The following is a 57,671-nucleotide window of genomic DNA, read 5'->3' on the forward strand; positions in this document are numbered from 1 at the left end:
CTCGCTTGCTCAGGCGTAATTATTTTCTCGGAAATAAATACCATATCCGTAGTAGCAACTGAGCACCACGGGAGAATCAAAAAGAATAGAGCCAAAAGTCTAACCATACTTCCCTGCAATATAACGCTTCTCATCACCGGCATAAAAAAGCACAGCGAGGAACGAGCGGCGCTTTTTATGTCCGAGTGCATGTGATTGTTATGTGGTCATCACGCTAGCGCCGCTCTTAGCATACAACCTTAATCATTTTTTCGCGAAATACTGATGATGCTACAGTCAACGCCAGTTGTGCAGCTAAAACAGGTGGTACGGCATTCCCTACTTGCGTAAACTGGCGAGCAGTTGAACCAACAAATACATAATCATCTGGAAAAGTTTGTAGCCTTGCGCATTCTCTAACGCTCAATGTCCTTGGTATTTCAGGATGAAGGTGAGACCTGCCTCCCCCATTTGTTCCGCCTGCAATAACTGTTTTCGATGGAATACAAGGGTCAAGTCTGTCTACACGACCAAGCTGATCCCTTTGCCCATACCCTAACTTGCAATAACGCTCCATCGAATTTAGCTTATGTGCTCGGGTCTCTGTATTTTTGGCATTTCCCTGACTTCTCTGCAGAACTGAACCTGCACCAAAAGCCAATTTTGATCGTTCTGGGAATGCAGGAATATTTCCATTTCTACTGCCGATCACGAACAGTCTCTCTCTAAATTGTGGAACACCATAGTCAGCAGCGTTGAGTACGCGAGGCTCCACTACCTTATAGCCGACCGCTTCCAGTTCGCGTATAGCAGCAGACAACTGAGTGCCGCCATCCAAATCCCTTAACCCAGGAACATTCTCAATGAGAAAACATGTTGGTTTGAAGTGCTTGATGATACTCACGTAATCAAAAAGGAGATTTCCATTCTTTTCATGCCCAAAGCCAATTCTTTTGAAATTATCTCCGGACTTAGAAAACCGCTGATTTGAGGCAATTGAAAATGGCTGGCAAGGCGGCCCACCTACAAACATGCCCTCAAAATTCAGGGGAATTATCGCTTCCAAGGTTTCAATGATCTCTGACACATTAGACACGTCACCTGAGTGTGTAGGTGGCCCAAAAACATTCCAAGCCGGTCTATTTTTTCGCAAGGTTTTACAAAATAGTTCGTTGAACTCAAAAGCTGCCTTATGCTCATAACCTGCAGTCTCAAAGCCCAAATCGATTCCGCCGCAGCCAGTAAAGAAGCTGACCAAAGGAATACCATTTGGCTTTGACTTATAATGTGACAATTTCTTTGGTTTGGGTCCAGCCCACGATTTTTTGTGGCTTTCTTCATATACAAGGTCATCAAAGGTATAACCGTGGCTGTTTAACGCCTCGGAAAGCTCAATACCTTTTCTTTTCGCAAACTCAAAAATCTTTTTCTGCAACGCGGGAGTTAAGGGATTCCCTGTAGATGGATTTGTTCTAGACATAACAGTCACCTCTTACAATCCCCTGCTTTGCTTGGAAGTAAATCTCATGCGCTTCCTCTTTATTATCAAAATCACTTTTGCTGTTTGTCTTTAAGTAATGGTCATAGTAACGATGAATCGCTCTGTGACATGTTGGGCAAATAGGTGTCATATCATCAAGGATTGTCCCAACCCTTGAATCTACCCGAGTTCCAGACGAAAGCGGCAAGATATGATGGAGATCAAGAACCCTGCTGACCCACGGATATTTCTTGCTAGTATCTATTTGACAGGAGTTACAAACAGGGCTAGGAAATTTATCAAAATACAAGCCCCGCAACTTCGCATTTCTTTCGATTATGACGTGTGTCTTCTTAACCTTACTACCTTCAACGAATCCGCTCTCTAAAACATCTGAAACTATTGTCCCTTTGTACTCAAAGAAATCGTGCTCAGAGCCATCCCGGAAAAAACTCGCGAGCCGCTGAATTTCAAGATTTCCATCTGTTTCGTACGGACCAGATATCGGACTTAATGAATGAAATATTTCATGAGCGTCTTCCTTATTTAGAGATACAACGATATCGCTAGCCGTGTTATGCAAGTATGATATTTGAGAAATAAATTTAATACTTTCACGAGCCTGACGAGGGTCAATATTTCGTACCAAGTCAGAGTATCGCTCGCGACCACCCATCAAAGAGAGAAACTCTGTATCGCTCTCACCACCATTAAATCCACTAAAAATGTATGCACCAATAATTTCGTTTATCGGTGTAATATATTCATTAAGACCAGCCACTTTTGCCAAAATATATTTCAAAGAAAAGCACAAAGGATTTCTTTTCTGAATAGCCGTATCGGCGTCTGCCCAATCAGAGAGGCCAGGAGAGGGATCAGTAGTAGCTTCTACTAAAAAGTGGATATACTCATCACATGTAACTGCACCGGGTTGGCTCAACACTCGTGCTATATCAGTTGGTATGGCAATGCCTTGGGACTCAGAAACGAGAAGACACAGCTTATATATTCGTGAATAATTTCGCCATGGAGAGTGCGTTGCTGGTGCCGAAAACGGCAACCCTGTTACTTGTCTTATAAACGCTGGCTCGCTATTTTTAAAATCATAATTGACAACAAAATTAGCCATGATGCGCAGAACATCGTATTGAAAATACTGCATTCTGCCTTGATCCCATTTCCACATATCAGGAACCACTCGCTACATTAGTGCTTGGATCGAATACAACAGAAGCATTTTTTCCATCTCTGCGGTATTTAGCCAACAAATCAGTAAACGCTTTTCTACCCAGCCAAGCCAATGAAACGTCGAGCTCATTTGAAAGCTCGATTAGTTCTTGATAATTATGCTCATCAAGATTAATAGTTATTCGACTTTTTGTAGCCACCATCTCCCCCACTCATGCTTAACCGGAAGTCTGCGGCATTGTGCAGCACTTTGCCGCACAATGGAAGTCGATTTTTAGATTGTAGGCAATGCTCCTGGACACATAACATTTGTATACTAGGCATGCGCGGTGTATCTAGCACGTAAAAAAGCTACAAGCCTTATTTAGCATGTAGCTTAGGCCTATGTTGCAGCTAAAAAACCAACCACAATCCGTGCGTGCTTAATTAGACAAACGTTTATACCTATTAATTATTAGTTAATTCAAACTTTATCGGACTTCTAGGGGTTAAGCAAGCTCATAGTGAGTACAGTAAAGGTGAGATTATGTGCCCAAACCTTGATTACACAATGAAAGCTATGTTGCACCTTTTAAACGATCAAGCGCGCTTGTGATGCTAGCTTAATGCTGGCCAATGACTTATCGGGTGGCCGTTGATTTCCCCGCCTGGGTCGTTGAATCACTTGACCGCGAAGCTAAACAAACATCCTATGGTCAAATTCATTTGCATACGCATAATCATGCGCATATCCTATTGCTAAGTGAATTTCTGCAACTGGAGGCTACAATGGCCGAACTATACAACATAACAGCTCCGAAAAAAGCCACTAATTTGTCGGTGAACAGTGACCTGTTGAAAAAGACACGCGCTCTGAACATTAACCTGTCTGCGACCCTTGAGCGAGCATTGAAAGAAGAATTAGCTAAGAGCAAGGCTGACCAATGGGTAGAGGAAAACCGGACAGCCATCAGAAACTATAACGAGTTCGTCGAACAGCACGGCTGTTTCGGTGACGAATTTAGAGAATTTTGATGGCCCAGTTCGACGTATACCCAAACCCCAGCAATACTAGTAAAACGTATTTCCCGTATTTAGTGGATGTACAAAACCCTTTTTTGAAAGACCTAGCAACTCGTATCGTCATTCCACTTGGCAAACGTTCGGCATTCGGCGGCCAAGCCATGCGTGATCTAACACCCGAAATAACTTTTGCTGACCAGGAACTACTGTTGCTGACACCTCAAATTTCTTCAATCCCTGAAAACCAGCTGAAGAATCCGATTGGCTCACTATCGCATTTCAGGAACCAAATTGTCGCAGCTCTGGATCTCGCAATTACTGGCATTTAACGCCCAAATAATAGACTAGGAAATGGTTGACTAAAAGTAGGTACGAAACGAAACCTAGATGGCCTGAAGAACATTCATTGCGCGTATTGTTATATTTCACTGCACAGATATAACTTTTACTAACTGGCTTAAAAAAGAGTTAAAGCTGCTGTTGTAAAAGGCTGTGCAATTCACCACCTGCCCCATAAATCAATCCATTCCTGTTTGCCTTTGTGTCATACGAAGATTTCCTTCGTTGCTGAAGAAGTTATCATGCTTTGTTGAAGCTTACTTAAATGGGTAGCATCAACCTATTAAAGTGACACAAAATCAGTTACAGCATTTCAGTTACAGCATGAAAGGACTACTCATTAAAATGACAACACTAATTTCAATCATGAAAACATCTGGCCAAATTGAATCTGAACTTAATTATATAAAGCCAGACAGTACGCTCGCGCCTGAAGTTTTTTACTCGGGTGGTTCAGCACCACAAACATACAATGATGCGTATGCATTTATGCCGGCTACTATTGATGATGCGCGCAGTTCACAAGAGACAATTTCAGTACACAAGCAAGGCTTTGAATTAGTTAAAGCCCCTACCGAACATAAAGACTTTACCGACGAAAAAGCGATTGCAGCGAGTTACTATGACGAAGTGATTGCGATTATTAAAGCAGCCACTGGTGTGAAAGATGTGTTTGTGTTTGACCATACGGTAAGGCATGGCTCTACAAATAGCAGCCGTAAACCAGCGCACCATGTGCATAATGACTATACCGAGCAAACCGCTCAGTCGCGTGCAGAAGAGCGCATCGGAGCGGAGCAGTTTGCTCAGCTTAAAGATCGTCGAATGATCCAAATTAATGTGTCGCGCCCCTTAGTGGATGTTGTACAGCGCTCACCTTTAGCTTTTTGTGATGCCACCAGTGTGAACCAAGAAGACTTGCTGGTATCCAGAATTCACTTTCCTGATACCGATCATGTTGGTGAAATATATGCATTGCGCAAAGCTGCTGAGCAGAAGTGGGTCTACTTCTCAGAAATGACACACGATGAAGTTGTTCTTATTAAAGGCTTCGACTCCGATAATGATGGTGTCGCTCGGTTCACACCGCACACGGCTTTTGAATATCCAGATCAAGATCCAACTATTGGCCCACGAGCAAGTATCGAAGTACGGCGCTCGCGCAAGAGAGAGGTAGAATTGTATGAAAGCTAAATATTTTGATTCCAAGCTTGATGAAGGTACAGATGATATTATTGATGATCTGGACGTTAAGACCGCCCGCCGGGTAAACCAGGAATCGAAACGCATTAACGTTGACTTTCCAGCTTGGGTTGTTGAATCGCTTGACCGCGAAGCTGCTCGAGTTGGTGTTACCCGCCAATCAATTATTAAAGTCTGGTTAGTGGAACGCTTACGAGCCGAAGCAGCTAACAAGCCGCTCAAAGGTGACACCACAGGCAATGCACATTAGAGCGACGCTAAACACTTATCAATTTTGCGCCCAAGTCTTATCGATTTCACAAGTGCTAGGCAAGCCCTGCTCTTCTTCAAGTAAGCCTTCTTGGTAAGCCACTACACGGGCTACCACCATGTCGCCGGTTATATTGGTGGTGGTTCTGATCATGTCGATAATGCGATCAATGGCGGCAATAAAAGCGATGCCTTCAAGCGGTAGCCCCACGACCGACAAAGTAACAGTTAACATAATCACTGCCGAGCCTGGAATGCCCGCTGTACCAAGCGAAGCCAGCGTGGCGGTAAACATAATTAACAGGTACTGCTCCATACCAAGCGGTATGCCATAGAGTTGGGCTATAAACACGGATGCAATAGCCGGGTAAATGCCGCCACAGCCGTCCATATTAATGGTTGCGCCCAAAGGCAGCACAAAGATAGCATACCGCGGCGACACCTTGAGCCCTTCTGTGGTTGTTTTTAACGTAGAGGGTAAGGTGCCATAGCTACTAGAGGTGCTGAACGCGATAAGCTGAGTGGGAAATACCGCTTTGAAAAAGCGGCTTACCTTCATGCCTCCAAAGAAGTGCATTAAGCCGCCATAGGTGAGCGCCATGTGCAGTAAGCAGGCGATGTAAATAGCGACAATAAACTTGCCTAATGGTAGGAGCATGTCTAAGCCAAAGCTGCCCACAACCCAGGCCATTAAACCGAATACGCCAATTGGGGTAAGTTCTAGTACCCAGCGGGTTAGCTGAAACATAACTTCGCGCGCAGCTTCAAAGCCGCGCTTTAACGGCGCCACTTGTTCACCCAGCTGGTTTAACGCTAGCCCCACCAAAACCGCAAATACAATAATTTGTAATACATTGCCTTCTGCCAGTGCGGCAAAGGGGTTGCGTGGAATAATATTAAGCAGTACTTGCGACACCGGTGGCACTGTTCTTACTGTGCTGTCGGCGGCAATTAACTCGGTGCTCGGTGCTAGATCGATCAAGTGAGCAACCAAAAGGCCAATTAAACCGGCTATAAATGCGGTAAATACANCACAATAGTAATAAATATAAGTGGGGCCACGAGCATTTGAATGGAATGAATAAACACCTGCCCCAGCGGCTGCACTGCAACACCCCACGAAGGAGCAAGTAAACCTAATGCAGAGCCGACGACAAAAGCCCCTAGCACGCGTTGCCAAAAAGGAATTTTAAACCATGTTGCTAACATTAACGTTTGTGCCTTAATAATTTATAAGCAGAAATAAAAAAGAGCCCTACCATACCTAATGGCGGGCTCTTCACATATTCGATTTGCTTATAACTTATAACCTTGCGTTAGCTTTTCTTTTTAGCTTTGTTTACTGCTACTTCCTTTTCAGCAAAGTTTGGGCGCTTACAATTTGGCGCCGGTCCTAAGTGAAGGCGCTGTTGGTATAGTGGCATAACGCTTGGCACTTGTTTTTTTAAGTCTTTAACCCGAGTTGCAGGCACTGGGTGGGTCGATAATAGTTCAGAGCCTGAGCCACCCGACATTTCGCCCATGAGTTCCCATAAACGCACCGCTTGCGAAGGTTCAAAGCCAGCCCGCGCCATTAAGTCTAAACCAATTTCATCAGCTTCTGATTCGTGGCGGCGACTAAATGGCAGCATTACGCCAACCTGTGCACCTAGCCCTAAACCCGCCATTAGCATACCTTGTTGAGCCGCTGAACGGTCTGACAAAAGAATGTTTGCAGTTACTAAAGCACCTGTCACCATCAAATTAGTACTTAAACGTTCGCCACCGTGCTCGGCAATAACGTGACCAATTTCATGGCCCATAACTGCTGCCAGTTGGTGTTGGTTCTCAGCAAATTTCATCATGCCGGTATAAATACCCATGTAACCACCAGGTAGGGCAAAGGCGTTAATACTGTCTTCTTCAAATACTGCAACTTCCCAGTTATACGCTTTGTACTGCTCAGGTAAAACCTCAACAATAGCGTGCATTAAACACTGAGCATACGCATTTAGTTCTGGGTCTGTGGTCACCGTGCCTTGATTTTTCATTTCATCGAACGACGTTCGCCCTAGTTCATTCAGCTGCGACCCGCTCATGAAATTAAGCGTACTACGCCCTGTCGGCGAAGTGCTACAAGCACCAACAAAGAAAATAAGCAGTATTATGCTAGTAAGCCTAACAAAATATTGCATAGCCAATTACTCCTTAAAAAAAAGCTCTGCAAGTGCAGAGCTTTATTATGGGGTTAATTACCCGTTAAGTCATCGAAAAATTTTTTCACTCCGTCAAAAAAACCTCGTTCCTTAGGGCGATACTTGGCCGACTCGGCACCTTTACCCATTGAATCATCAAATTCTTGTAGCAGCTCTTTTTGCTTAGCAGACAAGTTCACCGGTGTTTCAATAACAGCTTTACACACTAAGTCGCCTGTTACACCACTACGAACCGACTTTACGCCTTTTCCACGTAATCTGAACATACGGCCAGTTTGAGTTTCGCTTGGTATTTTAAGCTTTACTCGGCCATCTAAAGTTGGCACTTCAACCTCACCGCCTAAGGCTGCTCGGCTAAAGCTAATGGGCACATCACAATAAAGGTTGTTACCCTCGCGACGGAAAATAGCATGCTCACGCACATTCATTTGCACATATAAGTCGCCTGCTTCTGCACCATGCTCGCCTGCTTCACCTTCACCTGCTAAACGAATACGATCACCGGTATCAACGCCAGCTGGAATTTTTACACTTAAGGTTTTGGTTTTTTCTACCCGGCCTTCACCATTACACGGACGGCATGGATTTTTAATTATTTTTCCACGCCCACTGCACTTCGGACATGTTTGTTGCACCGCAAAGAAACCTTGACGCATTTGTATTTGGCCTTGGCCATGACAATAGTCACAAGTTTCAGCTTTTGAGCCTTTCTCAGCACCGGAACCGCCACAGTCGGTACAACTTACCAAAGTAGGTATTTTTAACTCTGCTGTTTTACCCCGTACTGCTTCTTCAAGTGTCAGGTCGTAGTTATAGCGCAAGTCGGCACCACGTTGTGCCCGGCTACGTTGCCGGCCGCGGCCGCCACCAAAAATATCGCCGAAAACATCACCAAACACGTCTGCAAAGTCTGCGCCACCGCCACCGAAACCGCCATGACCTCCCTGGCCACCTTGGAATGCTGCATGGCCGTACTGATCGTATGCTTGGCGCTTCTCTTTGTCGGTAAGCACTTCATAAGCATCGTTGGCTTCTTTAAATTTCTCTTCTAGTGCTTTATCACCCTTGGTGCGGTCGGGGTGATACTTCATCGCTAAACGCCGATACGCTTTTTTAATATCGCGTTCACTTGCGTTTTTATCGACACCTAGAACTTCATAATAGTCTCTTTTAGCCATATACAGTCTTCTTTTTCAAGTCTCCCAAACAAATACACGGGCGTTGCCTGTAGGCAGCGCCCGTGCGAGAAAGCTACAGTTTCAGACGCTTACTTTTTGTCTTCATCGTGTACTTCTTCGAACTCCGCGTCGACTACGTCGTCGGCAGCGTCCTCTGCTGGACCTTGTTCACCCGCTTCAGCACTTTGTTGCTGGGCTTTTTGCTGAGCAATTTCCATTAACTTAGCAGACGCTTCAATTAAAGCTTGAGACTTCGCTTCAACAGCTTCTTTCTCGTTGCTTTTCATGGCTTCTTCTAAGTCGCTAATAGCAGTTTCAATACTGCTCTTATCGTCTTCACTTAGTGCGTCGCCTGCTTCTTCAATTTGCTTGCGAGTACTATGTATTAAGCCGTCTGCTTGGTTACGTACTTGTACCATTTCTTCAAACTTACGGTCGTCTTCAGCGTTTAACTCCGCATCGCGAACCATTTGCTCTACTTCTTCATCGCTTAAGCCAGAAGAAGCTTTAATGGTGATTTTCTGCTCTTTGCCCGTGTCTTTGTCTTTCGCTGACACATGCAATATACCGTCGGCGTCAATATCAAAGGTTACTTCAATTTGTGGCGTACCACGTGGTGCTGAGCGAATTCCTTCAAGATTGAACTGGCCTAAAGACTTGTTATCTGTTGAGCGTTTGCGCTCGCCCTGCAACACATGAATGGTTACAGCAGACTGATTGTCTTCAGCGGTTGAGAATGTTTGCGACTTCCGTGTTGGAATTGTCGTGTTTTTCTCGATTAAGGCGGTCATTACACCACCCATGGTTTCAATACCTAACGATAATGGTGTTACGTCGAGCAACAGTACGTCTTTTACGTCGCCTTGTAGAACACCTGCTTGCACTGCAGCACCAACAGCTACTGCCTCGTCTGGGTTAACGTCTTTACGCGGCTCTTGACCGAAGAAGTCAGCAACTAACTCCTGAACTTTCGGCATCCGTGTTTGACCACCAACCATAATAACATCATTAATATCACTTACTTTTAAGCCTGCATCTTCAAGCGCTTGTTTCACTGGAGCAAGGGTTTTTTGTATCATGTCTTCAACCAGCGACTCTAACTTAGCGCGTGTTAGCTTTATTGCTAAGTGCTTAGGACCAGAGGCATCAGCTGTAACATAAGGTAAGTTCACTTCTGTTTGCTGGGCAGATGAAAGTTCAATTTTCGCTTTTTCACCGGCTTCTTTTAAACGCTGCATAGCAAGCGGATCTTGCTTCAGGTCAATCCCTTGGTCTTTCTTAAACTGTTCTACTAAGTAGTTGATTACACGGTTATCGAAGTCTTCACCACCTAAGTGTGTGTCACCGTTGGTCGCTAGTACTTCAAAAGTGTGCTCGCCTTCTACTTCGTCAATTTCAATAATTGAAATATCAAACGTACCACCACCTAGGTCATATACTGCAACCGTGCGGTCGCCCGACTTCTTGTCCATACCGTAAGCTAGTGCTGCAGCCGTTGGTTCGTTAATAATACGTTTAACGTCTAAACCTGCAATACGGCCGGCGTCTTTCGTAGCCTGGCGCTGTGCGTCGTTGAAGTAAGCAGGCACAGTAATAACTGCTTCTGTTACCTTTTCACCTAAATAGGCTTCTGCTGTTTCTTTCATTTTAATTAGAATTTCAGCAGAAATTTGCGGAGGCGCTTTTTTGTCGCCGCGCGCTTCTACCCATGCGTCGCCATTATCTGCCTTAACAATTTTGAACGGCATAATGCTAATGTCGCGCTGTACTTCTTCGTCTTCATAACGACGACCAATTAAACGCTTAATGGCATACACTGTATTCTGAGGGTTCGTTACTGCTTGGCGTTTTGCCGGTGAACCGCAAAGAATTTCACCATCGTCTGTATAGGCAACAATCGACGGAGTGGTGCGTTCGCCTTCTGCATTTTCAATTACTCGTGCTTTATCGCCATCCATAATAGCGATACAAGAGTTTGTCGTACCTAAGTCAATACCAATAATTTTGCTCATAATGTCTCCCAACTGCTAATTCTTACCTAGATACCCCTTATTTGGGGGCACAAATTTATATTTCAATAGTAAACGCGTTTTTTTAAGCTTGGGTGTCAACCCCATCTGTCGACGCCCGAGCCACCATAACCATGGCGGGGCGTAACAAACGACCATTAAGTAAGTAGCCTTTTTGCATAACGTGTAACACCGTGTTCGGTGCAACTTCATTACTTTCTTGCATACTCATCGCTTGGTGTAACTGCGGATCAAAGGGTGCACCTTGTGGGTTAACGACCTCTAATCCAAACTTTGTAATGGTGTTCAAGAAGCCCTTGTAAGTAATTTGAACACCTTCCGCGACTGCTTTGATAGCGTCATCATTCGGATCGATTACTTGAATTGCTCGCTCTAAGTTATCAATCACTTCGAGCAGCTCGCCGGCAAATTTTTCTAAGGCAAAGTTGGTCGCTTTCTCAACTTCTTGCAAAGAACGGCGGCGCACATTTTCAGCTTCGGCAGCAATTCGTAGCGCTTTGTCTTTCTGGTTGGCAGCTTCTTCTTGGGCAACCAGCAAAGCAGATTCAAGTTCCGCAATTCGAACGTTTAAAACGTCTTTTGAAACGTCCGTACTTTCCTGTTCTTGGGCTGGGCTTGCTGTGGTGGAACTTTCTGCAGTGTTATCGGTATCGTCGGCTTGGTTTGCAAACTCGGCGTTAACCGGCTCAGGTTGTGCAGGGTTACTCATGCTTTGGCTCCGTAAATTAAACTAAATGGTGTTCAAAAATTTGCTCTATAGCTGATATATGGGGGCGCTTGTTTTTATTTCAACTAAAATTGATTCGCTTTCTGTTGAATTTCTCCATTAAACTACTTAGCGTTACTTACCCGCATGTTGATATGAGAACTTAATGACCACCTTTACTTCTGCTATAACTCTTGCAAAAGATTCTGAATTTAAAACCATTGGTCTTTTAGGTGTGCCGCTAACCACTGCCGCACAACAAACTTTTGAATCCCTTTGTCTTGAACTAGGCCAAGCGGGGTACAGAGTTGTGGTAGACAACCGTGCCATGCAACAGTGTGAATTACCTGACGTTGAGTCATTGCCAGTTCATGCCATAGGCGAACAAGCACACTTAGCCATTGTGGTGGGTGGCGACGGCAATATGCTTGGTGCCGCCCGCGAGCTAAGTAAACATAATATCGGTGTAATAGGCGTAAACCGAGGTAACTTAGGCTTTCTAACCGACCTTGCTCCAGAAACCGCCGTGACCATGTTAAGCGACGTACTTGCGGGTCAATATAGTACCGAGCTGCGTTTTCTTTTGCATGCGGAAGTAGCCCAGGCTGGTAAGCCAAAGGTACACGGTAACGCCATGAATGAGGTAGTATTACACTCAGATAAAGTAGCCCACATGATTGAATTTGAAGTGTTTGTCGACAATCAATTCGTTTTCAGCCAACGTTCCGACGGACTTATTATTGCTACTCCTACCGGTTCCACCGCCTACTCGCTTTCTGCCGGTGGAAGCATTTTACATCCCAGGTTAGACGCTATTAATGTTATTCCCATGTTTCCACATACGTTAAGCAGCCGCCCTTTAGTAGTGCCTGCAGACAGCCAAATTAGTTTACGGGTTGCTCCCACCAGTGAACCTCTGCATATTAGCTGCGATGGCCACAACACTTTACCTGTACCTGAACAATCAACCATTCACATTCACCGCCAAGCAGAACGCTTGCGCTTGATTCACCCTTTAAACTACAACTATTTCAAGGTGTTAAGAAACAAACTAAACTGGGGTAGTAGACTTTTCTAAAAATCTTTAAAAGCTTACTTGCAGTACTGGTTATATACTGTATATTTACTGTATAAATAACCAGCTGGAGGTGGCTATGCTAATTCAATTATGTGTCCGCAACTTCGCTATTGTCGACGACTTAACTGTCGACTTTCAGCCAGGCATGAGCGCAATCACCGGTGAAACGGGAGCGGGGAAATCTATTGCGCTCGACGCACTCAGCTTATGCTTGGGTGCACGTAGCGAAGCTGGCTTCGTGCGCGCAGGAGCCGATAAAGCAGAAATTTCAGCTAGCTTTAACATTCATACCTTGCCCATAGTGAAGCAATGGCTAGAAGCACGCGAACTCGATGCCGATGACGAATGCTTATTGCGCCGTACCATTACTGCCGAAGGCCGTTCAAAAGCTTACATTAATGGTGCCCCCGTACCCGTGGCGTTGTTGAAAGAAGTGGGCAGCCACTTGGTTTCTTTACACGGCCAGCACGATCACCACCAACTAATGAAGCAAGAGCATCAATTAGTACTGCTCGATCAATATGCCAGCCACTCTCATTTAATTAGCAATGTTGGGGAACATTGGCGTACTTGGCAGCAACTATTAAAAGAACAACGTGCTTTACAACAAGCGGCCGAACAACAACTTGCCCGCCGCCAATTAATTGAGTACCAAGTCAACGAACTGAATGAATTTGCCCTCATGGTTGGCGACTATGAGCAACTAGAAATTGAGCATAAACGTTTAGCCAACACCAGCGCGCTACAAGACGATTCTGCATTCGCACTCAACTCTTTATTCGATGGCGAGCACAACAATGCTTACAGCTTATTAGAAGGTGTGGTAGCGCGTTTACGTGCGCACCAAGATATTGATTCACGGCTACTGCCTATTTTAACGCTGCTCGACGAAGCAAGTGTACAAATTGAAGAAGCTGTTCGCGAGCTCCGCCATTACCAAGACGGCCTCGACTCCGATCCCGCCGCTCTTGCTGAAGCTGATGAGCGGCTCGCTATGGCCCTACAGCTTGCCCGTAAACATAAAATTGCGCCACAACAGCTACCCACGCTACACCAAGAGCTTGTCGCCGAGTTAGACAGTTTAAGCGCTTCGTCGGAGCGGTTAGAACAACTCGACTCTGAAATAAATGTTGCCTATAACAACTATCAGGCCGCGGCAGAAAAACTAAGTGCTTCACGGGTGAAGGCAGCCAAGTCGCTTGATCAAAAAATAATTGAAACCATGAAGCAGCTAAATATGCCAGGTGGGTTGTTTATTACTCGTATAAATACTGACGCCGAACACTACAGCAGCCGCGCTGGTATTGATCAGGTGGTTTTTGAAGTTTCTGTAAACGCAGGCCAAAAGCCCCAAGCTTTACAAAAAGTAGCATCGGGTGGTGAATTGTCTCGTATTAGCCTGGCTATTCAAGTGCTAACCGCAGAACAAGATGGCTTACCTACCTTAGTGTTTGACGAAGTTGATGTGGGGGTAAGTGGTCCAACAGCAGCAACGGTTGGTCGCCTAATGCGTCGGCTTGGCGAATCAAACCAAGTTATTTGCGTAACCCATTTACCACAAGTGGCAGCACGGGCACATCATCAAATTCAAGTTAGCAAAAACACTAAAAAAGGTGCCACTTACACCTCAATGGAAACATTAACCGAAGAACAGCGTGTAAACGAGCTTGCACGATTACTTGGGGGCGATACAATTACGGCCAATACTCTAGCAAACGCTCAAGAGCTTCTTGCTGGTTAATCGAACAATTGAACTTAATTGTTTAAAAAACACCAAAAGTCAGGCTTCCTTGCTAGTAGGTAGCCTGACTTTTACGTTATGATTTAATTATTCCACACTTGGCGGTTGTTATTATGAGATTTATAGGTTTTTTGGTGATTGCGCTTACTTTAAGTGCGTGTTCTATTTTTGAACCCTTAGTGTATCGTATCGATATACCGCAAGGTAATTACATTGAACAGAAAGACGTAGACAAATTGCGGGTGGGCATGAGTCAAGAGCAGGTTGAATATGTACTTGGTACTCCGGTTGCTGAAAACGCCTTCCGTAGCGGTGCATGGCATTATATATACCACTTGAAGCCGGGGCGTGGGCCTATTACCACCCGCGAACTTATTATTTATTTTACCGACGAACGTGTTACAAATATTGAAGGTGACTTCAACATACCAGAAAATTTCTTTATTCCGTTAGACGCATAGGGTTTGGTTACCTTAGCATGGTGATAACCACACAACCTTAACCACACGGGACGCAGTGCATGAAAATGAATTATTCAGCGCTGCCTAAGCAGCCAGAAGCAAGCCCTGAAGATCCGCGCCAATATAAAATGGTGCAGCTTTCAAACGGTTTAAAGGTGCTTGTTGTTCATATTCCTGACGCCAGCCAGGCTGCTGCTGCAGTGGCCATTAATGCCGGCCACTTTCAAGATCCTGACGATACGCCTGGGCTGGCTCATTTTCTTGAGCATATGGTTTTTTTGGGTAGCGCTGACTACCCTGAAGCAGAGTCATATTCAGACTTTATAAGCTATGCGGGTGGTCACCATAATGCATGGACAGGCACCGAACACAGTAACTTTTATCTTGAATTGCCCTTGCCTCATTTTAATGAAGGGCTAAAACGTTTTAGTTCTATTTTGTCGTCGCCATTATTTAGTGAGCAATGGATAGAAAAAGAGCGCCAAGCCGTAGAAGCCGAATATCGGATGAAGCTTAAAGACGAGCTACGCCGTTTATATGACGTACACAAAGAAACCAGTAATAGCGAGCACCCTTTTTCTCGCTTTTCTGTGGGCAATGTAGACACGCTACAAAACTCGCCAGAGTGTTCACTCGCCGACAAGCTCAAGCAAACTTTTGCTCGCTACTACCATGCGGGCAATATGGCACTGACGCTAGTTGGGCCACAATCTACAACTGAACTAGTTAAACTAGCGGCACTACACTTTCACAGTATTGCGCCAGCGCAACCCGCTACTAAAGGCCCTAAAGCACCTTTATATCAACCAGAACAACTGGGCCAATGGATTTATATTAAACCAATTAAAGAAGCGAACCGAGTATTACTTACTTTTGCTTTGCCAGAAATAAATACCGACTACCAACACAAAACAACTAGTTTTATTGCTCACCTTTTTGGCTACGAAGGCCCAAATTCTCTTTGTTCTATGCTTCGCGCTAAAGGCTGGATAACCAACTTGTCTGCCGGCGGTGGGGCCAGTGGTAGTAACTTCAAAGACTTCAACATAAACATCCAATTAACGGCACAAGGCCATGAATGTATTCGCGAGGTTATTCAAGCCTGCTTTCGCTATGCAGCGCTCATTCGTTCCGAAGGGTTACAAGAAGCTCTTTATGCTGAACGTAGTCAAATGGTTAGTTTGGCATTTTTATTCCCGGAAACACTACGCCCAGTTGATTTAGCCGCTCAACTTTCAGTGAATTTACTGCACTATAAACCCGAGCATGTTATTTCAGGTGATTACCGTATGGATTCGCTAAATGTGCCCTTTGCGAACTTACTGCTGGACCACATGCGGCCTGAAAACACTCGTATTACGGTTATTCACCCAAATGTTGTTACTAACCGTAAATCGAAATGGTACGGCGCTGAATACAGCACTCAAGCGATGAGTAAAAGTGACCTTGATTTCTTTTGTGCCCCCCTGCCCGAAGAGCACCAAGGCCGGCCAAATAGCCCTGCGAAACTTCCCTTTGCTATTCCGCAGCCGAACCCTTTTGTTCCGCAGCGCACCACCCCGCTTCCTTTAGAGCATAAGCCCTGCAGCGCTAATGCAACCGTAAACTTAAGCGACGAGCCCAGCCACACTAATATAAGTGCTGAGGTTGAACTGTGGCATTTTCAAGATCCTGACTTCCGCGTACCAAAAGGCCATTTGTATTTAATGCTGCGTATGCCCTTTGCGAACTCAAGCGCCCGCAACTATGCCTGTAGCCGCATTTGGTGTGAACTCGGCTTAGAGCTATTAAACGAAGCGTTTTACGACGCCGAAGTAGCCGGTATGCACTTTAACTTATACCCACAACAAGGGGGTATAACCCTTCACATTGCTGGTTTTTCCTGCCGCCAACAAACGCTGTTTATGGAGTTGGTTAGCACCTTGTCTACCATGCACCCTAGCAAAACAATGTTTGCTGATATTCGCGACCAGTTATGTATTAATTGGCTTGCAGTGCATAAAAACAGTCCTGTTAACCACTTATTTGGTATGTTGCACCACCACTTACAACAGGGTTCGTACACGGCAAAACAAATGGCTGAAAGTCTTACCGATTTAGACTACGAGCACTTTCTTAATATTTTGCCGGGGTTATTTCGGGAAGCACAAGCAACTCTTTTAGTTCATGGCGATTGGCCCTACCAACAGGCTGAAGCCATGGCTCAGCATGCAGCGCGTTGTTTAACCCTTACCGCTGCCCCTAGCAACCAATTTGCTCGTTATGTACGGCGTTTGTCACCAGGCATTGAACGCGGCGGCTTTACCAGTAGCCACCCAGACCATGCCACTGCATTTTTCTTGCAGGGGGAAAATACTAGCTTAGAAGAAAAAGCCACCTTCTTGTTATTTAATCATATAGTGAACCCGTTATTTTTTAGTGAACTACGCACACGGCAACAGCTTGGTTATTTAGTGGGCACCAGTTATGTTCCCATGTACGGCTTACCCGGTATTTTACTTTATATTCAGTCGCCTAATTTCGACACAGATAAAATTAGCTTAGCCATACAAACATTTTTAATTAACTTTCTCCGTCAAATTAGAAAACTGGACAAGGCAGACTGGAATGCCGCTAAAGTAGCAGTAGCGCACCATTTACGTGCCGCTGCACCTAGCCTGCGCATTCGCTCACAACGGTTTTGGCAAACAATTACCCATAACCGTGGTGACTTTCAGCTTGCGCAAAATCTTGCCGACACCGTAGCAGCGCATTCTAAAGCTGGTTTTTTAGCCCGCATGGAACATCATTTAGGCAAACAAATGGCCGCTATGGAATTACACACAATCGCTTTGACTCCTTAGCTTTAATCCGTTAAGTTTGTGTTACTTTCAATAACTTATGGTTCTTTTATTCTCATGTGGCTGTCAGCTTGGGCAATTGCCTTATTTTGCATGGTAGGAATTGCCGGTGGCTTGGCCTTGGCTGCTTTCATAAGGCGCCGCAACACCCTGCAACAAATACAAGAAAATGAAACCCGATTAAAACTTTCCTTATGGGCCAGTGGTGATTTGTTGTGGGACTGGCAAATTGACACGCCTAACCTTTTTTGCCAAAACGACTGGTTGCTGATCAAGCAATTTCCACAAGACGGAATTCGCGAACAGCAAACCACCACGCCTATTCATGAACACGACACGGCCAACGTACGCGACCAGCTAATACAGCACTTAAATGGCCATACCGAGTTTTTCGAAGCCACCTACCGCGTGCGCGATATCCAAGGCAACTGGCGCTGGCTGCTCGACCGCGGCAAAGTGGTAGAGCGCAATGCCGCTGGTGAAGCGCTGCGAATGACAGGAACCATTAAAGACGTACATGAGCTTGTGGTTGCCCAAGAGCGAGTGCGTTTGTTCGCCGCTTCTTTTACCAATATTTCAGACGGTGTATGTATTTATGACCATGAATTTAATGCGGTAGAAGTTAACGATGCTTTCGTGCGTATTACTGGCATTACGCGTGAGCAATCACTTGGCCGCCCTTTTCAACTCGTGCTTTATTCAGAGCAATTTACCGCCCATATTAAAGAACAATTGTCTTTGCTACATAGCTGGCGTGGCGAGGTAGACGATGTTCGAGCCAATGGCGATCGCTATACCATCGACATAAGTATTGACGCTATTCGTACCGACGACGGTAATATTACTCATTATGTGGTGAGCTTTGCCGATATTACCGAACGTAAAAGTACCGAGAACGAATTACGTCGGTTAGCAAACACCGACACCCTTACCGGCTTGCCTAACCGCTCTTACTTTCAAGTGCACCACTCGGCTATTGTCCGCAAGCGTATTCCTCATGCCTTGCTCGTATTTGACTTAGACAACTTTAAGAAAATTAACGACTCGCTTAGCCATGATATTGGTGACCTTTTATTATGTTTAGTTGCCGAACGCATTAGTTCGGTGCTTACTAGCCGCGATTCCTTGTACCGCTTAGGGGGTGACGAGTTTGCCATTATTGTTGAAAGCACCATTGCCGTTAGTGCCGTAGCTAAAATTGCTAACGCCATAGTAAGTACTTTACATAACCCCTTTCAAATTGAAGCCCATGAATTTGTGGTGAATGGCTCTTTAGGGGTAGTGCTTTACCCGAACGACGGCGACTCGTCGCTTGAACTATTACAAAATGCTGATACAGCCATGTACCATGCTAAATATCGCGGCGGTAATATTTATCAGTTTTTTAGTGACTCAATGAACCAAGCGGCCGTTAGCCGTTTACATATTGAAAACCAGCTGCGCCAAGCCCTTAAAAACAACTTATTGCATATTCACTATCAGCCAAAGATAAACTTAATAACTCAGCGGGTTGAGGGCTATGAGGCTTTAGCGCGTATTCATACGCTAGAAGGTGTTCAGCTAAGCCCTAGCGACTTTATTCCCCTAGCTGAAGAAACCGGCATGATTATTGAGCTAGGGCAACGGGTATTAGAGCAGGCATGCCATGACGCCAAACAGTGGCGCGAGCAAGGCCTTTTCATGGGCCGCGTGGCGGTAAACTTGTCCGCGCGGCAATTTAATCAAACCGACTTTGTGTTGCAGGTTGAGCAAGCACTACAAAAAACGCAGCTACCCGCTCACGCTTTAGAGTTAGAAATTACGGAAAGTATGGTTATGAGCGACCCAGAAAAGTCTATTGCCATCATGTCAAAGCTAAATACACTAGGCATTCACTTAGCCTTAGATGATTTTGGTACTGGCTATTCGTCGCTGGCATATTTGAAACGCTTCCCTATTCATTGCTTGAAAATAGACAAAGCGTTTATCGACGACATTCATACCTGCGCCCGCGAGCGTAATATGGTGGCCTCCATTATTTCTATGGCACATAACCTAGGCTTAAAAGTGGTTGCAGAGGGTGTTGAAGAAGCTGAGCAAGTGGCGGTGTTACAATCGCTACAATGTGAAACGGCACAAGGTTATTTTTACTCACGACCTTTAAGTAAACTAGCTTTCGAAGCCTTCATTGCCTCGACCCTATCTAAACAATAAAAAAGCTGCTGAATACCCTTAAGTAAACAGCAGCTTGCTTGAAACCTGCTAGCAACAATTAACTTTGGTAAAAGCTTTTTCCACTTGCTGCCATTTCTTTTAACAACTCGCAGGGTTCAAAACGACTTCCTTCCGTTGCCGCTAATGCAGTTAACCGCTCTACCACTGCTTTAACACCAAGGGTGTCCATATAGCGGAATGGGCCACCTAAGAAAGGCGGAAAGCCAATCCCAAAGATAGCACCAATGTCGCCGTCTCGTGGCGAGCGAATAATATTTTCCTGCAAACACCACGCTGCTTCATTTAACATGGGCAGTACACAGCGTTCTGCTATGGCTTCACTACCAAAGCTAGCCGTTGGCTTCACACCCAGTAGCTCATACACGCTGGTGTCTACCTGTTTGCCTTTTGCCTTGGCGTCGTAACGATAAAAGCCTTTCTTGGTTTTGCGCCCTTTGCGGCCGTCTTCAATTAATTTACTGAAGGCGTCTGGTGCTTCAAAACGCTCACCTAGCCCTTCACGCAGTATAGGCGCAACTTTGCTGGCTACATCTATGCCTACTTCGTCGAGTAAGGCAATGGGGCCGACAGGAAAGCCAAACTTTACTAACGCTTTGTCGAGTGCCTCAATAGGCTCGCCCGCTAGCAACAAGCGCGCTGCTTCGTTCATGTAAGGGGCTAAAATACGGTTCACATAAAAGCCGGCGCCGTCGGTAACCACAATCGGCGTTTTACCTTGGCGTTTAGCAAATTCAACCGTAGTCGCAATAGTTTCCGGTGACGTACCCGCATGAATGATAATTTCTGCTAGCGGCATTTTTTCCACTGGCGAAAAGTAATGCAAGCCTATTACTTGTTCTGGCCGGGCTGCCTTTGCGGCAATTTGGGTAATAGGTAACGACGAAGTATTAGTTGCAAAAATAGTATGCGCTGCTGCATTAGCTTCAATGTCGGCTACCATTTGTTGCTTTAACGCTAAGTCTTCAAATACTGCTTCAACCACTATGTCGACGTCGTGAAAGCCAGAGTAGTCTAGCGTACCGGTTAACATTAAAATCTGTTTTTCAAAGTCGGCTTTGGTCATATGTCGACGTTTTAAGCGTGGTGCTAACAGCTTATGATGGTAAGCCAGTGCGTTATTTATGCCATCGTTGCTAATGTCTTTTAAGCGCACTGGCAGTTTAGCTTTGTTAATTGTAACGTGCGCAATACCACCGCCCATTAAGCCACCACCGAGTATGCCCGCTTTACGTACCTTAGCGGGTTTTACGCCCTCAGCACCGGTTTCTCGTTTCATTTCCGTAGTAGCAAAGAATATACCGCGTAGCTGCTTCGACACTGGGGTCATGGCCAGTTCACCAAACTGTTTTGCTTCATAAGCCAAGCCTGCTTTCATGCCTTGGGTAGCACCCACTCGTACCGTATCAATAATACGATCAATGGCTGGGTAGTTATGCATGGCTTTTTTCTGTGCTTGTTCGCGAGCTTTACTAAACAACATATTTTTCATGGGGCCTTCAAGCAGCTTGCCCATGGTGTTTAGTTTCGGCTGAGGAAGTTTTGGTTTCCCTTTTAAAGCCAATTCCATAGCCGCTTTTAATAAAATACTTTGTGGCACCACTTCATTGGCTAAACCCAGTTTGTAAGCTTGCTGCGGGCGTAATTGCTTGCCTGTTAGCATCATGGTTAAGCCTTGCTGTAAGCCAACAATACGAGGCAGGCGCTGCGTTCCACCTGAACCTGGTAATAACCCTAGCTGAACTTCTGGCAAGCCCATAATAGTTTTTGGCGAGTCGCTAATAACTCGGCCATGGCAGGCAAGCGCCAGCTCTAACCCACCACCTAATGCTGGGCCATGAATAGCGGCAATAACTGGAATAGTTAAGTTTTCTAGTTCGTCGAATAAAGCTTGCCCCTGCCGTGCTAGGCTTTCAGCATCGGCTGCTGAGCGACAATCGTTGATCATACGAATGTCTGCGCCAGCAATAAAAGACGATTCTTTACCGCTAATAAACACCACGCCTTTTAATTCATGATTCGACTTTATCGTTTCAAGTAAAGTCGTTACTTCGTCGGCAAAGGTGGCTTTAAGTGTGTTCATAGTTTCGCCAGGCACGTCTATGGTGACTACGCCAATGCCGTTATCGTGAACCTCGAGGCTAAATGCGTTCTGCTGTTCTGCTGTCATTATTCTGTCTCCACAATTACTGCAGCACCAAGGCCGCCCGCCGCACACGCGGTTGTTAGTCCTATTCCACCACCACGACGCTGCAATTCACGCAGCATTTGCGTCATCATACGCGCACCGGTTGCGGCAAAGGGGTGCCCATAAGCAATAGAGCTACCAAGCACATTAAACTTAGTTGGATCAATTTCACCTATGGCTTCACTGCGGCCTAGTTTTTCTTCTGCAAATTTTTTGCTGGCAAACATTTTCAAGTTAGCAAGTGTTTGTGCCGCAAAGGCTTCGTGCATATCTATTAGGTCGAGGTCGGCTAGTTTTAACCCTGCGCGGTCCAGCGCCATTGGCGTGGCATAGGAAGGCCCCATCAGCATGTCTTCATGCACGTCGATAGCGGCAAAAGCATAACTACGAATATACCCAAGTGGTTTATAACCCAGTGCTTTGGCTCGGCTTTCTGTCATCATTAATAAGGCCGCGGCACCGTCGGTTAGTGGTGTAGCGTTAGCTGCTGTTACGGTACCGTGCTTGCGATCAAACACCGGGCGTAAACGGCTATAGCCTGCTAAGTCTGATTCGCCACGAATGTTGTTATCGCGCGACAGGTATTCTTTATAAGGGGCCAAATAGGCGGTCATTACTTCATCGGTAAGGTAGCCTTGTTCCCAGGCATGGTGCGCATTTTTATGTGAGTTATGCGCAAGTAAGTCTTGATCTTCACGGCTAATACCATGGCTTTTGGCCATTTGCTCAGCGGTTTGGCCCATGCTCAAGCCAGTAGAATACTCTGCCACCGCTGGTGGTACCGGGAACAAATCTTTTAACCCCAAGCGTTTAAATATGGCTAATCGTTGGCCAAGGCTACGGGCTTTATTTAAATCGACTAACGCGCGGGCCAGCTTTTTCGAAACGCCAATAGGTAGCACCGAGCTTGAGTCGGCCCCGCCGGCAATACCTACGTCTATTGTACCTGCCATCATCGACTCAGCAATATTCACTGCGGCCTGAAAACTTGTAGCACACGCCCGAGTAACACTGTACGCGTCCGTATGCACAGGTAAGCTAGTGCCTAATACAATTTCACGAGCAATATTGGGTGCTTCTGGCATTTGTACTACTTGGCCAAATACCAATTGTTGTACAAGCTCAGGGTCAACATCGTTCCGTTGAATAAGCTCTTGCACAACCATTTTGCCCATATCGAGCGCCGATACACCGTGAAAAAATGAGGCTTGCTTAGCAAAAGGCGTTCGTAAACCCGCCACTATAGCAATACGGTCGCCGTTTGCTGTTTGTACACGTTGCTGTGGTGATGACATATTTTTCCCCTGTCAATTACTGGTCTGACCACGAATTCATACCCTGATTCTATCTATTTATTAACAAGAATGAAACCTTGGAATTGGAATCAACATCCCCATGTAAATACTTAGATACCTTAGCACTAGTATAACCTATCCTTTGGCTAGGCCGTTTAAGTGCTTGCTTTGGTAACACAATCAATGAACGAAAGGCGTACACTAGGCTTTAGTTTTATTCGTTAGTTGTTTTTTAGTTATACTAGCCCGTTCAAAAACCCCATGGCATTCAGCCAAACTTTAGCGGAAGGAGCACAGCATGATGAGTCCCGTTGCCCAATTTCGGCAATTACGTGAGCACTTGGAACAACAAGTGGTTGGCCAACCCGAACTTATTGAGCATTTGTTAATTGCTATTCTAGCCGATGGCCACTTGTTAGTAGAAGGTCCTCCAGGTTTAGCTAAAACCCGAGCTGTGCAAGCCTTAGCCGACTGTATTGAAAGTGACTTTCACCGCGTACAGTTTACTCCCGACTTACTGCCGGCCGACTTAACCGGTACCGATATTTATCGCCCCGAAACTGGCGAGTTTATTTTCCAACCCGGGCCACTGTTTCATAACCTGGTGCTGGCCGATGAAATCAACCGCGCCCCAGCTAAGGTTCAGTCGGCGTTGTTAGAAGCTATGGCGGAACGCCAAATTACCGTAGGTAAGAAAACCTACCCGTTACCACCGTTATTTACAGTTATGGCAACCCAAAACCCGCTTGAGCAAGAAGGCACTTACCCCTTGCCTGAAGCCCAGCTCGACCGTTTTCTAATGCATTTAACCGTCGACTACCCAGGTGCCGCCGTTGAGCACCAAATATTACGCTTGAATCGACGCGAAAGTGCAGCGCAACCAGCACCTAAATTTAACAAGCTAAAACAACAGCAAATATTCGACGCCCGCCAAGAAGTAGTGAACGTACACATGGACGAAGCCATTGAGAACTATTTAGTGGCGCTGATTATTGCTACCCGCCAACCCGGTGAATACAACACCGAACTAGCTAGCTGGCTACAAGTTGGCGCTAGCCCTCGTGCTACTATTGCTTTAGACCGCTGTGCGCGGGCGCGGGCTTGGCTGGCGGGCAAAGACTTTGTTACCCCCGACGATGTGCAAGCTATGCTGCATCAAGTACTGCGCCACCGTATTATTTTAAGTTACGAAGCAGAGGCTGACGGAGTAACAAAAGATCAGGTAATCGATCGTATTTTAACCACGGTTCCTGCGGTATAAGCCATGCAAAACTTTCAGCCTACAGCCTCCGATTGGTTGCAGAAGTGGCAAAGCACCGGCACTACAGTAAGTAGCCGTGAATTACTTTATTATCGCCAATTTCCAATTCGCCCACCTTTTCGGCTTAATAAAGGCGTTTCAATGCTAAGTGGCACCCAACAAAGCCCTTGGCGTGGGCGTGGCATGGACTTTAGCGAAGTGCGTCATTACCAGGCGGGCGACGACATTCGGGCCATTGACTGGCGCGTTACTGCCCGTACTGGCAAAACCCACACTAAGCTGTTTACAGAAGAAAAAGAGCGGCCCGTGTTTGTTTGTGTGGACTATAGCGCCTCAATGCACTTTGGTAGCGAGCTGTTATTTAAAGCGGTATTTGCTGCCCATGTAGCTGCAGCAATTGCTTGGGGCACGGTGAAAGCGGGTGATCGTATTGGTGGCTTAATTTTTAATGACCAAAGCGCCCGTGAAATTAAACCTCAAGGCAGGCAACAAGGGGTATTAAACTTTATTCAGACTTTGGTTAAGTCGTTTCCTGCGGCCGATACCAACACAACCCATGCCAATAAAAGCCATAGCGCACCGCAAACCCTTAACCACCAATTACAACGGCTTTTGCAATTAGCGCACCCGGGTTCAGATATTTTTTTAATCAGCGACTTTAGTCAAATGAACGAAACTAGCGTAGCTTTATTAAAAGGCTTAAAGCGGCACAGTGCTGTTATTGCCCTACATATTAGCGACCCCTTTGAACATGCTTTGCCCACCGCAGCAATAAAATTAAATGCCACCGATGGCACAGAAACAGCGCCATTACACCTCGACTCCCCTGCTTTTTTACGGGCCTACAAAGAAAAAAGCGCCGCCCTTACACAGCAACAACAGAATTGGTTTAAACAAGCAGGGCTTCCCGTGCTAGCCCTTTCTGCGGCAACCCCACTTGAACAGCAATGGCGTTTACCAGCAACCGGCGGCTTACGCTCGGGGGCAGCGAAACATGGAGTGAGGAAAAGCTAATGGACCCACTAGCACAACTGAACGACATTGTAGAATTAAACCAGGTTCCTTTCTGGCCGCTTGCTTGGGGCTGGTGGCTAGTTATTGCTTTGCTACTACTAGGGTTAGTAGCCGCCATACTGGCAATTATTAGAGCAAGGAAAAAAAGCGCCCTGCTACGGGCTAGCCAGAAGTCTATCAAGCACTGTCAGTCCGTGGCCGATGTGTCGACCCAACTTAAAATTGTTGCATTACATTACTATTCTGCAACAAAGCCCGAAGGGGTGAATATTGAACAGCTTTCTGGGTTAGCTTGGCTGCAGTTTTTAAACCAGCAATTGCCACCTAAATACCAAGCCCTTCCCACCGATTTAAATGAAATTAGTGCGTTTATGTACTGTAAAAATAACCAACTGCAGTTTGCCAGATACCACGCCTTCGCCAAACTATGGTTACAAAAAGCTCCTGTTGTAGCTGGCCATGCAGTATTTAACTCTGGGCAATCCTATGTTTGAGTTTGGTTTTGTGTGGGTATTAATGCTGTTGCCTTTACCCTTGCTACTGCTGCTGAGTAACCGAAAACAGCAAGCTCGGTTAACTATTCGCTTTCCCGGGGTGGCTGCTCGTTTACCTACCGCCGCTTTAAGCCATCAGTCTAGCTGGCGTAGTTTTGTTCACCGCTACTTAGTGCCAATGCTCATTTGGCTATGTGTAGTGCTTGCTGCCGCTCAACCCCGTTGGGTTGGTGAACCTATTGCCCAGCAGAAAGAAGCTCGAGAAATTCTTATTGCCCTCGACTTGTCTGGCAGTATGCGCCAAGAAGACATGGTCATGAACGGCCAACGTGTTACTCGTTTATATGCCGCGCACCACATTCTTGGCGACTTTATTCGCCGCCGCCAAGGTGACCGCATTGGGCTTATTATTTATGCCGACACTGCCCACCTTTATGTGCCCATGACCGCAGACTTAGACACCGTTGCGCGCTTAGCTGAAGAAGCAGAAATTGGTTTAGTCGGTCAAAGTACTGCCTTAGGCGACGCTATTGGGCTTTCTATTAAGTACTTTCTCGACCGCAGTAGTAACCAAAGGGTTATTCTGATGCTCACCGACGGCATGGTTAATTCAGGTAACCTAAGTGCCGAACAAGCCTTGTTACTGGCAAAAAACAATGACGTGCGCATTCATACCATTGGCATTGGCTCTGACGAAATGATCGTACCAGGATTATTCGGTGATCGGCGCGTAAACCCTAGCCAAGAATTAAATGAAGACTTTCTCACGGAAGTAGCGGCTGTCACTGGGGGTGAATATTTTCGCGCACGCAATGTTAATGAAATGGAGCGGGTTTACCAAATTATTGATGAACTTGAGCCACTAGCCAGTGGTGAACATTATTTCCGGCCTCAAAAAAGCTTGGTGTACTGGCCTTTAGCTGCTGCCATGCTACTGGTTTTGCTACAAGCCTTTAGCCGCTGGTTGTCACTGTTAAATGGAGCGCGGAGGAAAATATGATGCAAGACTTTCATTTTATGCGCCCTTGGTGGTTGCTTACATTATTACCCTTAGTTGCCCTAGTGCCTTTTTGGCTTTACCAATTACGCCAACCGCAACAATTAACCGCATTAATTGCACCGCACTTAGTGGCTGCGCTAGGCAGCAGTAATAATGAGAAAAGCAAACGTGTTGTTTGGATAGCAACTTTATGTTGGCTACTTGCAAGTTTGGCTGCTGCAGGCCCAAGTTGGATCAAGGTGGAGTCGCCTACCCTCAGCCTCGATCGTGGTCGCGTTATTCTAATTGACGCAAGTTTAGCTACTCGGTCGAACGATGTTCGCCCAGACCGCTTTGAACAACTAAAGTTTAAAGCCCACGACTTACTTAACCTAATTCATGAAGGCGCTACGGGCTTAGTTGCCTATGCGGGCGACGCCTTTGTAGTTGCTCCGCTTACCAATGAGCCACAAAACATACTGCACATGCTGCCAGCATTAAGCCCAGAAATAATGCCAGAACCTGGTAGTAACCCATTGTTAGGTTTTCAACAAGCACACAAACTTCTTAACCAAGCAGGTTACCAACAGGCGGATATTTTTTGGTTAACCGGAAGCATTGAACGCGAGCAAATGGAAGACATACTGCGCTATTTTCGCCAACAAAGCCTTGCTTATCGTGTGTCAATTATTGCCTCTGGCACTAATGAAGGCGCCCCCGTACGCACTCAGCGTGGCGAGCTACTGCGGGATCGCCAAGGCCGGTTAATTATTCCTAAGCTTTATCCTGACTATTTCGAACGTATTAGCCAGTTTACCAAGGGCAAGTTTTTTCTTGCCACCACCGATGACACTGACGTGCAAACCCTCGCTAAGCTGGCACCACAGTCGGCCAATGCTATTGAGCAGGCAAACCAAATTGGTTACGACCGTTGGCTCGACTTCGGCCCTTATTTGGCCCTGTTACTCTTGCCTCTTTTATTATTGCTAGGCTATACCAGCGGTAACCGGGTGGGGTCTTTATTTATAACGCCACTCGGGGTTTTTCTAGCGGGCATGTGGTTTTATCCCAGCCCTGCTGTAGCCCAGCCACAGGTCAAGGAAACACTCAGCCAGCGGGTGTTTCAAAATAACGAGCAGCGTTCATTGAGCCTGTATAAGCAACAGCAGTTCGATTCAGCTGCACAGCAATCTAATAACCACATGATTCGTGGTATGGCCTACTACCGCCAAGGCGACTTTGCCAAAGCAGCTGAACAATTCGAGTTTGTAAACACCGCGGAAGGACATTATAACCGGGGTAATAGTTTGGCTAAAAGTGGCCAACTGGAAGGCGCCGTCAGTGCTTATTCAACGGCTTTAGAACAACGGCCACAATGGCCCGAAGCAGAACAGAATCTTAATATAGCCAAACAACTATTAGACCAACAACAAGCACAACAGCAGCAACAAAGCGACTCTGAATCGGAATCTGCTGAAAACACCGGCAGCCAAGAGCAGCAACAAGGGCAAGGTAACGAGTCGGAGCAGCACGAGTCTAGCCAAGAGCCTTCTACTTCCGAGCAACAGCCCTCGGCAGACCAGCAAAACTCTTCAGCCTCAGAGTCAGAGCAGTCAACGGACCAACAAAAGCCCGCAACGGCAGCACAAGAGGCTACAGCTGAAGAGCAAGCGGAAGCCGATGACAGCACCACAAATGAACTTAGTGTAGCAATGCCCGAGGCGTGGGAAAACTTAACTGAGGAAGAGCAAGAAGAGTTAACCCGCTTACTTCGACAACTGAACGACGACCCAGCTCATTTATTGCGCACCCGACTGTTACGCGAAGCCGAGCGCCGCCGTATGCGCCGTTTTAATTAGTTTTATAGGAATTCATTATGCCCACTTGGCTTTTATCAATATTAATTTTTCTTTCTTTTTGGCTTGCCAGCCCCGTAGCTGCAAACACCCTTGAAATAGAAGTAAGTGTTGATCGTAACCCCGTTATTGTGAATGAATCGTTCAATCTTATTGTTACGGCCAACGAAGACTTACCCCGCTGGGCGTTTAATTCACAGGCTTTGCTACGCGACTTTATTGTTGGTGCCACATCAGTTGAAAGTACACGTTCAATTCAACAAGGGGTAAGCCAACAAACCACTCGCTGGTCGGTACGGCTTACCGCTTCCCGCGCGGGGAAATATACCATTCCTGCGTTTACTATCGAGGGAGTAACCACGCAGCCGCTGCAACTTGAGGTTATAGCTGCCACCACAAGTAAAGACGGCGAACAACGACCTTTCTTTATACAAGCAGAGGTGTCGAATGAATCGCCCTATGTTCAGCAGCAAGTCACCTATAAAGTACAATTATTCTTGCAGGCTAATACCCCCCTTGATAGTGGCTCTATTACCACACCAGAAGCAGAGCATGCTGATATAGAACTTATTACCCAAAATCGTGAAAGCCAAGAAATTATAAATGGCCAGCGCTACCGTGTAATAACTCAAGAGTATGCTATTACACCACAGCGAAGTGGCCCCTTAACCATTAAAGGCGCTTTATTTAATGGCATTTATCGTTCCGCTAACGTTGGCGGTTTTACCGGGTTCACTCGCCCCGAACAAGTTAGTTTGCGCACCTCAGATTTGCCGCTACAGGTTCAACCGAAGCCCGACAATTTTCCCGGCTCTTGGTTAGTTAGCGAGCAGGTAACAGTAGAAGAAGAATGGGACTCGGAACGCTTAGTTCTGCCCGTTGGTGAGCCAATTACTCGCACCGTTATTATTACCGCCGAGGGCGTGCGCCCAGAACAGTTACCCGAGCTTAACCTAACCTGGCCTAGCGAACTTCGGGTTTACCCCGAGCGCCCCCAACAAGCAAGCTCTATCACCGGCGGTATGCGTATTGCCCAAGCTCGGCATACGGTGGTGCTAATACCCTCACAAACAGGCACCGTTACTTTACCTGAAGTCTCTATTCCTTGGTTTAATAGCCGCTCCAAAAGCGTTGAGTATGCTCGACTTCCGTCCCGTGAGCTCAGCTTAATTAGCCCTCCTGGTGGTTTACAATCACCTTTAGCACAGCCGATTGAAAGTATAACCACGACAGAGCCTGATAGTGTTAAAACCCTGGCCACCGAATTGCCTGCTAGCAACTTAAACACAAGTGAGCTAAGTGCAAACCCAAGCCGCATGAGTGAACGGTTGCTAATTGTCGTAAGTTTGCTTTGGCTTGCCACCACCGCGTGGGTTATTTGGCTGGTACAAAAATTACGCAAAGCACAAGCCGCTAACCAAAGCGTAGTTACACAAGAGCGAGTACCCATTAAAGCAAGAGAGGCATTAAACGCCCTAAAGCGCGCCTGTAACAACAATAACAACAAGGCAGCCATGAATGCCTTGGAAGGCTGGCAGCAAGCCCGCAGTGACGGTTTAGGTAGCTTTAAAGACTTGCGCAGCGACTTTGCCTATGACACAGAGCTAATGGCCCAGTTAGACGCCTTAGAGCGTAGTTTGTATAGTGCAGAAAAAGCTCCATGGCGCGAGGGCAAAGCCTTATGGACTGCCATTGCTCGTTTACACACTCAGGCTTCGTCGGCTGCGAAAGCCAGCAGCCCACTAGTAAAAAGTCTCTACCCCAGTTAAGCAAGCTAAAACAAAAAAGCCCCCGTTGTACCTTTGAAGGTTGCAACGGGGGCTTTTTTTTGAGCTGCATTAAGTTAGCGTAGCAGCACTTACAAGCGGCGCGATATTTCTGCTTTGGCTTTCAAGCTTTGCATTAAGCTGGTGTAAGCACGATCAGTGTAGTCATTGGCTAAACGGCTATTAAACTGTTGCGCCATTTCCGTATCTGGAATACCTGGTGTTACATCTGTCAGCTCAAGTACCGCCGCATCACCATTACTTAAAGCCACTGAAGCTACTTCTGACGCTGCATCTTTACTAAATGGCATTTTAAACAACTGCTGACGAATAGCCCCGGGTAATTCCGCGCCAAAACGTCCTGCTGCTTCAATATATTTGAAGTTAATACCAGCAATATCACCATTACGTACGCGCTCTAATAGTACCTCTGCTTCCGCCAGTGCCATTTGCTGCGCTTTTTCAGCCGTTAACGTTTGCACCACTTGGTCTTTCACATCTTCCAAGCTACGAATGTGCGCTGGCTGATAGCTTTCACTACGCACCACCATGGAACGCTCGTCCAGCTCGACCAGCTCGCTATTTAAGCCACGCTCTTTTACGTCTGGTGAAAACGCTTGGGTTAATAGTTCCGCATGGCTAAATCTTGCTGGTGGATTAGCACGGGTTATAGTGGCACTGGTTTTCACTTCAAGACCTAAGTCTTTAGCAGCAAACTCTAGCGTGTCTGGAACTTCAAAGGTTAACCGAGCAAGCTCTTGCTGTAAGCGGAAGTATTCGGTTTCTGCCGCCACCCGAACTAGGTTTTCCCGAATATCGTCGGCCACTTCGCTAAAAGCAGTTTGCTGACGTGGTTTGAAATCCGTTAGCTGGATAATGTGAAAACCAAACTCAGAACGCACTACCCCAGAAATAGCACCTACGGTTTGTAGGGCAAAACCCGCAGCTTCAACATCAGGATCAATCGAGCCTCGCTCAAGCACACCTAAGTTACCACCGTCTTCACCACTAAATACGTCATCGGAAGTCGATGCCGCAAGAGCTGCAAAGTCTTCACCGTTTTGCAGACGAGTTAGTACCGCTTCAGCACGCTCTTTGGCAGCATTTTCGTCGTTGCCAAATTCAAACAAAATATGAGCAATACGACGTTCTTCTTTGGTGCTATATGCTTGCGGATTGCGCTCGTAATACTCACGTACTTCAGCGTCAGTTACCGACACATTATCAAGCACGTCTTGATAGGTTAGCTCAACATACTGCAAAGTAATTTGCTCGGCCACTTCAAAGCGTTCGGTATTATTTTCATACCATGCTTTAATTTCTGCTTCGCTCAGTTCAACCTGGTCGGCAAATTGTTCACCTGTTACTACCGCATAACGACCGCTACGGCGTTCATTTTGTAATTGCTGGAAACGATTCACTTCCGTAGGTAAAGCAAATTCAGAGCTAAGCGCCCCCTGCAATGCCAACATGCGAATAATTTGGTTTTCCATATAGTCAACAAACTGTGCCGAAGACATGCCTAACATCATTAACGTACGTGTATACACGTCGTTGTTAAATTGACCGTTTACTTGAAATTCAGGCATGGTGCGAATAATGTCACGCAGCGCGTCGGCGGAAAGTTGCATGCCGAGGTCTTTGGCAAACTCAACCGCTAGTTTTTCTTCAATTAGCTCTTCAAGTGCCCCGGCCCGTAATTGCCCCATATAAGCGTCGTCGGCAGCAAGCATGTCGAACATTTCACCAAACTGCTCTTGCATACGCGAACGCTGGTTTTGGTATGCACGGTCGAATTCAGCCCGTGATATTTCAGCCCCATTCACCTTAGCCACGTACACATCAGCGCTACCACCTAAATAGGCATTCACACCAGTTAGTGCAAAAGCAACGATAATTACACCTAAAATAACTTTTACTATTGGCCCTTGTGAGCCTTCACGGATCTTCTCGAGCATAAAATGTCTCTTTATGGCTAACCATTAAATAATATTAGATTTCGAGTATACCAACACATTAACGGTGCTTCACTTAGAAATCAGGAGGCAAAAGTATACCATAGTTTTAGCTGGATACTTTCTTTAGCCTACAACAACAAAGGCGCCGTAAGGCGCCTTTGTAACGTACCGTCGTGAAATATTAGTTCACTGCGTCTTTCAGCGCTTTACCCGCTTTAAAAGCTGGAACTTTTGCAGCTGCAATTTGAATAGTTTCACCCGTTTGTGGGTTACGACCTTGACGTGCACTACGCTCACGAACTGAGAACGTTCCGAAACCAACGAGAGCAACTTGATCATCATTTTTTAATGCTTCGGTAACTGCATTAATCATTGAATCTAGTGCACGACCGGCGGCTGCCTTAGATAGTTCTGCATCTTCTGCGATTTTGTCAATAAGCTGAGACTTGTTCACAGTATCATCCCCTTCGATTGTTATTATGGAGTTCTTTAGCCCACTTTTACAAATAGACTTATAAAGTTTATAACAAGCTTATACTTTTAGTTCAAGGAACTGAGTAACTTGTTTCTAGGTATACTGAATCCCTAAGACCCTTGTCCTGTGTGGCTTCAGATAACTTGCGATAGGCTATCACAGTACACGCCGATGAGAAGCGTTTTTCGCTAAAAATTAACAAATTCATTTATTAATTTTTAGCGCCACCATCAGCAAAAAGAAAATTCCTTTATGTTTTCAGTTACTTAAACGGATTGTTGACTAATGCAAGGGAAAGTAGCTCGTCTATCCATTGCACTGCATGAATGTCTAAATCCGCCTTAATATTGTCCGGTATTTCCTTTAATTCACGTTCGTTTTCTTTTGGAATAAGCACCCGACGTATGCCACCACGGTGGGCAGCCAGTAGTTTTTCTTTCAATCCACCAATGGCTAATACTTCACCCCGTAGGGTTATTTCACCTGTCATGGCCACATCAGCACGCACTGGGTTATTGGTTAACGACGACACTAAAGCGGTCACCATACCTACGCCAGCGCTAGGGCCATCTTTTGGTGTTGCTCCTTCAGGCACGTGCACGTGAATGTCCTTTTTCTCGTAAAACTTACTGTCAATACCAAGCTTTTCGGCCCGGCTTCTGACCACGGTAATAGCAGTGCTAATCGACTCCTTCATAACGTCGCCAAGCGAACCTGTGCTTATATTCTTTCCTTTACCAACTACAGTAGTGGCTTCAATCGTTAGCAAGTCACCACCTACTTGGGTCCAAGCTAAGCCATTAACCTGACCAATTTGGTCATTGTCTTCGGCACGACCAAAGTCAAACCGTTGCACACCTAAAAATTCTTCTAAGTCTGCAGCCGTAATAGTTACTTTCTTCAGTGTTTTATCGAGTAAAATTCGACGTACTGTTTTGCGGCATAGTGTTGACAGCTCGCGCTCTAAGTTACGCACCCCAGCTTCACGGGTGTAATAACGAATAATGCCTAGAATAGCGTCGTCGGCAATTTCAATTTCGCTTTTTTTCAAGCCATTACGCTCAATTTGTTTGTTTAACAAATGATTTTTAGCAATATTAAGTTTTTCGTCTTCCGTGTAACCAGAAAGACGTATAACTTCCATACGGTCTAGTAATGGTGCTGGAATATTCATGCTATTCGAGGTGGCAACAAACATCACATCAGATAAGTCATAGTCCACTTCTAAATAGTGGTCGTTAAAAGCACTATTTTGTTCTGGGTCAAGCACTTCCAACAATGCAGAAGCAGGATCGCCACGCATATCTGAGGCCATTTTGTCTATTTCATCAAGTAAAAATAGCGGGTTACGAACTTCTACTTTCGCCATTTTTTGCATTAACTTGCCTGGCATTGAACCAATATAAGTTCGGCGGTGCCCTCGAATTTCTGCTTCGTCACGCACCCCACCTAGGGCCATACGCACATACTTACGGCCTGTAGCTCGGGCAATAGACTGGCCTAGCGAAGTTTTACCTACCCCTGGCGGGCCTACTAAGCATAATATTGGGCCACGTACTTTCTGGCTACGCTGCTGTACTGCCAAATAATCTAGAATACGCTCTTTTACTTTCTCTAAGCCAAAGTGGTCTGCATTTAGAATTTCTTCTGCCTTAGCTAAGTCTTTTTTCACTCGGCTTTTTTTCTGCCAAGGCACATTGGTCATCCACTCAATATAACCGCGAACAACCGTCGCTTCAGCAGACATCGGCGACATCATGCGTAGCTTTTGCAGCTCTGAGCGGGTTTTTTCTTCCGCTTCTTTTGGCATTTTAGCGTCATCGATACGTTTGCCTAAGGCTTCAAATTCATCAACACCGTCTTCGCCTTCACCAAGTTCTTTTTGAATGGCTTTCATTTGCTCATTCAAATAATACTCGCGTTGGCTTTTTTCCATTTGCTGTTTTACACGGTTACGAATTTTGCGCTCTATTTGCAGAATATCTATTTCGCCTTCCATTAGCGCCATTAAATATTCAATTCGCTCCCGCACATTGGTTAATTCCAACACATGCTGCTTATCAGCCAGTTTTAACGGCATGTGGGCGGCCATCGTGTCGGCTAAACGATCTGCATCGTCAATGCCCGACAAAGAAGTAAGTACTTCCGGTGGAATTTTCTTATTCAGTTTGACGTAGCCTTCAAATTGGTTCATTGCTGAACGGCTCATCACTTCTTCTTCTTTCTCGTCTAACCCTTCACTAGCAACCACTTTTATTTCAGCGGTAAAATAATCCTCATCGTGCTGCCATTGTTCAATTTTGGCACGCTGAGTTCCTTCCACTAGCACTTTAACGGTGCCATCAGGTAGCTTTAGCATTTGCAAAATAGTTGCAAGTGCACCAATTTCATAAATGTCTTTTTCTACGGGCTCGTCAACAGCCGCGTCTTTTTGCGCCACTAAAAAAATTTGCTTGCCGTTTTCCATCGCTGCGTCTAGGCAGCGGATAGATTTTTCACGACCAACAAAAAGTGGGATCACCATATGTGGGTACACCACTACATCGCGTAGCGGTAACACAGGCATTATTAAGCGTTCAACGCTCTTATCAGTCATCGCATTCCCCATGTGGAGCGTTCCAGTAATTAAGTGTTATATATTAATATGAGGTTGAAGCTGCAAAGTTCAATAGCAAAGGCTGTATTGATAGCAATATGGGGCAAAAAGGGGCTTTTGCAGCCCCTAATTGTGTGTTTATCCACCCGAAGCGTGAACGTCTTTGCTATTTCCGTAAATAATAATGGGATCTGACTCACCATTTATCACTGTTTCATCAATAACAACTTTGCTGACATTTTCCATTGAAGGTAATTCGTACATAGTCGATAACAGTACGTCTTCCACAATAGAGCGCAAACCACGTGCTCCTGTTTTACGTTGCATTGCTTTGCGAGCAATCGAACGTAACGCGTCTTCACGAAATTCAAGCTCAACATCTTCCATATCGAAAAGAGCACCATATTGCTTGGTTAGTGCGTTTTTCGGTGCTTGCAAAATTTGCAACAAGGCGTCTTCATCAAGCTCCGTTAAGCTTGCCACCACAGGTAAACGGCCTATAAACTCTGGAATCAAACCAAATTTAATTAAATCTTCCGGCTCAACTTTCGTTAAAACATCCGTTGCGGCTTCTTCTTTGGCCGATTTTACCTTCGCCGAAAAGCCTATACCTGTGCCTGTAGCTAAGCGTTGCTGAATAATTTTTTCTAAACCAGCAAAGGCACCGCCACAAATAAATAGTATTTTAGAAGTGTCTACCTGAACAAATTCCTGCTGTGGATGCTTACGGCCACCTTGTGGTGGTACAGAAGCTATCGTGCCTTCTATCAGCTTTAACAGCGCCTGCTGCACACCTTCGCCCGACACGTCGCGAGTAATTGATGGGTTGTCAGACTTACGCGAAATCTTGTCAATCTCATCTATGTAAACAATACCACGCTCGGCCTTGGCTGGGTCGTAATCGCACTTTTGCAGTAACTTTTGAATAATGTTCTCAACGTCTTCCCCCACATAACCTGCTTCGGTTAAGGTGGTGGCGTCGGCCATAGTAAAGGGCACGTCTAAATAGCGGGCTAAGGTTTCAGCCAATAGTGTTTTACCACTACCAGTTGGACCAATTAGCAAAATGTTACTTTTCCCAAGTTCTACTTTATCGTGCACACCAGCATTATTCAGGCGTTTATAATGGTTATAAACCGCTACAGAAAGTACTTTTTTAGCCCAATCCTGGCCAATTACATAGTCATCGAGATGGGCGCGTATTTCTTTCGGTGTCATGCCTTTGCTTTGCTCTGCTTGAGCAGCAACTTCTTTAATTTCTTCACGAAGAATATCATTACACAAGTCTACGCATTCATCACAAATGAACACCGAAGGCCCAGCAATTAACTTTTTTACTTCGTGCTGGTTTTTGCCACAAAAGGTGCAGTACAACGTTTTACCACCTTCTTGGCTACCACCCGTGTTGTTAGTCATTTAATTCTCCAGCACTATGCTTTACTTTGTTTCTTTCAAATCTCGTTTACTTAATATGGTGTCAACTAAACCATATTCAACTGCTGTTTCCGCACTCATGAAGTTATCACGGTCAGTATCTTTAGCAATTACTTCAATATCTTGCCCAGTATGCTCGGCTAAAATTTGATTCAAGCGGTCTTTTATATACAAAATTTCTTTGGCATGAATTTCAATATCTGACGCCTGGCCACGAAAACCTCCAAGCGGCTGGTGAATCATTACCCGTGAATTAGGTAAACAGAAACGCTTACCTTTTGCGCCTCCAGCCAATAAAAAAGCGCCCATGCTTGCTGCCTGCCCAATACATACGGTCGACACGTCGTTGCGAATAAACTGCATCGTATCGTATATGGCTAAGCCCGCTGTTACTGAACCACCTGGCGAATTTATATAAAGGTGAATGTCTTTTTCTGGGTTTTCAGATTCAAGAAACAGCATTTGCGCAACAATTAAGTTGGCCATGTGCTCTTCAACTGGGCCCACAAGAAAAATTACGCCTTCTTTTAATAGGCGGGAATAAATATCAAAAGAGCGTTCGCCCTTTGCGGTTTGCTCTATCACCATGGGTATTAAAGCTGCCATTGGATCTACCGAAAAATCCTGCATTATTCATTAACTCCTTAAACAAAAATGGCTCGAATGCGAACACTCGAGCCATTAAACCAATTCCTGACAAATTCAGCAAACGCTTATTGCGCTGGTGGGTTCATCACATCGTCGAAACTTAAAGTTTCATTAGTTACTTTAGCTTTCTCAAGTACTAACTCAACTGCTTGTTCTTCTAGTGCAACGTTACGAACCTGCTGCATAAGCTCTTGGTTGCTCTTGTAGTGTTCAATTACTTGAGCTGGATCTTCATATGCTGAAGCAACATTCTCTATAAGTGTATCAATTCGCTTGGCATCAACCTTCAGCTCGTTTGAACGAATTACTTCACCTAACAATAAGCCTACTTTAACACGTTCAATAGCTTGTTCGTCGAATAGCTCTGCTGGTAGCTCAGGCATATTTTTCGCTTCACCGCCAAAACGCTGCATTGCCTGCTGACGTAACACTTGAATTTCCTGTTGCTTCATTGCATTTGGCACAGGAATGTCGGTGTTAGCGGCTAACAACCCGTCGAGAACTTGTTGTTTCACTTTATTCTTAATGGCATTGGCAAGCTCACGTTCCATGTTTTTGCGAACTTCTGCTTTCAAACCGTCAAGACCACCGTCGGCAATACCAAATTGGCTGGCAAACTCGTCATCCAACTTAGGTAAGTCTGGTGCTTCAACAGATTTAATAACTAAGTCGAACTCGGCTGCTTTACCTTTTAAGTTTTCCGCATGGTATTCTTCTGGGAAAGTCACTTCAATAGTTTTTTCTTCGCCAGCTTTCAAACCTTTCACGCCGTCTTCAAAGCCTGGAATCATGCGGCCAGCGCCCATTTCTAAAGAGAAATCATCCGCTTTGCCGCCTTCGAACTCTTCACCGTCTACACGGCCTACAAAGTTCATGACCACACGGTCACCATCTTTAGCACCGCGCTTTACCGCTTTCCAGCCCGCATGTTGCTTACGCAAGGTTTCAAGCATTTTGTCTAAATCTGCATCGGTTACTTCCGCTACTGGCTTAGTAACTTCAACCTTGTCTAAATCTTTTAATTCAATTTCTGGATACACTTCAATCACGGCAACAAACTCAAAGTCTTTGCCTGGCTCATCGGTTTTAGGTTCAAACCGTGGCGCATCTGTTGGATTGAGTTTTTCTTGAACGAGTGCCTCAATGTAATGACGCTGCATTTGCTCCATTACTACGTCTTGGCGAATACCTGGTCCATAACGTTTTTCAACCATAGACAATGGCACCTTACCTGGACGAAAGCCGTCCATACGTGCGGTGCGAGCCTGCTGGCTAATTTGCTTCTTAACTTCAGAGTCGATCTTATCGGCAGGGATAGAAATTGTAATGCGACGCTCTAGCCCTTGGGTTGTTTCAACAGAAACCTGCATTGCGTTGTTACCTCAGTGTTGCGGTAGTAAAAAAATTAAATACGACGTATAGGCCAAGCCAGTACTGCCTCTATATAGGCTAAACTTAGCGAACGACCACCGGGCGTTTACCTTTGCGCTCTGTCGCGATGAAAAAAAATGACGTCGCATTATAGCGAGGGTCTGCAAAAGAGTCGACCCACGAACGCAAATTTAGCCTTTATTTAATACGAAGATCGCTTTTTGCGATTATTTACACTAACTTAATACATTAACGTAACATTGGTACTAGCAATATCAATTCAAGGTATTAAGCCTTTTATTTTTGTTTGCTTGCATGCGCCATGGTGCCTACTGTTTGTAAGTAACCTTACAAAAGCAAAGGATACGCTTACCTATGTCGAACTCGGCTCCAGAAACGAACCTACACATTGCTGAATTAGCCTTAAGTTTACTTAAGCAAATGAGTGTTGGCGTCATTGCCCAGCTACCACGTAGCGCCACTCACAAAAGCACTTTATATGCTAATCACGCAGCGCAGCGTTTACTTCGCCTTAGCAACTCTTGCCCCACAACTGCAGAGCTTGATGCATTACCTTTTATCATTGACACTGAATTAGTAGCTACACCAACCCCCAAGTACCCTACACAGCCACCTATAACTCGGGCGTTGTCATTTCCTGGTATAGAGCGCCGAGATTTAACCCTATATGGCCGTGCTGTTAGCATTGAAGGCCAATATATCCATTGCAATGACCACGGATTTCCGGTGGTATTAATTTTCGAACGTGATCACCGCCTATTTGTTCAGCAGCGCCACACCAGCGACTTATTAACCAGCGAAGTGTCGCTCAAAGACATGATTGCCTTTGACAAACTTATTTCTCAACTGTCTACAGCCCTAATTAATGTGCCTTTAAAAGACGCTAAGGCGCACATTCAAAATGCCCTAGCTGCATTAGGCGAGTTCTGCCAAGCAGACCGCACTTATATTTTTGAATTCAATAACAGCTTAGGGGAAATGAGTAACACCTACGAATGGGTACGCGAGGGTGTAACTAGCCACATTGATGATTTACAAGCCCTGCCACAAAGTTCTGCTCCGTGGTTTACAAAGTTACTCGAGCAAGAAGGCCTTTTTATTGTCAACGACGTTCGTGACATTCCACCAGAAGGTAAGGCCGAACAAGACGAGTTTAATAGTGAAAATATATGCTCGGTTCTGTGTGTAGGTATGTATATTCAGCAAAAACTTGTCGGCATGGTAGGCTGCGATATGGTAGCGCGGCGGCGGCATTGGACCGAGGCTGATGTACGGCGGCTAAAAATTGTTGGCGAAATACTTACTAATGCGCTGCAAAAGCAGTACTATATTCATTCTCTTCATGCCGCTCATAAAGAGTTAGTTGAAGCAAATACAGCCTTACAACAGTTAGCTCAACGCGACGGCTTGACAGGTATTGCAAACCGCCGCCACTTCGACGAAGTTATTGATGCAGAGCTAGCTCGGGCGCAACGCCACAAAACCCCTTTAGTACTCGTTCTCTTTGATATTGATTACTTTAAGCACTATAACGACCATTATGGCCACTTAGCTGGCGACAAGGTTTTGCAGCGAGTTGCAACTAAGTTGCAAAAACAATTTAAGCGCAGTGGCGAATTAGTGGCTCGGTTTGGCGGGGAAGAGTTTGCCGTTATCTTACCTAACATTTCGCTTGCAGTAGCGCAGCAGCAAGTTGAACGATTACTCAACAAGCTTGTTGCAGCAGATATTGAACATATTCACAGTCCTCACTGTCGAAAGCTGACAATGAGCGCAGGCATTAGCAGCTTTAACCCTGAACGCTCGTGTAGTGTCAATAGCCTAATTAACAATGCTGATCTTGCACTTTATGAAGCCAAGGAGTCTGGCCGAAATTGCACACGCACTAAAAACTCTTAAGATAAAGCCTTTACTTTCAATAACGAACCACTTGTAATAACTTGTCTATTTAGAATGCAATTCTTTATTAGGGACCCTATACGCAATGCTTTATAAATGTTTAGCTAAAACTTGCCTCGCTATTGCCACGTTGGCTACCTTAAGTGCTTGCTCGTCTGGCCCTGAAGATAAACTCGAAGCCAATGTATTTATAGACAACAATACCTTGGTATTGCACGGCTCTGCAGACAAAGCCGCCGTTCAATCGTTGCTTTCCCTTGCCAATAACAATCCAGAAATTAAACACTTCCGCGTGCGTAGCGCAGGTGGCGACCCAATGGCCGCAATGAATTGGGGCTATCATTTATTCAAACATGAATTTTCCCTAGAAGTAGAAGGCTATTGTTTAGACAGTTGCGCCAACTATTTTTTCCCTGCAGCCTATGAACGTATTTTGCAAAAAAATGCCATCGTTGCTTGGTCCGGTGGTGCAAAGCATGAAAACTGGGTATACCAATGGCAGTCTTATAGTTTGCCTGGTATGCGTTCGGTTGTTAGTCATTACCTAAACGCTTCTTTACGCCGCGAAATACGTTTTTATCAGCGTATTATGGTGTACCAAAAGTTAACTATGTTCGGCTTTGATAGTCATGTAGGCTGTATGGAAAGTGGCGAGTATAGGGGCTTTTACTACACGGTAGCCGATTTACTTATGCTGGGTGTAGGGCGTGTCTCACGCGAAGGGGTAAGTTGGGATAAAACTTTTTCCCATTACCCTAGTGACTATTGCTTAGTTAAGCTCGACCCGGTGGAAATGCTAAAACGTTAGTTTAATCTTGGTCTAATTGAATCGTTGCGCCAACACTGGCTAGAAAGTCGATAAATGCGGGTAAATCTTTTTCTATTACAGCCACACTTAAAAGCACTTGGCTCTTATATTCCACATTCATAACAGCACCGTGGTTCTCTTCCAACCAATGCCTAATAACTTGTTCCCTAGCAAAGTCGCAGCTTACCCGTGCCGCTACTTTGGGTTGATAGTGCTCTAACTGTAATGCGCTTATAGCTTGTTCGGCAGCGGCTGAATAAGCCCGCACCAAACCACCAGCACCTAGCTTTACCCCACCAAAATAGCGCGACACCACCACCATTAGGTTGCCTATTTCTTTATGCTGAATCACATTTAAAATCGGTCGCCCTGCGGTTCCTGAAGGTTCGCCATCGTCATTCATGGCTGCGCTAAAGGGGGAAAATGGCGAACCTAATTGGTACGCCCAGCAATGATGCCTAGCGTCTGGGTAGCGGTTTTGCATATAGGCTAATATAGCCATGGCTTGGTCGCGATCTTCAGCATTACCAGCCCGAGCAATAAAACGACTTTTTTTAATTTCAAACTCAACTTCAACTTGGGCTTTCGCCACCCAGTACGCGTTACTCATTGCGTTACATTAAATCCTCTTCGCCGTTACTGATTATGTTGCTATTTTATTTAATACCTTGTTGCATAACTAAGGAATTAAAGGCTTGTAGTCGTTTTCTAGCTGGGTAAATGAAAAGTCGCCTAGGAAACGCCCCACACTTAACCACGCTGCAAGGCCACGCATATCTTTAAAATGGGGCGGCACAAAGCGCGGCGCTTCAATAACACCCGAATCGTGCAACTCGCAAATTTGACGAAAATCGTCTACTGCTATTTTTCCAGTTAATAGTAAAGGCAAGCGATCAATGCGACCAATTTGAATGGCAACACGAATTAAATTATAAACCAGTACAAAACCTTTTATATAGGCTAAGTCTTTGGTAAATGGGCTTCCGTTCGGTGTGCTTCCTCGGAATACCCGTTGGGTAAGTGTATAAGCCTCATCGGTTGACATGCCTTTTGCCACACCACTGCGATACACTTCAATAAAATCAGCCCCATCAGCGGCTTGCTTTACCGCATCGATACGCCCAACAAGCTTAGCTAGCCGGCGCGGGGTCGAACGCATAGTAATAATTTCGGTCAGCACCGCTAAGCCTTCTTGCGTAATAGTGGCACTTGGTGTGCCCTTACTCAAACAGGTTAAGTAAGGCTGAGCCAGTCCATTTTGCGTGGTGCCCACATGAATCCAGCCTTCATGTACTTCAAGAATATCGAGTTCACGCTGTGAAAATTTCACATCTTGGTTCATTTTAATGCGATCAGAGCCCGCCGCAGCGTCACTTATAATGCCATCCGACAGCATCACTTCCACGCTTAAGCCCGGCATACTTACATTCAATTGTTGTTGTAAACGCTCAACAGCTACTGCCGCATCTAGGTTTTTTGCTTCCTCAGGCAAGGCGTCGCTGGCCAATAAACTGGCCAGCGGGCTACTTAGCATTTGGGCTAGTTCGGCTAAGGTGGGTTCTCCCGCATGAAATACATCGTCAGGGTGTCCATATAGCTCTACCGACAGCTCATGAAACTCTTCTGTACCACGAGCTTCAATCATCCGAATAACATCACGGTACTCACGGCAGGCTCGTTTCATCAATTGTGAAATTGGGCTCAGTTGCCCCAAATTGCGTACAATATCTCGCTCTAATTCTGCCAATGCTTGGCGCAAGGCAACCGTATCAAAGCCAGGCACTCTATTTATATAATAGTCAGCAGTTATGTTTGGTAAGCGCTGCCCTTTATGCTGAAAAAACTCTTCACGTGTTGCTCGCGGCCAGCTAATTGCATCAAGAATACGGATGGGGGTTTGTAACTTTACTAACCGATCCGACAGCTCCCGTGCTTTTTCTAGCAATTGCTTTTCCAACATATACATCTCCAAAAAGTACTTTATGTACGACTTTATTTATGTCTTACATATACCAAAACGATTTAGGCAAGCTACTGAACACGTAAACAGATACAATCAATTTCCGCCATGCATGCGTAAGTTTGTGGGCTAAATAATGAGGCGAAATATAGCATGACTGCTGCACAAACAATGAAGGATGAAACAGCCCGTTGGTTAAAATCATTAGTTATCGACCATAACCTGTGTCCATTTGCTCACAAAGACTACGCTCAAAACCGTATTTATTACGCGGTTATGGCTGAAGCGAATGATAATGCTTACTATGACAGCGTTGTAAATGAAGTCGACCGTATGATAGTAACACATGACATAAGCACTACTCTATTGCTTTGGCCTGCGGCTCAGTCATTCGACAACTTTATAAACTTGGTTGCCATGGCTGAGCATATTTTAACTAGTCATGGCTGGCAAAATGATATTCAACTCGCTCATTTCCATCCGAATTACTGCTTTGCCGATACCGATGAAAACGACGCTGCCAACTACACCAACCGCTCGCCCTACCCTATGCTGCACCTATTGCGGGCAGAAAACATGGCACGAGTGCTAAGCAAATACCCAAACCCAGAAAACATTCCCGCAAGAAACATCGAACACACCCGTACCCTCGGCACCAAACAACTTATTGATATTCTTAATAATTGCAAGAGCCCCGTAGCTCAGACATAGCCTGACGTTGAAGGCATGGCCTGACGAAACAATTAGAGATTTGAACACAAGAATAACCATGCAACGCGCATGAACTTAATAAGAGGAGGTGTTTAAAAGAAAGGTTAGGTTTCAAAAATGGTCGGCGATGCAGGATTTGAACCTGCGACCCCTTGGACCCAAACCAAGTGCGCTACCAAACTGCGCTAATCGCCGATACATAGAATAAAAAAGATGGGGTGGATGATGGGACTCGAACCCACGACAACCGGAATCACAATCCGGGGCTCTACCAACTGAGCTACACCCACCACTGAGATGTTCTTGCTTTGCAGTTATTCGCATTATACAGGAATGTGCTTCATCGCTGGCGCACCCGGCAGGATTCGAACCTGCGACCGACGGCTTAGAAGGCTGTTGCTCTATCCAGCTGAGCTACGGGCGCGTGGGTTTGGAGCGATAATTATTCCCTTACTGCGACTTCCTTTTACTGCCGTTATCCTGCTTTGCACTGCATTAAAATGGTCGGCGATGCAGGATTTGAACCTGCGACCCCTTGGACCCAAACCAAGTGCGCTACCAAACTGCGCTAATCGCCGACAGTCACTTTAAGTGCTTTTACCATTGCCACTTAACTAATAAAGCTAGCTAGGTGCCAACGGGAGCGAATATTACCGTTACCCCAGCTGATCGTCAAACCTTTTTTGCTAAGATCGTGCCGTTCGCTCACTTTTAAGACAGACTAGGCCATTTATGCACTAATATTACTCAGTTCCCTGTTTTTTAGCCGCTTTATTTGCGAAAATAGAAGCACGTAAATAATCTCTTACTTATATTCTGGATAAATTGTCATGAGTAATAGCTCTACCCTTGCACAACTCATTGACGGCAAAGTAATCGCCGCTGAGATCCGTAAGTCGGTTGCCGAGCGTGTTGCTAAGCGGCGTCAACAAGGTCTTCGTGCTCCTTGTTTAGCGGTTGTACTTGTAGGCGAAGACGCCGCTTCAAAAATTTATGTTGGCAGCAAACGACGAGCTTGTGAAGAAGTTGGCTTTGAATCACGAGCTTATGATCTACCAGTAACAGCCTCTCAAGCCACCCTCGAGAACCTCATTGACACACTAAATGCTGACCCTAAAGTAGACGGTATATTAGTTCAGCTACCCCTACCAGCCGGGCTCGATGCCACCCAAATTTTAGAGCGCATTTCACCCAGTAAAGACGTTGATGGCTTCCATCCTTATAATATAGGCCGTTTAGCGCAACGTATTCCACTGCTGCGCCCATGTACTCCTTGGGGGGTTATTAAACTATTAGAAAGCACCGGGGTCGATTTACACGGTATGCATGCAGTTGTGGTTGGGGCTTCTAATATCGTCGGCCGCCCTATGAGCCTTGAGCTATTACTTGCCGGCGCTACCACTACCGTGTGCCATCGCTTCACCCAAAATTTGCGCCACCATGTAGAACAAGCTGATATTGTTGTCGCTGCTGTTGGCAAGCCTGCTTTTATTCCAGGCGAATGGATAAAACCGGGCGCCATAGTTATCGACGTGGGTATTAACCGTCGGCTTGACGGCAGTTTATGTGGTGATGTGGAATTTGCAGCAGCGCAAAAACGTGCCAGCTGGATCACGCCTGTACCCGGTGGTGTTGGCCCTATGACCGTTGCTTGTTTAATGAAAAACACCATTACTGCCTGCGAAAAGTTTCACTCGTAAAGCAAATCTACTCTTCAATGCGCCATTGCCGTTTAATGTGTAATGGCGCATTAGCTTTAGCCCTTAATGGAATGAAATAACGCCCGGGCAATAAGTTGTAAATGTCACAGCCGGTGCCACCCTGAAAAACACCTCGGTTAAAAGCAGCTTCTAAAATTGCCCCCATACCCGGTACTTGTAAACGAAAACACCATTCTATTTGCACTTGAATATTACTTAATTGCAGCCACTGTTCTGCGCTTTCAATACTGTTACTCGCATGTTCACCAAGCTGTAGCGAGGCAAAGGCTGGATCAAGGGTATAATTGTCTGTCTGGGCATCGTAATCGGCTACATTACGACTTAACTCCGCTGCAGGTGTTATTAGTTTGATATTAGGTACAACTAAGTTACCTCGTTGAATCGGCTTTATTCGCTGCTGAAAAACTAGCTGCTGCCCAGTGGAATCATCTGGTGCTACTGCCGCATACAAGGCCACATAACTAGTAGCCATGAGCAATATATGCTTGGCTAATAACAGCCATACTAGCTGCACTCCAGCAGCAGCGAGAAAAAAGAACAATGGCAGTGCCACTATGGCTTCTACACTACTTTGGCCCGCGCTACCCCTAGCAAACATCGCTGCCTTCATTGGCAACCACCTTGCGCAACACATTGCAACCAAGCTAGCTCAAGTGTTTGCAGCCGCTGATGGGTTTCATTAAAGGATGCAGCTTCAGTAACAAAGTCAGCCGCTATTATCTGCGCAGCCAGCAGGCTTTCGGTGCTAACTATATCGGCCGTTAATGTTGTAGCAGATAAAGTGTTGGTTGATAACTGCTCACTTCTAAAAGCGATTGCAGCGAGGTTTTCCACCTGTAAGGTTTCAATTGTGGCATGTGTTGTAGTTAAATTGTTTATATGGGCATCGTCCACTGTCAACGTTTGCAAATTTGCACTTACCGCCGTTAACTGTTCGGTAAGCCACACCTCATCTGCGGTAATTTGTCCTATAACAGCCTCACTTGCTGTGACCATATCTAGCTGGGCATTATCTGCTTCAAGTTGCGAAAAATTACGAATTGCAAAGCCATTCATATTTAAATCCGTTTGCATTTGGTTAAGCTCTGGCCGCCCTTCCACAGCCACTCTATGCAAAGCGAAGTCTGCACTTAACGTTTGCAACGGCATGGGTACCGATACCAACAAGTCTAACTCCTGCCGTTGAGTCATTGGCAAACGAGCCTGCAGCCATGCCAAAACATGGCTATTAGGTGTTGGCACAACAATATTTAATTCACCATTTTCATGCCTTAACGCCACGCTTCCACCCCAAGGGGTCATTTCATGCTCAGTTAAGCCAAGTGCCGATATTGAAAGAGGAAATTCATTATGCTGCCTGAAGTGACCATACAGAGCCATTTGAACATGGTCTATGGTATCTAATAACACTTGCTGCAAGCGTTGTTGGTGCTGTATTTGACGCCATTGCGTTAACGATAATAAAACTCCGCTGATTAGCGCCAAAACAGCAACAAACTCTAGCAAGCTAAATCCTTTATTGCGTGGTACAAGGGACATCTTTCGACTCTCCAAACATCCATATTTCATCGGCTTTTTGCTGCGCCCGCCAATAACTATCACGGCATAATATTGGCCGTTCTTGTGTTAGCGGTGCTTGCTTGCTATTCATTAACGCAAGCAAGCTCAACAACAGCACACTGGCAATACCTAATAGCGCCATAAACTCCAGTATGGTATAGCCCGTGTGCGTTGTATTCGTCGTTAAACTAACCTTGGAAAACAACTTCAAAAGTACCACCACTAAAGGTAACCGAGCTGGCAATTTCACCGTAGTCGCGCACCAAACGTTGCCCTTCTTCAGTTACAGCAATACCAGTAAAGCGAACAATATATCGAGTTGGATCTGAAGAATCAGCAGTTACCGATACATCACCCCCCCATGGGTTGATTTCGGAACCGCTACTCCAGTCGATGGGCACTGCCGCCACCGTGGAAAGATTCTCAATAGAAACCCCTGTATACACCCCATTCCTTGGGCGCCATTGCTGCACACCGGATTGTAATGTGGCAATTTGTACTTTAGCGTCGGCCACGCGAGCATTACTTGCTGCCCAATCCCGTAATGAAAGCACGCCAATTGTTGCCAACGCAATAATGCTTAATACCGCTAATACTTCAATAAAGGTAAATCCATGTTGTTTCTTTTTCATTTTCAACCTTCCTTAGTTGTTATTTAAAACGTCCTTGTATAAAGCTTTACTAGCTCCATTGCCCAACCATTAACATTATGACTTGACCCACCCCCATTACTACAATGGCAATAACCAATAATGAAATGCTATAACAGCATGCCACTCCCCAACGTATTTTATGATGCATTAACCGTACAGCCCGCTGTTGCACACTGGCTGCAATAGCATGCAGCTGAACACTACGTTCTGTCGTTGTTCCATGCGACATTTGCAAACGCATTAAGGTAATACGGTCAACTAACTCAGAATTCATTACTTCCGCCAAGCTGACATAGCCTGCTGCTAATCTTTCTTGCATAAATTGGTAATGCTTTTCAGCCAGCCCTTTTGACGATTGTTTTAATAACGACACGGTTTCGCCCATATTGCACCTTTGGCTAAGCAATAACCCTAGCTGGTAACAAATATCGACTAAAATAAATAGCCGATATACTTGATTTATTTTCATTTTGTTTATTAATCGACTAACGATACCTTCAGCCGCCGCTGCTATATAACGAGTGCCATAAAAACCTAATAAAACTAATAATGACACTGCAACTAACCACGGCAGCGAATTCGCTAACAAAGATAATTGCCGAGTCCAAAATGGCAGCTCTATTACCGTTAGCATGTCTGTTAAACGCGGTAAAATAACTACTCCAGATAGCCATAAGGCAAGTAAACTGGTGAGCAATAACACCACCGGATAGACAAACCGACTAATGGCCTTTTGCCTTATGCTCCGACGCTCATCATAAAGCTTTTTAATATCCGTTATAGTATTTAACAATACCTTGGGCGCATGGCTACTTTTCATCACCATAACCAAATCGGGTACAAAGTCGCGTTCAAGACAGCTACCGAGGTTACGCCCTTTCGCCAGCTGACTTGACACATAAGCAACGGTGCTAATTACGGCCCTGTCATTCACTTCTTCAGCACATACAGCCATCATTTGTAGTGCTTGTGAAGTACTACAACCATTGGTTAACCAGCCTAGCAAATCAAGCAAGAACTGCACTTGAGCTTGTTTGTTTAAACCCCGTGAGCTGCTAAACCGATTCAAGCTGAGCCGCATAATTCACCTTTTTTTGCTGCCTTTGTTGCAGCCCGAGCTCATTCATTCCTGGCACCAACTCCTCGGCATGCCTAGGGTCTACCACACCTTGGCAAATAAGCTCACTGGCATTAAACGCCATGGAGTCCCAACCATTACGCCTTAAACTTTCTTGCCAGTGCACTATATTTAAGTCTTGAATCCATTTTGAAGCATGGCTATTGGGCACAATTAACTCTGAAATAGCCACGCGCCCCTGTAGCCCGGTTAATTGACAGGTTGCACAGCCTGAAGAAGACTGTTCTTTAACCGCCCCCCATTGAGGGTGGTTAACAGGCTTACTGCAGTTAACACATAATTTTGGTAGCAATCGCTGTGCAAGCAAGCCAGCAAACAAACCTGGTTGGCTTAATTGGGTTGCTGTTAAGCCTAAATCTAGCAGCCTCGATATAATTCCTATCGCGTCATTAGCATGAATGGTCGACACCACTAAGTGCCCTGTTAAAGCAGCCGATATGCCCGCATTTGCCGTGTGCATATCGCGTATTTCACTTACTTCAACCAAGTCAGGATCTTCCCGTAACACCGAGCGAATCATATGGGCGAAGGCATAAGGGTCTTGATCCGTGGGCACGAACTTTTGTTCTATGTTGGGCTGAATAATTTCTATCGGATCTTCCAATGAAATAATTTTACGCGATTTAGGTACCAAACGGTTTAATGCCGCTAGGGTGGTGGTTTTGCCATGCCCTGTAGGCCCTGAAATGAGTAATAATCCCGTTGCTTGCGACATAACATGGCGCAATTGCAAAACCCTACTAGGGGCAAAACCAAGGGAATACAAATCTGGCACCCGTTGTTGCTCACTTGCCTGTAACCGCATTGTTACGGAAAAACCATCACGACAGGGTGACTTTTGAGTACGAATTCGAATGTTTTCACCACTGTCTGGAAGGGTTAAAGAAATACTGGCACCACTCATATGCCGCTCATCGAACACTTCGCGAAAGTCGTCCGACTGTGTGTTCAAAGCCGCTGCTACCGCCTCGGTAACGGACGTACGGCTGCGCGAGGCCTGGTGGTAAAGTAATCCATCGATACGATACGATATTCGTGCTTCTGAGCCCGTCATGCGTAAATGTATATCTGTTGCACGCATACGATGAGCATCTACAACAATATCAAGCAACGCTTGCCTTGCCATGGTTTGGGTATCGCCCGTGCTTTGCGCTTGGGCAATGCGGTCACGGCGTACCGCGTCTGCATCGGCTAAAAACTTGCGTACTATCGCAATTTCAGCACTACCCCACTCTACCGAGGGATAACGCTCTGCTACCAACACATGCAAATTGCAAATACTTTGCAGTTGCTGCGCCCATGCGGCGGGCGAAGCCAATAAAATACCGCTATCTAGAATAACCACCCCTTGCTCATTACTTTGCCAATGCTCTTGAGCGGCCAAGGTTTCATCGAGCAACACGGGACACGCTTGCACCGAACCCAATTGCTCAATTTGTTTGATTATTAACATGTTAACCTCCCACCATTAGTGTATGCAGACGATCTTGATGCCTAAGCTCTACCGCTTGCCGATCAATTTTTACGCCTATGTCACCAAGAATAATATCGCCAGAGGAGGCAGCAAAAATGTGCTCGCCATAGGCTAACCTTGCAACCCATTGGTTGTTGCGCTTAAACAAAGCGAGCAACCGAAAGCGATGCAAGTCTATTTGGAAAGTTACGTTATTATTGTTAACGGTTTCATTGTTAGTTGCCACCTCTGGAGGTGCCACCAACACTGATAATTGACGCATAGCATGAATTGCTTCTGCTGCTTGAAGCTGGTACTGCATTTGTCGCGCACGGCTTTCCGCTTGTTGTTCAAGCAACCTTTGATTGCGTAGCGACAAAGCCAATTGTTGATGCTGTCTTCCTTCACCTGGGAACATGGCGTGTTGGGTTAATTGCTCCTGCTGTTCTTCAGGTCGGAGTAGGTAGCTATTACTGTCGGCCAAAGCGAGGCTTAAAATTAACCAATGCATCATTGTAATGCTCCTATTGCTTGCAGTGTTATTTGGCCATGGATGAGGTTATTTTGAACCCCTAAGGTGCCGTTTAGCAGTTGCAAAGGCAGGCCATCTAAAATACCGGCTAGGGTTAACAAGTCGGGTAAATAGTAATTTTTCAGTTCAACCGTTATGCGTTGCTTTTGCCACCCCCCAACACGATCGATATCGCCCAGCCTTAATTCCGTCGTTGGCAGCCATAAAGACAAATGCAAGTCGAGCCAATCGGTTAGTTCGGTTACCGAATGCCAGCGCATGTCTAACGGGGAATGGATCGCGCTCGGCAGCTGAATGGGCCGAATTAGTGTGGCGTTTTGACCAGAGGTTTGCAGGCGAAAATTATTGGCCATGGCATAGTTTCTTAAGTCGCCAATATTTCCAGTATCTCGCTGTAAGCGGTAGCTTATTTGTTGCAAGTTATAATCGACTGAAGTTAAGTGCCAACCGGCCACTTGTTGTAACTTTAATTGCTGGTTGTAATCTAACCGTAACAACGGAATGACATTTCCAGGCGTACTTACCAAACGGTTAGCAAAGTCTGCCCCTAAATCAATTTGCTCTATATCGTTTTGCCAAGGCGCCCAACTTGTAATAACGTAACCTAATACAACCACAAGCGATAATACCGCTAACAAACCTAACCATGGTTTCGAGGTTAAACGCTTCATGCTCATCATTTTTAATGCTTGTTGCTCACGCTGGGATAATTTTGGCCAAGGCAAGCTTGCTGTAATTGAAAATACATTTAGGGTGGTACTAAGCTCTTGTTTGGCAGCCTCGTCTAGCCAAACATTAGGTCGATAATTTAAGCGGCTAGAAATAGCCTGTAAAATAACCTTAACCTGCTCTGCCGTACCCCAGAAACAAACAAGAATAGCGTTGTTTTCCCACGCATAAATAAACAATCCACCGTCTATTACTCGGATTGCCAATCCATGCGGCCTTTCTTGTTGCTGCTGAAAGCACTTTGGATACGCCAATAATGGCGCCGACGCACACATTAGCCAGCTTTTTCCAGCCCACAAAAAACGCGCAGCATAGCCTTCCGGATACCGCCGTACTGCTTCTTTTAGTATTTTGCTGTAATGCCCACGAGGCACTTCAAATAGTGAAATAGAATAACTCATAGCATATTACCTGAAGGCAAAATTCGTGGGGTAAGAAGTACTATGGTTTCAGCATGTTGTTGCTGCACCTGCCGTTGCCCACCAAACAACCAAGATAGAAACCCTTGTTGGTTACGCCACTGCCGGCGGGTATTTTGTAATCCGGAAATCAACAAGGTTTCTTGGTTGCCTACAATGGCTTTCATAAAGAACTTTTTACGGGTGGTTTGTGGTGTTTGGATAGTTTTATCACCCGAGCTAATTTGATCAATCCCAAGTAAGTCGCTTAAGCTGGTAGACAGTTGAAGTAACACTTGTTCATTGGCTATTTTGGGCAACAAGTACAACTCGAAGCCAGTGCGTACCACTCCAGGAATTAGCAAGTCGCTGCTGCCCACGTTAGCGGTAGAACTACTGCCTGCAGAAGCCAAATAGGTCACGTTTTCTTCTAACACTACTTTTGATATTTGATTATTTAAAGTAACCATACGCGGGTGATTACTCACCTCCACCACACCTTGTTCTTTAAGTGCCGCAATAATGACTTCCGAACCCGATAGGCGGCCTGCCTGCCGCTGTAGCCGCAACCCAGCGCTTTGTTCATTTAAAGCAACCGAACTTGCACCACTAAATAAATTAAGCACACTTGAGCCTGAAACACTTTCACCTATTAACTGCCAATCAATTCCGCGTTGATCGTGGTCATTGAACATGACATCGATAACTTGAATATCGACCGCAACTTGGCGCGTTAAACGTTCATTTTGCTGCAGTAAGTATTCTCTAACCAGCTGCACATGCTGAGGTAAATCGCGCACTAGTACCGATGTAGAGCTTTGATTAATAGCTATTGTGCCTTCACTCGATAACAGCATGGTTAAAGCGGCGGTTAAATCTTCCCAAACGGAAAGCTCTTGGCTAGTAAAGTTTAAATACTGAGTTGAGTCGTCGTTAACACTACTTCCACTCATGGTCAGTTGGCCTTGAGATGGGGTGGACGCTGTTGCAGAGGTACCATCTTCGCCTAGAAAAAAGTTCGTTACTCCAGCTAAAAACGCGACGTCAAATTCGGCCACTTCATACTGACGCCAAACCACCAACGCTTCTTCTGCGGTAAACGACAAGCCTGTTATTAAAGCGATGCGGGATAAAGCATCGCCTAAGCTACCTTCAAGCCGAAGAGAAATAGGTGTTTCGGGGTCAATATTGTCAAGTAGGCGATTACTAATGCCTTCGCCGGCTAGAAGGTCTTTTAGCGCACGGCCAAGGGGGTACTCGTCGAAAGCAAAGTGCACTGGTATTTGCATCCAGGCGGGGCCTTCACTATTGGGTAGGTTGAGTGGCGGCACAAAATAACCTTGCGAACGTACCACATGGCGTAATTCATTCGGCTTGGTTTGTTCGTTACGAGCATCAGCAAGACGTAGTTCTGCACTGTCTTTTACCGCTTTATAGTCTTGGGTTGACTCACACCCTAACAGCAGCAAACAAAGCACCCAAAATAACCGCTTCATGGCTGCGTCGCCTGTGGCATGTAGTCAACAACAGCGGTGTTATTCGGATGTAGGGCAACACGTATTTGATATGGTTTAATTAAGCTTTCGAGTAACAAGTCCCAATTCGGGGCAACTAATTCAAACTGCGTAGGCCATAAGTGATGGTTGTCGGCGTACCAAACCACCCGTTCAATGCCCCAATGTTGGGTGAGTAAATGCTCGAGCTGAGGCCGCAATAGTGCCGCTTCAAGTCGATAACGTACCGGAGGATCGAACCGCGCCGAGGCAAACTCGGTGGGTTGCGTAAGGGGTAAGCATTCTTGATCAAACGCATGCACAAGCGTAACACAACTTGCTAGTGCAGCGCCGACGACGATCCGTGTCATCAGCATCATAATTCACTCCAAATTATTTTTTCTTAGGCGTTGTTTTCCTTTTCTTGCCAGCACTTGAAGTGGCCGCTTTCTTTTTCGCTGCTACTTCCGTCCATGTGCCGTTGTCATAGTGTGCTTGCCATCCGGTGGCTTTGCCACTAACTTCAGTCATAACGTACTGTTTCTTCTCTTTACGGCTGAAGCGTACGAGCGCTTCATTACCATCAGGATCGTGCGCCGGTGCTTCCGTTAGATACTTAAACTTAGCTGCTAGGCGGTCGGCGAAGCGTTGTAGCTCTACTACTTTCACTGCTCGAGTTTCTCGTGAACGAGGAAAAGTATTCGCCGACATGAAAATACCCGAAGCTCCATCGCGCAGCACAAAGTACGCATCAGAGTTTTCACAGGGTAATTCAGGTAAATGTACCGGATCTTCCTTCGGTGGAGCAGCTTCACCACTACGTAATAATTTACGGGTGTTCTTACAATCTTCACTAGTACAGCCAAAATACTTACCAAACCGGCCCGTTTTTAACTGCATGTCGGTGCCACATTTGTCGCATTCGATAACCGGCCCTTCGTAACCTTTAATTCGGAATGTACCTTCTTCAACGATTTGACCGTCGCACAGTGGGTTATTACCACACACATGCAGCTTTCGTTTTTCGTCGAGCAAGTAACTGTCCATTGCTGTATCGCATTTCGGGCAGCGCTTTCGAGCCATTAACGCTAATACTTCAGCATCGCTGTCTTCATCGTCGTCGGTAACTTTAACCGCTTCGTCGCCGGGCGATAAATTCATGGTTTTGGTACATTTGTCGTCTTTTGGTAAGTCGTAACCTGAACAACCTAAGAAAACACCAGTCGATGCAGTGCGAATGCCCATTTTACGGCCACAGGTTGGGCAGTCTACGTCGGTTAACACCATTTGGTTGCTGCGCATGCCGCCGTCGGCTTCGTCGGCTTCTGCAAGCTCTAAGCGCTCTTTAAACTGAGCATAAAACTCGTCTAGTGCTTCTTTCCAGTCTTGCTTACCTTCAGCGATATCGTCTAAACGTTGTTCCATATCAGCGGTAAAATTATAGCTAAGCAAGTTTTCAAAGTTTTCCGTTAAGCGGTCGGTAACAATTTCACCCATTTTTTCTGCATAGAAGCGACGATTATCAATACGTACGTAGCCGCGATCTTGAATGGTTGAAATAATTGAAGCGTAAGTAGACGGACGACCTATGCCCCTTTTCTCTAGCTCTTTTACCAACGAGGCTTCATTAAAGCGTGCAGGTGGTTTAGTAAAATGCTGTTTAGGATCGAGCTCGAGCAAGGTCAACACTTCGCCTTTTTGAATGTCTGGTAGGGCATTTTCGTCGGCCCCCTTACGATTCACTTGCGGTTGAACCTTCGTCCAACCGTCGAAACGTAATACACGGCCCCGTGCTTTTAGCTCATAAGGACCAGCAGCCACAGTTAAGCTAGTGGAATCGTAACGTGCAGGAGGCATTTGACAGGCCACAAATTGACGCCAAATAAGCTCATACAAACGTTCTGCATCGCGGTCGACACCTTTTAATTGGCTCGAACGTACCGCCACACTTGAAGGACGAATCGCTTCGTGCGCCTCTTGGGCGTTAGACTTTTTACCATAAAAGTTTGGTTTTTCTGGCAAGTACGCCTTACCAAACTCTTTTTCTATAAAATTACGGCAGCTGTGTAATGCGTCCTGGCTCAAATGAGTAGAGTCGGTACGCATATATGTAATATAACCCGCTTCATATAAACGCTGGGCCATGGTCATGGTTTTTTTCACCCCAAAACCAAGCCGAGTACTTGCCGCTTGCTGTAACGTTGAGGTAATAAAAGGTGCACTAGGACGACTTTGAGTTGGTTTTTCTTCTCGTTCTACAACGTTATATTCGGCGCCTTTTAACCCGGCTATAGCCTTGTCCGCTTGAGCCTTGTTCACCGGTTTAAAGGTTTTGCCTGACTCTTTAGTTACCTGAAAGCGAGCGTTACCTTCAGCTGCTTTTAAGTCGGCATGAATATCCCAGAATTCTTCCGGATTAAAGGCTTTAATTTCGCGCTCACGCTCAACCACAATACGCACAGCCACCGACTGTACCCGGCCTGCTGATAAGCCTCTAGCAACTTTCTTCCACAGTAGTGGCGACAGCATAAAGCCAACCACACGGTCAAGAAAGCGCCTCGTTTGCTGGGCATTAACCCGCTCAATATTTAGCTCGCCCGGCTCGGCAAAAGCGTTTTTAATGGCTTTTTCGGTAATTTCGTTAAACACTACGCGCTGGTAATTACTATCGTCACCGCCTATGAGTTCGCGCAAATGCCAAGCAATTGCTTCCCCCTCGCGGTCTAAGTCCGTTGCAAGATATATTTTGTCGGCTTTCCGAGCCAGTGTTTGTAACTCTTTCACTACCTTTTCTTTACCCGGCAGTATCTCGTAATGCGGCTCCCAGCCATTGTCTGGGTCGATACCCATGCGCATAACTAAGTTTTGATAATCGCGTTTGCTTCTATAGGCGGCCTTTTCTTCCGGCCCCATTTTCCGCACTTCTGCCGCAGGTTTGGCAGGTGCTTTTTTTAAAGCCCGTGTTGGTAAATCGCGCACATGGCCAACACTCGACTTAACTATAAAGTCGTTACCCAAATACCGGTTTATCGTCTTTGCTTTTGCAGGAGACTCAACAATTACTAAAGATTTACCCATGAAGTCAGTGTTCTCTACTTTATGATGAAGCGTGAGTTTAGCGTGAAGCAGGCCATATATAAGCCTTCTGGGTAGGTTCTTCAAGTCATACCCGTGTTTAAGCTTCCTATTTACACATATATAGTTTTTCCAGCTCAGTAACAACCCGAACCATGAAAAGGCATACTAATAAAGGCAAAGTGAATACCTAATCAGTCTTAACTTTTTAAACCTAAGACCTGCAAATACAAGGCTTCTCATCCCGCCTAGGGTGCGTATAATAAAATACATAATAAATTTAAACATGCACTCTTTTTCTCAAA

General features: G+C 45.6%; 46 protein-coding genes, 4 tRNA genes and 2 pseudogenes. 19 read left to right on the plus strand and 33 right to left on the minus strand.

Annotated features, from left to right (window positions below; genetic code table 11):
• Window positions 1–226 precede the first annotated feature (226 nt).
• The 3 genes from M1L23_RS10940 to M1L23_RS10950 are packed head-to-tail and all read right to left on the minus strand — an operon-like array spanning window position 227 to window position 2,850.
• Window positions 227–1,459, minus strand: coding sequence for a DNA cytosine methyltransferase (locus M1L23_RS10940; protein WP_252627405.1), 1,233 nt, complete (start codon window positions 1,457–1,459; stop codon window positions 227–229).
• Window positions 1,452–2,645: an HNH endonuclease gene (locus M1L23_RS10945; protein ID WP_252627406.1), complete on the minus strand. Its 1,194-nt coding sequence runs from the start codon at window positions 2,643–2,645 to the stop codon at window positions 1,452–1,454. The genes M1L23_RS10940 and M1L23_RS10945 overlap by 8 nt, the downstream gene beginning before the upstream one ends.
• 1 nt (window position 2,646) lies before the next feature.
• On the minus strand, window positions 2,647–2,850 hold the full coding sequence (locus M1L23_RS10950; RefSeq protein WP_252627407.1) for a ribbon-helix-helix domain-containing protein: 204 nt from the start codon (window positions 2,848–2,850) through the stop codon (window positions 2,647–2,649).
• A 424-nt stretch (window positions 2,851–3,274) separates the two neighbouring features.
• Here M1L23_RS10950 and M1L23_RS15015 point away from each other — a divergent pair, with 424 nt between their 5' ends.
• The 4 genes from M1L23_RS15015 (at window position 3,275) to brnA (ending at window position 5,441) form a co-directional block, all read left to right on the plus strand.
• Window positions 3,275–3,661: a type II toxin-antitoxin system CcdA family antitoxin gene (locus M1L23_RS15015; RefSeq protein ID WP_252627408.1), complete on the plus strand. Its 387-nt coding sequence runs from the start codon at window positions 3,275–3,277 to the stop codon at window positions 3,659–3,661.
• Window positions 3,661–3,978: a CcdB family protein gene (locus M1L23_RS10960; RefSeq protein ID WP_252627409.1), complete on the plus strand. Its 318-nt coding sequence runs from the start codon at window positions 3,661–3,663 to the stop codon at window positions 3,976–3,978. Before M1L23_RS15015 ends, M1L23_RS10960 begins: the two co-directional genes overlap by 1 nt.
• Window positions 3,979–4,333: 355 nt before the next feature.
• Window positions 4,334–5,182, plus strand: coding sequence for a CmcJ/NvfI family oxidoreductase (locus M1L23_RS10965; protein ID WP_252627410.1), 849 nt, complete (start codon window positions 4,334–4,336; stop codon window positions 5,180–5,182).
• Window positions 5,172–5,441: a type II toxin-antitoxin system BrnA family antitoxin gene (brnA, locus tag M1L23_RS10970; RefSeq protein WP_252627411.1), complete on the plus strand. Its 270-nt coding sequence runs from the start codon at window positions 5,172–5,174 to the stop codon at window positions 5,439–5,441. The genes M1L23_RS10965 and brnA overlap by 11 nt, the downstream gene beginning before the upstream one ends.
• Before the next feature lie 18 nt (window positions 5,442–5,459).
• Here the strand turns inward: brnA and M1L23_RS10975 are convergent.
• The 5 genes and pseudogenes from M1L23_RS10975 to grpE all read right to left on the minus strand — a co-directional run bounded on the left by M1L23_RS10975 (window position 5,460) and on the right by grpE (window position 11,552).
• Window positions 5,460–6,649 (minus strand): annotated as a pseudogene (locus M1L23_RS10975) (dicarboxylate/amino acid:cation symporter).
• A gap of 107 nt (window positions 6,650–6,756) precedes the next feature.
• Complete coding sequence (locus M1L23_RS10980) at window positions 6,757–7,614, minus strand: M48 family metallopeptidase (protein WP_252627412.1); 858 nt, start codon at window positions 7,612–7,614, stop codon at window positions 6,757–6,759.
• A gap of 53 nt (window positions 7,615–7,667) precedes the next feature.
• On the minus strand, window positions 7,668–8,813 hold the full coding sequence (gene dnaJ / locus M1L23_RS10985) for a molecular chaperone DnaJ (protein WP_252627413.1): 1,146 nt from the start codon (window positions 8,811–8,813) through the stop codon (window positions 7,668–7,670).
• Window positions 8,814–8,902: 89 nt separating this feature from the next.
• Window positions 8,903–10,825, minus strand: coding sequence for a molecular chaperone DnaK (dnaK, locus tag M1L23_RS10990; RefSeq protein WP_252627414.1), 1,923 nt, complete (start codon window positions 10,823–10,825; stop codon window positions 8,903–8,905).
• 82 nt (window positions 10,826–10,907) lie between these two features.
• Window positions 10,908–11,552, minus strand: a complete 645-nt coding sequence (gene grpE, locus M1L23_RS10995) for a nucleotide exchange factor GrpE (protein ID WP_252627415.1) — start codon at window positions 11,550–11,552, stop codon at window positions 10,908–10,910.
• A 163-nt stretch (window positions 11,553–11,715) separates the two neighbouring features.
• Between grpE and nadK the strand changes: the two genes are divergently transcribed.
• The 5 genes from nadK (at window position 11,716) to M1L23_RS11020 (ending at window position 19,862) form a co-directional block, all read left to right on the plus strand.
• A complete protein-coding gene (gene nadK, locus M1L23_RS11000; RefSeq protein ID WP_252627416.1) occupies window positions 11,716–12,627 on the plus strand; it encodes an NAD(+) kinase in 912 nt (303 codons plus the stop codon).
• A 76-nt stretch (window positions 12,628–12,703) separates the two neighbouring features.
• Window positions 12,704–14,368 carry a DNA repair protein RecN gene (gene recN / locus M1L23_RS11005; protein ID WP_252627417.1) on the plus strand — a complete coding sequence of 555 codons (1,665 nt, stop codon included), beginning with the start codon at window positions 12,704–12,706 and terminating at the stop codon, window positions 14,366–14,368.
• 113 nt (window positions 14,369–14,481) lie between these two features.
• Window positions 14,482–14,829 (plus strand): outer membrane protein assembly factor BamE, encoded by a 348-nt coding sequence (locus tag M1L23_RS11010; RefSeq protein ID WP_252627418.1) that lies wholly within the window; start codon window positions 14,482–14,484, stop codon window positions 14,827–14,829.
• A gap of 59 nt (window positions 14,830–14,888) precedes the next feature.
• On the plus strand, window positions 14,889–17,672 hold the full coding sequence (locus tag M1L23_RS11015) for an insulinase family protein (RefSeq protein WP_252627419.1): 2,784 nt from the start codon (window positions 14,889–14,891) through the stop codon (window positions 17,670–17,672).
• Window positions 17,673–17,726: 54 nt separating this feature from the next.
• A complete protein-coding gene (locus M1L23_RS11020; RefSeq protein WP_252627420.1) occupies window positions 17,727–19,862 on the plus strand; it encodes a putative bifunctional diguanylate cyclase/phosphodiesterase in 2,136 nt (711 codons plus the stop codon).
• A gap of 58 nt (window positions 19,863–19,920) precedes the next feature.
• On the opposite strand, the gene fadJ is transcribed toward M1L23_RS11020, so the two are convergent.
• Together fadJ and fadI are read right to left on the minus strand one after the other, a co-directional pair.
• The gene (fadJ, locus tag M1L23_RS11025) at window positions 19,921–22,050 is read right to left on the minus strand and encodes a fatty acid oxidation complex subunit alpha FadJ (RefSeq protein WP_252627421.1); all 2,130 of its coding nucleotides are present in this window, start codon (window positions 22,048–22,050) and stop codon (window positions 19,921–19,923) included.
• On the minus strand, window positions 22,050–23,363 hold the full coding sequence (fadI, locus tag M1L23_RS11030) for an acetyl-CoA C-acyltransferase FadI (RefSeq protein WP_252627422.1): 1,314 nt from the start codon (window positions 23,361–23,363) through the stop codon (window positions 22,050–22,052). The genes fadJ and fadI overlap by 1 nt, the downstream gene beginning before the upstream one ends.
• Window positions 23,364–23,664: 301 nt before the next feature.
• Here fadI and M1L23_RS11035 point away from each other — a divergent pair, with 301 nt between their 5' ends.
• The 6 genes from M1L23_RS11035 to M1L23_RS11060 are packed head-to-tail and all read left to right on the plus strand — an operon-like array spanning window position 23,665 to window position 30,736.
• A complete protein-coding gene (locus M1L23_RS11035) occupies window positions 23,665–24,624 on the plus strand; it encodes an AAA family ATPase (protein WP_252627522.1) in 960 nt (319 codons plus the stop codon).
• A 3-nt stretch (window positions 24,625–24,627) separates the two neighbouring features.
• A complete protein-coding gene (locus M1L23_RS11040) occupies window positions 24,628–25,638 on the plus strand; it encodes a DUF58 domain-containing protein (protein WP_252627423.1) in 1,011 nt (336 codons plus the stop codon).
• Window positions 25,638–26,132 (plus strand): DUF4381 domain-containing protein, encoded by a 495-nt coding sequence (locus M1L23_RS11045; protein ID WP_252627424.1) that lies wholly within the window; start codon window positions 25,638–25,640, stop codon window positions 26,130–26,132. Before M1L23_RS11040 ends, M1L23_RS11045 begins: the two co-directional genes overlap by 1 nt.
• Entirely contained in the window at window positions 26,098–27,132 is a 1,035-nt protein-coding gene (locus M1L23_RS11050) for a VWA domain-containing protein (protein ID WP_252627425.1), read from the plus strand. Before M1L23_RS11045 ends, M1L23_RS11050 begins: the two co-directional genes overlap by 35 nt.
• On the plus strand, window positions 27,129–28,970 hold the full coding sequence (locus M1L23_RS11055) for a tetratricopeptide repeat protein (protein ID WP_252627426.1): 1,842 nt from the start codon (window positions 27,129–27,131) through the stop codon (window positions 28,968–28,970). The genes M1L23_RS11050 and M1L23_RS11055 overlap by 4 nt, the downstream gene beginning before the upstream one ends.
• A 17-nt stretch (window positions 28,971–28,987) precedes the next feature.
• Window positions 28,988–30,736 (plus strand): BatD family protein, encoded by a 1,749-nt coding sequence (locus M1L23_RS11060; RefSeq protein ID WP_252627427.1) that lies wholly within the window; start codon window positions 28,988–28,990, stop codon window positions 30,734–30,736.
• A gap of 89 nt (window positions 30,737–30,825) precedes the next feature.
• Here the strand turns inward: M1L23_RS11060 and M1L23_RS11065 are convergent, their stop codons facing one another.
• The 6 genes and pseudogenes from M1L23_RS11065 to tig all read right to left on the minus strand — a co-directional run bounded on the left by M1L23_RS11065 (window position 30,826) and on the right by tig (window position 39,214).
• On the minus strand, window positions 30,826–32,691 hold the full coding sequence (locus M1L23_RS11065; protein WP_252627428.1) for a SurA N-terminal domain-containing protein: 1,866 nt from the start codon (window positions 32,689–32,691) through the stop codon (window positions 30,826–30,828).
• Between the two features lie 181 nt (window positions 32,692–32,872).
• A pseudogene (locus tag M1L23_RS11070) lies at window positions 32,873–33,205 on the minus strand (HU family DNA-binding protein); the annotation flags it as partial.
• A 223-nt stretch (window positions 33,206–33,428) separates the two neighbouring features.
• Entirely contained in the window at window positions 33,429–35,762 is a 2,334-nt protein-coding gene (lon, locus tag M1L23_RS11075; RefSeq protein WP_252627430.1) for an endopeptidase La, read from the minus strand.
• 138 nt (window positions 35,763–35,900) lie between these two features.
• Complete coding sequence (gene clpX, locus M1L23_RS11080) at window positions 35,901–37,178, minus strand: ATP-dependent protease ATP-binding subunit ClpX (RefSeq protein WP_252627431.1); 1,278 nt, start codon at window positions 37,176–37,178, stop codon at window positions 35,901–35,903.
• A 21-nt stretch (window positions 37,179–37,199) separates the two neighbouring features.
• Complete coding sequence (gene clpP, locus M1L23_RS11085) at window positions 37,200–37,826, minus strand: ATP-dependent Clp endopeptidase proteolytic subunit ClpP (protein WP_252627432.1); 627 nt, start codon at window positions 37,824–37,826, stop codon at window positions 37,200–37,202.
• 83 nt (window positions 37,827–37,909) lie between these two features.
• Entirely contained in the window at window positions 37,910–39,214 is a 1,305-nt protein-coding gene (gene tig / locus M1L23_RS11090) for a trigger factor (RefSeq protein WP_252627433.1), read from the minus strand.
• A 376-nt stretch (window positions 39,215–39,590) separates the two neighbouring features.
• Between tig and M1L23_RS11095 the strand changes: the two genes are divergently transcribed.
• A complete protein-coding gene (locus tag M1L23_RS11095) occupies window positions 39,591–41,135 on the plus strand; it encodes a sensor domain-containing diguanylate cyclase (protein WP_252627434.1) in 1,545 nt (514 codons plus the stop codon).
• A gap of 85 nt (window positions 41,136–41,220) precedes the next feature.
• The gene (locus M1L23_RS11100; RefSeq protein WP_252627435.1) at window positions 41,221–41,943 is read left to right on the plus strand and encodes a hypothetical protein; all 723 of its coding nucleotides are present in this window, start codon (window positions 41,221–41,223) and stop codon (window positions 41,941–41,943) included.
• 1 nt (window position 41,944) lies between these two features.
• Here the strand turns inward: M1L23_RS11100 and M1L23_RS11105 are convergent, their stop codons facing one another.
• Window positions 41,945–42,553 carry a YigZ family protein gene (locus tag M1L23_RS11105; protein WP_252627436.1) on the minus strand — a complete coding sequence of 203 codons (609 nt, stop codon included), beginning with the start codon at window positions 42,551–42,553 and terminating at the stop codon, window positions 41,945–41,947.
• Window positions 42,554–42,622: 69 nt separating this feature from the next.
• Entirely contained in the window at window positions 42,623–43,903 is a 1,281-nt protein-coding gene (locus M1L23_RS11110) for a flavohemoglobin expression-modulating QEGLA motif protein (RefSeq protein WP_252627437.1), read from the minus strand.
• A gap of 153 nt (window positions 43,904–44,056) precedes the next feature.
• Between M1L23_RS11110 and M1L23_RS11115 the strand changes: the two genes are divergently transcribed.
• Window positions 44,057–44,614 (plus strand): DUF1415 family protein, encoded by a 558-nt coding sequence (locus M1L23_RS11115; protein WP_252627438.1) that lies wholly within the window; start codon window positions 44,057–44,059, stop codon window positions 44,612–44,614.
• A 118-nt stretch (window positions 44,615–44,732) separates the two neighbouring features.
• Here M1L23_RS11115 and M1L23_RS11120 read toward each other — a convergent pair.
• The 4 genes from M1L23_RS11120 to M1L23_RS11135 form a co-directional block, all read right to left on the minus strand.
• Window positions 44,733–44,809: transfer RNA gene (locus M1L23_RS11120), tRNA-Pro, on the minus strand.
• Between the two features lie 19 nt (window positions 44,810–44,828).
• Window positions 44,829–44,904 (minus strand) — tRNA-His (locus M1L23_RS11125).
• Window positions 44,905–44,961: 57 nt separating this feature from the next.
• Window positions 44,962–45,038, minus strand: a tRNA-Arg gene (locus tag M1L23_RS11130).
• 77 nt (window positions 45,039–45,115) lie between these two features.
• Window positions 45,116–45,192: transfer RNA gene (locus M1L23_RS11135), tRNA-Pro, on the minus strand.
• A gap of 252 nt (window positions 45,193–45,444) precedes the next feature.
• Here M1L23_RS11135 and folD point away from each other — a divergent pair.
• Window positions 45,445–46,314, plus strand: coding sequence for a bifunctional methylenetetrahydrofolate dehydrogenase/methenyltetrahydrofolate cyclohydrolase FolD (gene folD / locus M1L23_RS11140; protein ID WP_252627439.1), 870 nt, complete (start codon window positions 45,445–45,447; stop codon window positions 46,312–46,314).
• A gap of 7 nt (window positions 46,315–46,321) precedes the next feature.
• Here folD and M1L23_RS11145 read toward each other — a convergent pair whose 3' ends face one another.
• From M1L23_RS11145 to topA, 11 genes are read right to left on the minus strand one after another with little or no spacing between them, the layout of a single operon-like run.
• Complete coding sequence (locus M1L23_RS11145; protein WP_252627440.1) at window positions 46,322–46,945, minus strand: TadE/TadG family type IV pilus assembly protein; 624 nt, start codon at window positions 46,943–46,945, stop codon at window positions 46,322–46,324.
• Window positions 46,942–47,874: a prepilin-type N-terminal cleavage/methylation domain-containing protein gene (locus M1L23_RS11150; protein ID WP_252627441.1), complete on the minus strand. Its 933-nt coding sequence runs from the start codon at window positions 47,872–47,874 to the stop codon at window positions 46,942–46,944. Before M1L23_RS11150 ends, M1L23_RS11145 begins: the two co-directional genes overlap by 4 nt.
• Window positions 47,852–48,106, minus strand: coding sequence for a hypothetical protein (locus M1L23_RS11155; RefSeq protein ID WP_252627442.1), 255 nt, complete (start codon window positions 48,104–48,106; stop codon window positions 47,852–47,854). Before M1L23_RS11155 ends, M1L23_RS11150 begins: the two co-directional genes overlap by 23 nt.
• On the minus strand, window positions 48,084–48,527 hold the full coding sequence (locus M1L23_RS11160; RefSeq protein WP_252627443.1) for a type II secretion system protein: 444 nt from the start codon (window positions 48,525–48,527) through the stop codon (window positions 48,084–48,086). Before M1L23_RS11160 ends, M1L23_RS11155 begins: the two co-directional genes overlap by 23 nt.
• A gap of 49 nt (window positions 48,528–48,576) precedes the next feature.
• Window positions 48,577–49,629: a type II secretion system F family protein gene (locus tag M1L23_RS11165; protein ID WP_252627444.1), complete on the minus strand. Its 1,053-nt coding sequence runs from the start codon at window positions 49,627–49,629 to the stop codon at window positions 48,577–48,579.
• The gene (locus M1L23_RS11170) at window positions 49,604–51,139 is read right to left on the minus strand and encodes a GspE/PulE family protein (protein WP_252627445.1); all 1,536 of its coding nucleotides are present in this window, start codon (window positions 51,137–51,139) and stop codon (window positions 49,604–49,606) included. Before M1L23_RS11170 ends, M1L23_RS11165 begins: the two co-directional genes overlap by 26 nt.
• 1 nt (window position 51,140) lies before the next feature.
• Window positions 51,141–51,653, minus strand: coding sequence for a hypothetical protein (locus tag M1L23_RS11175; RefSeq protein WP_252627446.1), 513 nt, complete (start codon window positions 51,651–51,653; stop codon window positions 51,141–51,143).
• Window positions 51,650–52,801 (minus strand): hypothetical protein, encoded by a 1,152-nt coding sequence (locus M1L23_RS11180; RefSeq protein WP_252627447.1) that lies wholly within the window; start codon window positions 52,799–52,801, stop codon window positions 51,650–51,652. The genes M1L23_RS11175 and M1L23_RS11180 overlap by 4 nt, the downstream gene beginning before the upstream one ends.
• Entirely contained in the window at window positions 52,798–54,294 is a 1,497-nt protein-coding gene (locus tag M1L23_RS11185) for a hypothetical protein (RefSeq protein WP_252627448.1), read from the minus strand. The genes M1L23_RS11180 and M1L23_RS11185 overlap by 4 nt, the downstream gene beginning before the upstream one ends.
• Window positions 54,291–54,671: a hypothetical protein gene (locus tag M1L23_RS11190; RefSeq protein WP_252627449.1), complete on the minus strand. Its 381-nt coding sequence runs from the start codon at window positions 54,669–54,671 to the stop codon at window positions 54,291–54,293. Before M1L23_RS11190 ends, M1L23_RS11185 begins: the two co-directional genes overlap by 4 nt.
• 13 nt (window positions 54,672–54,684) lie before the next feature.
• On the minus strand, window positions 54,685–57,369 hold the full coding sequence (gene topA / locus M1L23_RS11195; RefSeq protein ID WP_252627450.1) for a type I DNA topoisomerase: 2,685 nt from the start codon (window positions 57,367–57,369) through the stop codon (window positions 54,685–54,687).
• Between the last annotated feature and the right edge of the window lie 302 nt (window positions 57,370–57,671).

Source organism: Aliidiomarina quisquiliarum (assembly GCF_023922585.1).
In the GTDB taxonomy this organism is placed as follows: domain Bacteria; phylum Pseudomonadota; class Gammaproteobacteria; order Enterobacterales; family Alteromonadaceae; genus Aliidiomarina; species Aliidiomarina quisquiliarum.

Bases quoted from the DNA above. Each gene is read 5' to 3' on its own strand.
- M1L23_RS10940 (WP_252627405.1), bottom strand. From the start codon at position 1,459: ATGTCTAGAACAAATCCATCTACAGGGAATCCCTTAACTCCCGCGTTG.
- M1L23_RS10945 (WP_252627406.1), bottom strand. From the start codon at position 2,645: ATGTGGAAATGGGATCAAGGCAGAATGCAGTATTTTCAATACGATGTT.
- M1L23_RS10950 (WP_252627407.1), bottom strand. From the start codon at position 2,850: ATGGTGGCTACAAAAAGTCGAATAACTATTAATCTTGATGAGCATAAT.
- M1L23_RS10960 (WP_252627409.1), top strand. From the start codon at position 3,661: ATGGCCCAGTTCGACGTATACCCAAACCCCAGCAATACTAGTAAAACG.
- M1L23_RS10965 (WP_252627410.1), top strand. From the start codon at position 4,334: ATGACAACACTAATTTCAATCATGAAAACATCTGGCCAAATTGAATCT.
- brnA (WP_252627411.1), top strand. From the start codon at position 5,172: ATGAAAGCTAAATATTTTGATTCCAAGCTTGATGAAGGTACAGATGAT.
- M1L23_RS10980 (WP_252627412.1), bottom strand. From the start codon at position 7,614: ATGCAATATTTTGTTAGGCTTACTAGCATAATACTGCTTATTTTCTTT.
- dnaJ (WP_252627413.1), bottom strand. From the start codon at position 8,813: ATGGCTAAAAGAGACTATTATGAAGTTCTAGGTGTCGATAAAAACGCA.
- dnaK (WP_252627414.1), bottom strand. From the start codon at position 10,825: ATGAGCAAAATTATTGGTATTGACTTAGGTACGACAAACTCTTGTATC.
- grpE (WP_252627415.1), bottom strand. From the start codon at position 11,552: ATGAGTAACCCTGCACAACCTGAGCCGGTTAACGCCGAGTTTGCAAAC.
- nadK (WP_252627416.1), top strand. From the start codon at position 11,716: ATGACCACCTTTACTTCTGCTATAACTCTTGCAAAAGATTCTGAATTT.
- recN (WP_252627417.1), top strand. From the start codon at position 12,704: ATGCTAATTCAATTATGTGTCCGCAACTTCGCTATTGTCGACGACTTA.
- M1L23_RS11010 (WP_252627418.1), top strand. From the start codon at position 14,482: ATGAGATTTATAGGTTTTTTGGTGATTGCGCTTACTTTAAGTGCGTGT.
- M1L23_RS11015 (WP_252627419.1), top strand. From the start codon at position 14,889: ATGAAAATGAATTATTCAGCGCTGCCTAAGCAGCCAGAAGCAAGCCCT.
- M1L23_RS11020 (WP_252627420.1), top strand. From the start codon at position 17,727: ATGTGGCTGTCAGCTTGGGCAATTGCCTTATTTTGCATGGTAGGAATT.
- fadJ (WP_252627421.1), bottom strand. From the start codon at position 22,050: ATGACAGCAGAACAGCAGAACGCATTTAGCCTCGAGGTTCACGATAAC.
- fadI (WP_252627422.1), bottom strand. From the start codon at position 23,363: ATGTCATCACCACAGCAACGTGTACAAACAGCAAACGGCGACCGTATT.
- M1L23_RS11035 (WP_252627522.1), top strand. From the start codon at position 23,665: ATGAGTCCCGTTGCCCAATTTCGGCAATTACGTGAGCACTTGGAACAA.
- M1L23_RS11040 (WP_252627423.1), top strand. From the start codon at position 24,628: ATGCAAAACTTTCAGCCTACAGCCTCCGATTGGTTGCAGAAGTGGCAA.
- M1L23_RS11045 (WP_252627424.1), top strand. From the start codon at position 25,638: ATGGACCCACTAGCACAACTGAACGACATTGTAGAATTAAACCAGGTT.
- M1L23_RS11050 (WP_252627425.1), top strand. From the start codon at position 26,098: ATGCAGTATTTAACTCTGGGCAATCCTATGTTTGAGTTTGGTTTTGTG.
- M1L23_RS11055 (WP_252627426.1), top strand. From the start codon at position 27,129: ATGATGCAAGACTTTCATTTTATGCGCCCTTGGTGGTTGCTTACATTA.
- M1L23_RS11060 (WP_252627427.1), top strand. From the start codon at position 28,988: ATGCCCACTTGGCTTTTATCAATATTAATTTTTCTTTCTTTTTGGCTT.
- M1L23_RS11065 (WP_252627428.1), bottom strand. From the start codon at position 32,691: ATGCTCGAGAAGATCCGTGAAGGCTCACAAGGGCCAATAGTAAAAGTT.
- lon (WP_252627430.1), bottom strand. From the start codon at position 35,762: ATGACTGATAAGAGCGTTGAACGCTTAATAATGCCTGTGTTACCGCTA.
- clpX (WP_252627431.1), bottom strand. From the start codon at position 37,178: ATGACTAACAACACGGGTGGTAGCCAAGAAGGTGGTAAAACGTTGTAC.
- clpP (WP_252627432.1), bottom strand. From the start codon at position 37,826: ATGCAGGATTTTTCGGTAGATCCAATGGCAGCTTTAATACCCATGGTG.
- tig (WP_252627433.1), bottom strand. From the start codon at position 39,214: ATGCAGGTTTCTGTTGAAACAACCCAAGGGCTAGAGCGTCGCATTACA.
- M1L23_RS11095 (WP_252627434.1), top strand. From the start codon at position 39,591: ATGTCGAACTCGGCTCCAGAAACGAACCTACACATTGCTGAATTAGCC.
- M1L23_RS11100 (WP_252627435.1), top strand. From the start codon at position 41,221: ATGCTTTATAAATGTTTAGCTAAAACTTGCCTCGCTATTGCCACGTTG.
- M1L23_RS11105 (WP_252627436.1), bottom strand. From the start codon at position 42,553: ATGAGTAACGCGTACTGGGTGGCGAAAGCCCAAGTTGAAGTTGAGTTT.
- M1L23_RS11110 (WP_252627437.1), bottom strand. From the start codon at position 43,903: ATGTTGGAAAAGCAATTGCTAGAAAAAGCACGGGAGCTGTCGGATCGG.
- M1L23_RS11115 (WP_252627438.1), top strand. From the start codon at position 44,057: ATGACTGCTGCACAAACAATGAAGGATGAAACAGCCCGTTGGTTAAAA.
- folD (WP_252627439.1), top strand. From the start codon at position 45,445: ATGAGTAATAGCTCTACCCTTGCACAACTCATTGACGGCAAAGTAATC.
- M1L23_RS11145 (WP_252627440.1), bottom strand. From the start codon at position 46,945: ATGAAGGCAGCGATGTTTGCTAGGGGTAGCGCGGGCCAAAGTAGTGTA.
- M1L23_RS11150 (WP_252627441.1), bottom strand. From the start codon at position 47,874: ATGTCCCTTGTACCACGCAATAAAGGATTTAGCTTGCTAGAGTTTGTT.
- M1L23_RS11160 (WP_252627443.1), bottom strand. From the start codon at position 48,527: ATGAAAAAGAAACAACATGGATTTACCTTTATTGAAGTATTAGCGGTA.
- M1L23_RS11165 (WP_252627444.1), bottom strand. From the start codon at position 49,629: ATGCGGCTCAGCTTGAATCGGTTTAGCAGCTCACGGGGTTTAAACAAA.
- M1L23_RS11170 (WP_252627445.1), bottom strand. From the start codon at position 51,139: ATGTTAATAATCAAACAAATTGAGCAATTGGGTTCGGTGCAAGCGTGT.
- M1L23_RS11175 (WP_252627446.1), bottom strand. From the start codon at position 51,653: ATGATGCATTGGTTAATTTTAAGCCTCGCTTTGGCCGACAGTAATAGC.
- M1L23_RS11180 (WP_252627447.1), bottom strand. From the start codon at position 52,801: ATGAGTTATTCTATTTCACTATTTGAAGTGCCTCGTGGGCATTACAGC.
- M1L23_RS11185 (WP_252627448.1), bottom strand. From the start codon at position 54,294: ATGAAGCGGTTATTTTGGGTGCTTTGTTTGCTGCTGTTAGGGTGTGAG.
- M1L23_RS11190 (WP_252627449.1), bottom strand. From the start codon at position 54,671: ATGATGCTGATGACACGGATCGTCGTCGGCGCTGCACTAGCAAGTTGT.
- topA (WP_252627450.1), bottom strand. From the start codon at position 57,369: ATGGGTAAATCTTTAGTAATTGTTGAGTCTCCTGCAAAAGCAAAGACG.